General features: G+C 47.0%; 60 protein-coding genes and 1 pseudogene (1 of these 61 cut by a window edge). 49 read left to right on the top strand and 12 right to left on the bottom strand.

The features are described from left to right. Positions 1–13: 13 nt before the first annotated feature. From J6600_RS15260 to sufB, 7 genes are all read left to right on the top strand, one after another. On the top strand, positions 14–391 hold the full coding sequence (locus J6600_RS15260; RefSeq protein WP_029973602.1) for a carboxymuconolactone decarboxylase family protein: 378 nt from the start codon (positions 14–16) through the stop codon (positions 389–391). Between the two features lie 192 nt (positions 392–583). Further along, positions 584–736, top strand: a complete 153-nt coding sequence (locus J6600_RS15255; RefSeq protein ID WP_003151857.1) for a YuzK family famiily protein — start codon at positions 584–586, stop codon at positions 734–736. Between the two features lie 176 nt (positions 737–912). Continuing rightward, positions 913–1,698 carry a Fe-S cluster assembly ATPase SufC gene (sufC, locus tag J6600_RS15250; RefSeq protein ID WP_003327022.1) on the top strand — a complete coding sequence of 262 codons (786 nt, stop codon included), beginning with the start codon at positions 913–915 and terminating at the stop codon, positions 1,696–1,698. Between the two features lie 17 nt (positions 1,699–1,715). Then, on the top strand, positions 1,716–3,029 hold the full coding sequence (sufD, locus tag J6600_RS15245) for a Fe-S cluster assembly protein SufD (RefSeq protein ID WP_014418824.1): 1,314 nt from the start codon (positions 1,716–1,718) through the stop codon (positions 3,027–3,029). Further along, on the top strand, positions 3,029–4,249 hold the full coding sequence (gene sufS / locus J6600_RS15240; protein WP_014418823.1) for a cysteine desulfurase SufS: 1,221 nt from the start codon (positions 3,029–3,031) through the stop codon (positions 4,247–4,249). Before sufD ends, sufS begins: the two co-directional genes overlap by 1 nt. Further along, entirely contained in the window at positions 4,239–4,682 is a 444-nt protein-coding gene (gene sufU / locus J6600_RS15235) for a Fe-S cluster assembly sulfur transfer protein SufU (RefSeq protein WP_003151877.1), read from the top strand. The genes sufS and sufU overlap by 11 nt, the downstream gene beginning before the upstream one ends. Positions 4,683–4,701: 19 nt before the next feature. After that, complete coding sequence (sufB, locus tag J6600_RS15230; protein ID WP_209387571.1) at positions 4,702–6,099, top strand: Fe-S cluster assembly protein SufB; 1,398 nt, start codon at positions 4,702–4,704, stop codon at positions 6,097–6,099. A gap of 35 nt (positions 6,100–6,134) precedes the next feature. Here sufB and csn read toward each other — a convergent pair whose 3' ends face one another. After that, the gene (gene csn, locus J6600_RS15225; protein WP_003151879.1) at positions 6,135–6,971 is read right to left on the bottom strand and encodes a chitosanase; all 837 of its coding nucleotides are present in this window, start codon (positions 6,969–6,971) and stop codon (positions 6,135–6,137) included. A 136-nt stretch (positions 6,972–7,107) separates the two neighbouring features. Beyond that, the gene (locus J6600_RS15220) at positions 7,108–7,569 is read right to left on the bottom strand and encodes a DUF2691 family protein (protein ID WP_209387570.1); all 462 of its coding nucleotides are present in this window, start codon (positions 7,567–7,569) and stop codon (positions 7,108–7,110) included. A 73-nt stretch (positions 7,570–7,642) separates the two neighbouring features. On the opposite strand from J6600_RS15220, the gene J6600_RS15215 reads away from it, so the two are divergent. From J6600_RS15215 to J6600_RS15205, 3 genes are all read left to right on the top strand, one after another. Beyond that, positions 7,643–8,344, top strand: a complete 702-nt coding sequence (locus J6600_RS15215) for a class I SAM-dependent methyltransferase (protein WP_209387569.1) — start codon at positions 7,643–7,645, stop codon at positions 8,342–8,344. Positions 8,345–8,381: 37 nt separating this feature from the next. Then, positions 8,382–9,497 (top strand): NAD(P)/FAD-dependent oxidoreductase, encoded by a 1,116-nt coding sequence (locus J6600_RS15210; protein WP_209387568.1) that lies wholly within the window; start codon positions 8,382–8,384, stop codon positions 9,495–9,497. 65 nt (positions 9,498–9,562) lie between these two features. Then, a complete protein-coding gene (locus J6600_RS15205; protein WP_007410094.1) occupies positions 9,563–9,937 on the top strand; it encodes a nucleotide excision repair endonuclease in 375 nt (124 codons plus the stop codon). Positions 9,938–9,975: 38 nt separating this feature from the next. Here J6600_RS15205 and J6600_RS15200 read toward each other — a convergent pair whose 3' ends face one another. Then, positions 9,976–10,248 (bottom strand): DUF1648 domain-containing protein, encoded by a 273-nt coding sequence (locus tag J6600_RS15200; RefSeq protein WP_007410095.1) that lies wholly within the window; start codon positions 10,246–10,248, stop codon positions 9,976–9,978. A gap of 123 nt (positions 10,249–10,371) precedes the next feature. Between J6600_RS15200 and J6600_RS15195 the strand changes: the two genes are divergently transcribed. The 3 genes and pseudogenes from J6600_RS15195 to J6600_RS15185 all read left to right on the top strand — a co-directional run bounded on the left by J6600_RS15195 (position 10,372) and on the right by J6600_RS15185 (position 12,426). After that, positions 10,372–10,902: an SdpA family antimicrobial peptide system protein gene (locus J6600_RS15195; protein ID WP_017418969.1), complete on the top strand. Its 531-nt coding sequence runs from the start codon at positions 10,372–10,374 to the stop codon at positions 10,900–10,902. A 32-nt stretch (positions 10,903–10,934) separates the two neighbouring features. After that, positions 10,935–11,751 (top strand): annotated as a pseudogene (locus tag J6600_RS15190) (sporulation-delaying protein SdpB family protein); the annotation flags it as partial. Positions 11,752–11,835: 84 nt separating this feature from the next. Further along, a complete protein-coding gene (locus J6600_RS15185) occupies positions 11,836–12,426 on the top strand; it encodes a sporulation delaying protein family toxin (RefSeq protein WP_007410098.1) in 591 nt (196 codons plus the stop codon). Positions 12,427–12,459: 33 nt separating this feature from the next. On the opposite strand, the gene J6600_RS15180 is transcribed toward J6600_RS15185, so the two are convergent. After that, positions 12,460–13,386 (bottom strand): MerR family transcriptional regulator, encoded by a 927-nt coding sequence (locus tag J6600_RS15180; RefSeq protein WP_209387567.1) that lies wholly within the window; start codon positions 13,384–13,386, stop codon positions 12,460–12,462. A gap of 196 nt (positions 13,387–13,582) precedes the next feature. Between J6600_RS15180 and J6600_RS15175 the strand changes: the two genes are divergently transcribed. The 5 genes from J6600_RS15175 to J6600_RS15155 all read left to right on the top strand — a co-directional run bounded on the left by J6600_RS15175 (position 13,583) and on the right by J6600_RS15155 (position 18,579). Continuing rightward, positions 13,583–14,569, top strand: a complete 987-nt coding sequence (locus J6600_RS15175; protein WP_014418814.1) for an SIS domain-containing protein — start codon at positions 13,583–13,585, stop codon at positions 14,567–14,569. 73 nt (positions 14,570–14,642) lie between these two features. Continuing rightward, positions 14,643–15,908 (top strand): ABC transporter substrate-binding protein, encoded by a 1,266-nt coding sequence (locus tag J6600_RS15170; protein WP_209388360.1) that lies wholly within the window; start codon positions 14,643–14,645, stop codon positions 15,906–15,908. Between the two features lie 24 nt (positions 15,909–15,932). Next, on the top strand, positions 15,933–16,823 hold the full coding sequence (locus tag J6600_RS15165) for a carbohydrate ABC transporter permease (RefSeq protein ID WP_012118373.1): 891 nt from the start codon (positions 15,933–15,935) through the stop codon (positions 16,821–16,823). A 3-nt stretch (positions 16,824–16,826) separates the two neighbouring features. Further along, positions 16,827–17,711 (top strand): carbohydrate ABC transporter permease, encoded by an 885-nt coding sequence (locus J6600_RS15160; protein ID WP_003151895.1) that lies wholly within the window; start codon positions 16,827–16,829, stop codon positions 17,709–17,711. A 13-nt stretch (positions 17,712–17,724) separates the two neighbouring features. Further along, positions 17,725–18,579 carry a PfkB family carbohydrate kinase gene (locus tag J6600_RS15155; protein ID WP_029973611.1) on the top strand — a complete coding sequence of 285 codons (855 nt, stop codon included), beginning with the start codon at positions 17,725–17,727 and terminating at the stop codon, positions 18,577–18,579. 24 nt (positions 18,580–18,603) lie between these two features. On the opposite strand, the gene frlR is transcribed toward J6600_RS15155, so the two are convergent. Further along, positions 18,604–19,332: a transcriptional regulator FrlR gene (gene frlR / locus J6600_RS15150; protein WP_007613583.1), complete on the bottom strand. Its 729-nt coding sequence runs from the start codon at positions 19,330–19,332 to the stop codon at positions 18,604–18,606. 155 nt (positions 19,333–19,487) lie between these two features. Between frlR and J6600_RS15145 the strand changes: the two genes are divergently transcribed. Continuing rightward, the gene (locus J6600_RS15145; RefSeq protein WP_209387566.1) at positions 19,488–20,594 is read left to right on the top strand and encodes an ABC transporter ATP-binding protein; all 1,107 of its coding nucleotides are present in this window, start codon (positions 19,488–19,490) and stop codon (positions 20,592–20,594) included. A 49-nt stretch (positions 20,595–20,643) separates the two neighbouring features. On the opposite strand, the gene J6600_RS15140 is transcribed toward J6600_RS15145, so the two are convergent. Beyond that, entirely contained in the window at positions 20,644–21,513 is an 870-nt protein-coding gene (locus J6600_RS15140) for an endonuclease I family protein (RefSeq protein WP_032876691.1), read from the bottom strand. 199 nt (positions 21,514–21,712) lie between these two features. On the opposite strand from J6600_RS15140, the gene allC reads away from it, so the two are divergent. From allC to J6600_RS15115, 5 genes are all read left to right on the top strand, one after another. After that, entirely contained in the window at positions 21,713–22,954 is a 1,242-nt protein-coding gene (gene allC, locus J6600_RS15135; protein WP_209387565.1) for an allantoate deiminase, read from the top strand. Positions 22,955–23,014: 60 nt separating this feature from the next. After that, on the top strand, positions 23,015–24,226 hold the full coding sequence (locus J6600_RS15130) for a pyridoxal-phosphate-dependent aminotransferase family protein (RefSeq protein WP_481748180.1): 1,212 nt from the start codon (positions 23,015–23,017) through the stop codon (positions 24,224–24,226). 121 nt (positions 24,227–24,347) lie between these two features. After that, the gene (locus J6600_RS15125) at positions 24,348–25,544 is read left to right on the top strand and encodes an MFS transporter (RefSeq protein WP_209387563.1); all 1,197 of its coding nucleotides are present in this window, start codon (positions 24,348–24,350) and stop codon (positions 25,542–25,544) included. A 57-nt stretch (positions 25,545–25,601) separates the two neighbouring features. After that, entirely contained in the window at positions 25,602–26,735 is a 1,134-nt protein-coding gene (locus J6600_RS15120) for a hypothetical protein (protein WP_121984696.1), read from the top strand. Positions 26,736–27,174: 439 nt separating this feature from the next. Further along, complete coding sequence (locus J6600_RS15115; protein ID WP_110124335.1) at positions 27,175–28,305, top strand: response regulator aspartate phosphatase; 1,131 nt, start codon at positions 27,175–27,177, stop codon at positions 28,303–28,305. 444 nt (positions 28,306–28,749) lie between these two features. On the opposite strand, the gene J6600_RS15110 is transcribed toward J6600_RS15115, so the two are convergent. Beyond that, complete coding sequence (locus J6600_RS15110) at positions 28,750–30,345, bottom strand: PucR family transcriptional regulator (RefSeq protein ID WP_209387562.1); 1,596 nt, start codon at positions 30,343–30,345, stop codon at positions 28,750–28,752. 179 nt (positions 30,346–30,524) lie between these two features. Between J6600_RS15110 and J6600_RS15105 the strand changes: the two genes are divergently transcribed. The 6 genes from J6600_RS15105 (at position 30,525) to yunB (ending at position 36,331) form a co-directional block, all read left to right on the top strand. Next, positions 30,525–31,889: an allantoinase gene (locus tag J6600_RS15105; RefSeq protein ID WP_209387561.1), complete on the top strand. Its 1,365-nt coding sequence runs from the start codon at positions 30,525–30,527 to the stop codon at positions 31,887–31,889. Positions 31,890–31,961: 72 nt separating this feature from the next. Continuing rightward, positions 31,962–32,315, top strand: coding sequence for a YunG family protein (locus tag J6600_RS15100; protein ID WP_007408736.1), 354 nt, complete (start codon positions 31,962–31,964; stop codon positions 32,313–32,315). A 26-nt stretch (positions 32,316–32,341) separates the two neighbouring features. Beyond that, positions 32,342–33,193: a DUF72 domain-containing protein gene (locus tag J6600_RS15095; RefSeq protein WP_014418802.1), complete on the top strand. Its 852-nt coding sequence runs from the start codon at positions 32,342–32,344 to the stop codon at positions 33,191–33,193. A 19-nt stretch (positions 33,194–33,212) separates the two neighbouring features. Next, entirely contained in the window at positions 33,213–34,034 is an 822-nt protein-coding gene (locus J6600_RS15090; RefSeq protein ID WP_007613562.1) for a sulfite exporter TauE/SafE family protein, read from the top strand. A gap of 17 nt (positions 34,035–34,051) precedes the next feature. Continuing rightward, complete coding sequence (locus J6600_RS15085) at positions 34,052–35,446, top strand: bifunctional metallophosphatase/5'-nucleotidase (protein WP_209387560.1); 1,395 nt, start codon at positions 34,052–34,054, stop codon at positions 35,444–35,446. Between the two features lie 126 nt (positions 35,447–35,572). Next, the gene (gene yunB, locus J6600_RS15080; protein ID WP_209387559.1) at positions 35,573–36,331 is read left to right on the top strand and encodes a sporulation protein YunB; all 759 of its coding nucleotides are present in this window, start codon (positions 35,573–35,575) and stop codon (positions 36,329–36,331) included. A gap of 37 nt (positions 36,332–36,368) precedes the next feature. Here the strand turns inward: yunB and lytH are convergent, their stop codons facing one another. Then, positions 36,369–37,346: an L-Ala--D-Glu endopeptidase gene (gene lytH, locus J6600_RS15075; protein ID WP_032876720.1), complete on the bottom strand. Its 978-nt coding sequence runs from the start codon at positions 37,344–37,346 to the stop codon at positions 36,369–36,371. Positions 37,347–37,548: 202 nt separating this feature from the next. Here lytH and lipA point away from each other — a divergent pair, with 202 nt between their 5' ends. From lipA to J6600_RS15055, 4 genes are all read left to right on the top strand, one after another. Beyond that, positions 37,549–38,445 (top strand): lipoyl synthase, encoded by an 897-nt coding sequence (lipA, locus tag J6600_RS15070; protein WP_003151923.1) that lies wholly within the window; start codon positions 37,549–37,551, stop codon positions 38,443–38,445. Positions 38,446–38,662: 217 nt separating this feature from the next. Next, entirely contained in the window at positions 38,663–38,938 is a 276-nt protein-coding gene (locus tag J6600_RS15065) for a YutD family protein (RefSeq protein ID WP_003151928.1), read from the top strand. Positions 38,939–38,963: 25 nt separating this feature from the next. After that, positions 38,964–39,398, top strand: coding sequence for a DUF86 domain-containing protein (locus J6600_RS15060; RefSeq protein ID WP_209387558.1), 435 nt, complete (start codon positions 38,964–38,966; stop codon positions 39,396–39,398). Positions 39,399–39,431: 33 nt separating this feature from the next. After that, positions 39,432–40,202 carry a TIGR01457 family HAD-type hydrolase gene (locus J6600_RS15055; RefSeq protein WP_007613557.1) on the top strand — a complete coding sequence of 257 codons (771 nt, stop codon included), beginning with the start codon at positions 39,432–39,434 and terminating at the stop codon, positions 40,200–40,202. A gap of 27 nt (positions 40,203–40,229) precedes the next feature. On the opposite strand, the gene J6600_RS15050 is transcribed toward J6600_RS15055, so the two are convergent. Beyond that, positions 40,230–40,730: a phosphatidylglycerophosphatase A family protein gene (locus J6600_RS15050; protein WP_003151934.1), complete on the bottom strand. Its 501-nt coding sequence runs from the start codon at positions 40,728–40,730 to the stop codon at positions 40,230–40,232. A gap of 154 nt (positions 40,731–40,884) precedes the next feature. Between J6600_RS15050 and cotNH the strand changes: the two genes are divergently transcribed. The 5 genes from cotNH (at position 40,885) to J6600_RS15025 (ending at position 47,468) form a co-directional block, all read left to right on the top strand. Beyond that, positions 40,885–41,901, top strand: coding sequence for a spore coat-associated protein CotNH (gene cotNH, locus J6600_RS15045; protein WP_029973819.1), 1,017 nt, complete (start codon positions 40,885–40,887; stop codon positions 41,899–41,901). Between the two features lie 201 nt (positions 41,902–42,102). Then, the gene (locus tag J6600_RS15040) at positions 42,103–43,404 is read left to right on the top strand and encodes a homoserine dehydrogenase (protein WP_029973818.1); all 1,302 of its coding nucleotides are present in this window, start codon (positions 42,103–42,105) and stop codon (positions 43,402–43,404) included. Then, positions 43,404–44,462 carry a threonine synthase gene (gene thrC / locus J6600_RS15035; RefSeq protein WP_154817939.1) on the top strand — a complete coding sequence of 353 codons (1,059 nt, stop codon included), beginning with the start codon at positions 43,404–43,406 and terminating at the stop codon, positions 44,460–44,462. The genes J6600_RS15040 and thrC overlap by 1 nt, the downstream gene beginning before the upstream one ends. Next, positions 44,459–45,388: a homoserine kinase gene (gene thrB, locus J6600_RS15030; protein WP_014418794.1), complete on the top strand. Its 930-nt coding sequence runs from the start codon at positions 44,459–44,461 to the stop codon at positions 45,386–45,388. The genes thrC and thrB overlap by 4 nt, the downstream gene beginning before the upstream one ends. Positions 45,389–45,491: 103 nt before the next feature. Further along, the gene (locus J6600_RS15025; RefSeq protein WP_209387557.1) at positions 45,492–47,468 is read left to right on the top strand and encodes a S9 family peptidase; all 1,977 of its coding nucleotides are present in this window, start codon (positions 45,492–45,494) and stop codon (positions 47,466–47,468) included. Between the two features lie 40 nt (positions 47,469–47,508). Here the strand turns inward: J6600_RS15025 and J6600_RS15020 are convergent, their stop codons facing one another. Further along, positions 47,509–47,844, bottom strand: coding sequence for a NifU family protein (locus tag J6600_RS15020; protein WP_169510385.1), 336 nt, complete (start codon positions 47,842–47,844; stop codon positions 47,509–47,511). A 79-nt stretch (positions 47,845–47,923) separates the two neighbouring features. Between J6600_RS15020 and J6600_RS15015 the strand changes: the two genes are divergently transcribed. Beyond that, positions 47,924–48,250, top strand: a complete 327-nt coding sequence (locus J6600_RS15015; protein ID WP_017419453.1) for a YuzD family protein — start codon at positions 47,924–47,926, stop codon at positions 48,248–48,250. Positions 48,251–48,287: 37 nt separating this feature from the next. On the opposite strand, the gene J6600_RS15010 is transcribed toward J6600_RS15015, so the two are convergent. Next, complete coding sequence (locus J6600_RS15010) at positions 48,288–49,355, bottom strand: NAD(P)/FAD-dependent oxidoreductase (protein WP_209387556.1); 1,068 nt, start codon at positions 49,353–49,355, stop codon at positions 48,288–48,290. Positions 49,356–49,621: 266 nt separating this feature from the next. Here J6600_RS15010 and J6600_RS15005 point away from each other — a divergent pair, with 266 nt between their 5' ends. The 4 genes from J6600_RS15005 to J6600_RS14990 all read left to right on the top strand — a co-directional run bounded on the left by J6600_RS15005 (position 49,622) and on the right by J6600_RS14990 (position 52,628). Next, positions 49,622–49,858, top strand: a complete 237-nt coding sequence (locus J6600_RS15005) for a YuzB family protein (protein ID WP_007408721.1) — start codon at positions 49,622–49,624, stop codon at positions 49,856–49,858. 134 nt (positions 49,859–49,992) lie between these two features. Continuing rightward, positions 49,993–51,210: a NupC/NupG family nucleoside CNT transporter gene (locus J6600_RS15000; RefSeq protein ID WP_012118346.1), complete on the top strand. Its 1,218-nt coding sequence runs from the start codon at positions 49,993–49,995 to the stop codon at positions 51,208–51,210. A 123-nt stretch (positions 51,211–51,333) separates the two neighbouring features. After that, the gene (gene dapF / locus J6600_RS14995; protein ID WP_012118345.1) at positions 51,334–52,188 is read left to right on the top strand and encodes a diaminopimelate epimerase; all 855 of its coding nucleotides are present in this window, start codon (positions 51,334–51,336) and stop codon (positions 52,186–52,188) included. A gap of 77 nt (positions 52,189–52,265) precedes the next feature. Continuing rightward, complete coding sequence (locus J6600_RS14990) at positions 52,266–52,628, top strand: HesB/IscA family protein (RefSeq protein ID WP_003151967.1); 363 nt, start codon at positions 52,266–52,268, stop codon at positions 52,626–52,628. A 142-nt stretch (positions 52,629–52,770) separates the two neighbouring features. Here the strand turns inward: J6600_RS14990 and J6600_RS14985 are convergent, their stop codons facing one another. Next, positions 52,771–53,532 carry an SDR family oxidoreductase gene (locus J6600_RS14985; protein ID WP_022553725.1) on the bottom strand — a complete coding sequence of 254 codons (762 nt, stop codon included), beginning with the start codon at positions 53,530–53,532 and terminating at the stop codon, positions 52,771–52,773. A 375-nt stretch (positions 53,533–53,907) separates the two neighbouring features. Here J6600_RS14985 and J6600_RS14980 point away from each other — a divergent pair, with 375 nt between their 5' ends. The 5 genes from J6600_RS14980 to J6600_RS14960 form a co-directional block, all read left to right on the top strand. After that, entirely contained in the window at positions 53,908–54,447 is a 540-nt protein-coding gene (locus J6600_RS14980) for a GNAT family N-acetyltransferase (protein ID WP_209387555.1), read from the top strand. A 258-nt stretch (positions 54,448–54,705) separates the two neighbouring features. Beyond that, entirely contained in the window at positions 54,706–55,278 is a 573-nt protein-coding gene (locus tag J6600_RS14975; RefSeq protein WP_007613520.1) for a hypothetical protein, read from the top strand. A 67-nt stretch (positions 55,279–55,345) separates the two neighbouring features. Next, entirely contained in the window at positions 55,346–55,681 is a 336-nt protein-coding gene (locus J6600_RS14970; protein WP_003151973.1) for an uberolysin/carnocyclin family circular bacteriocin, read from the top strand. 82 nt (positions 55,682–55,763) lie between these two features. Beyond that, positions 55,764–57,419 carry a hypothetical protein gene (locus J6600_RS14965; protein ID WP_053285180.1) on the top strand — a complete coding sequence of 552 codons (1,656 nt, stop codon included), beginning with the start codon at positions 55,764–55,766 and terminating at the stop codon, positions 57,417–57,419. After that, positions 57,412–57,671, top strand: the 5' end (the start) of a protein-coding gene (locus J6600_RS14960) for an ABC transporter ATP-binding protein (RefSeq protein ID WP_007613514.1). Its footprint extends 445 nt past the window's final position; 260 of the gene's 705 nt are visible here — the first part of the coding sequence; it begins with the start codon at positions 57,412–57,414; the stop codon falls past the right edge of the window. The genes J6600_RS14965 and J6600_RS14960 overlap by 8 nt, the downstream gene beginning before the upstream one ends.

Here is a 57,671-nt window from a genome sequence, read left to right as displayed (position 1 = left end):
ACGATTGGAGGGAATGGCAGTGGCCCAATACCAGGATAACGGGAAAAGCGTGCATGACGCATTGAAACAATATAAAGAAGGTTTAGGCATATTCGAGCAAAAAATGCCGATGATGGGGCGGAAGTTTAATGAATTTACTGAACAGTGTTTCTCTGCGGATTCATTAACTGAAAAAGAGAAACAATTAATCGCTCTGGGCATCAGCATCAGCGCTCAAGATGAATTTTGCATGATTTATCATACGAAGGGCTGCCTTGACCAAGGGGCGACAGAAGAAAACATCCTTGAGGTCATCGGCGTCGCGGCGGCATTCGGGGGCGGCGCGGCTCTCAGTCAGGGAGTGACCCTCGTGCAGCAGTGCATTCAGGAATTCGGACATACGACGCATTAGAAAGAGCAATCGTGTGAATACCGTTTTTCAGATAAAGCGAGCGCCGGTTTTCGGCACATTCGAAAGGATTCAGGGGCACACTCTCTTTGGCCGGAGCAGAGGATCATTGTTACAATAGAAACAAATATATGAAGGGATTGATTCATTATCTGCACCAGCCACGAGAGACTGGACCTTGACTATACGCCTGAAATGGAAAAAGCGATGCAGAAGTCACACGGCATCGGCTACGAGGAATACGGACGGCGTCTTTCAAAAAGGATGGAAGTCGAACGGCAGAGGGAGCTTGAATATCAAAAAAGCAAGTTCCTCGCAGCGCAGCTTAATGAGAAAATCGGTCAGTAAAAAAGGGTGGATTTCCGCCCTTTTTCTGTTTCAAACAGCTTTAATTACGCCTTGATCTTTGATAAACTTTAGGAATGTTCCGGGTAATATAAAAAGTTGTATTTACTTTTCATTTGTTATAAAATTAGAATGAGAATAAATTGAGAATAATGATTATATATTTTGGAGGTATAGATATGGCTGCTTCAACATTAACGATCAAGGATCTTCACGTTGAAATCGAAGGAAAAGAGATCTTAAAAGGTGTAAACCTTGAAATAAAAGGCGGCGAATTCCACGCTGTCATGGGGCCGAACGGTACCGGTAAATCCACGCTCTCAGCAGCGATTATGGGACACCCGAAATACGAAGTTACAAAAGGCAGCATCACGCTTGACGGCAAGGATGTACTGGAAATGGAAGTGGACGAGCGCGCTCAGGCGGGTCTTTTCCTTGCAATGCAGTACCCAAGCGAAATCAGCGGTGTGACAAATGCCGATTTCCTTCGCTCTGCGATTAACGCCCGCCGTGAAGAAGGCGATGAAATTTCTCTTATGAAATTCATCCGCAAAATGGACGAAAACATGGAGTTCCTTGAAATGGACCCTGAAATGGCGCAGCGTTACCTGAACGAAGGTTTCTCAGGCGGGGAGAAAAAACGCAACGAAATCCTTCAGCTTATGATGATCGAGCCGAAAATCGCCATTCTTGACGAGATCGATTCAGGTCTTGATATCGATGCGCTTAAAGTCGTTTCTAAAGGAATTAACAGAATGCGCAGCGAAAACTTCGGCTGCTTAATGATCACTCACTACCAGCGCCTTCTGAACTACATCACGCCTGATGTCGTTCACGTTATGATGCAGGGACGCGTAGTGAAATCCGGCGGCGCGGAGCTTGCACAGCGCCTTGAAGCGGAAGGTTATGACTGGATTAAACAAGAACTAGGCATTGAAGACGAAACTGTAGGCCAAGAAGCGTAAGCGTTAGGGGGATAATCATGACATTGGAAACGAAACTATCCGTAGATCAGGAATATGTCAAAGGCTTTTCCGAAAAGCATCAAGAACCTGCCTGGCTGAAAAACCTGCGCTTACAGGCTCTTGAAAAAGCTGAAGATCTGCCGCTGCCTAAGCCTGATAAAACAAAAATCACAAATTGGAACTTTACAAAGTTCAACAAGCATACAGTAGAAAATGCGCCGCTTGCTTCTTTAGAAGATTTAGCTGATGAAGCAAAAGCGCTGATCGATATCGAAAACGAAGACAAAACGTTATATGTGCAGCGTGACCAAACGCCCGCTTTCCTTTCTCTTTCCAAAGAACTGAAAGATAAAGGCGTCATCTTTACGGACATCTTAACGGCTGCCCGTGAGCACAGCGACCTCGTTGAGAAGTATTTCATGAAAGACGGCGTTAAGGTCGACGAGCATAAACTGACTGCGCTTCATGCAGCATTAATGAACGGCGGGGCATTCCTTTATGTTCCTAAAAACGTTCAGGTGGAGACGCCTGTTCAGGCCGTTTACGTTCATGAAAGCAATGACACGGCATTGTTCAACCACGTGCTGATCGTCGCTGAAGACCACAGCTCCGTCACTTACGTTGAGAACTACATCAGCACGGTGAATCCGAAAGAAGCTGTATTCAACATTATCAGTGAAGTGGTCACAGCTGATAATGCCAGCGTGACGTACGGTGCCGTTGACAACCTGTCAGCAGGCGTCACAACATACGTCAACCGCCGCGGAGCCGCGCGCGGACGCGACAGCAAAATCGAGTGGGCGCTCGGACTGATGAACGACGGCGACACGATTTCTGAAAACACGACAAACCTCTACGGAGACGGCACATACGGCGATACGAAAACCGTAGTTGTCGGAAGAGGAGAACAGACGGAAAACTTTACGACGCAGATCATCCACTTCGGTAAGGCTTCTGAAGGCTATATCCTGAAGCACGGAGTCATGAAAGATGCCGCATCTTCCATCTTTAACGGAATCGGCAAAATCGAGCACGGCGCGTCTAAAGCAAACGCTGAACAGGAATCCCGCGTTCTGATGCTGAGTGAAAAAGCACGCGGAGATGCAAACCCGATTCTTTTAATTGATGAAGACGATGTAACTGCAGGACATGCGGCATCTGTCGGCCGTGTGGACCCGATCCAGCTTTACTACTTAATGAGCCGCGGAATTCCGAAAGAAGAAGCGGAGCGCTTAGTCATTTACGGATTCCTTGCTCCGGTGGTAAAAGAGCTTCCGATTGAAGGAGTTAAGAAACAGCTCGTCTCCGTCATCGAAAGGAAAGTAAAATAATGAATATCACCGATATTCGTGAACAGTTCCCGATCCTTCATCAGCAAGTGAACGGACATGACCTCGTGTACCTTGACAGCGCGGCGACTTCCCAGAAGCCGCGTGCTGTCATTGAAGCAGTGGATCAGTATTACAACAAATACAACTCCAATGTACACAGAGGCGTTCATACTCTTGGCACGAGAGCGACAGATGGCTATGAAGGTGCGCGTGAAAAAGTCCGTAAGTTTATCAATGCGAAGTCAATGGCTGAGGTCATTTTCACAAAAGGCACGACAACTTCACTGAATATGGTGGCGCTGAGCTATGCCCGCGCCAGCTTAAAACCCGGTGATGAAGTGGTCATCACCCAAATGGAGCATCATGCGAATATCATTCCGTGGCAGCAGGCTGTCAAAGCAACCGGCGCGACTTTAAAATATATCCCGATGCAGGAAGACGGCACGCTATCGTTGGACGACGTCCGGCAGACTGTTACAAGCCATACGAAGATCGTGGCAGTCGCTCATGTGTCAAACGTGCTCGGCACGATCAACCCGATTAAAGAGATCGCCAAAATTGCTCATGACAATGGCGCGGTCATCGTGGTGGACGGGGCGCAAAGCACACCGCACATGAAAATCGACGTTCAGGACTTGGATTGCGACTTCTTCGCGCTTTCTTCCCATAAAATGTGCGGCCCGACGGGAATCGGCGTGCTGTACGGCAAGAAAGAACTGCTTGAGAATATGGAGCCGGCCGAATTTGGCGGCGAGATGATCGACTTTGTAGGGCTTTATGAATCAACTTGGAAAGAGCTTCCGTGGAAATTTGAAGCAGGCACGCCGATTATCGCAGGCGCGATCGGATTGGGAGCCGCGATTGATTTTCTTGAAGAGATCGGACTCGACGAGATTTCCCGGCATGAGCATAAGCTTGCAGCCTATGCGCTTGACCGTTTCGAGCAGCTAGACGGCGTGACGGTATACGGTCCGAAAGAGCGGGCGGGACTTGTGACATTTAATCTTGATGAGGTTCACCCTCATGATGTCGCGACTGTCCTCGATGCTGAGGGCATTGCGGTCAGAGCCGGCCATCATTGCGCCCAGCCGCTCATGAAATGGCTGGATGTATCTGCTACTGCGAGAGCGAGTTTTTATCTGTATAATACAGAGGAAGAGATCGATAAGCTCGCGGAAGCCCTTCAAAAGACAAAGGAGTACTTTACAAATGTCTTTTAATGCAAATTTAGATACATTATACAGACAAGTGATCATGGATCATTACAAAAATCCGCGCAACAAAGGGGTTTTGGATGACAGCATCGTCGTCGATATGAACAACCCGACTTGCGGCGACCGGATCAGACTGACAATGAAGCTTGACGGCGATACCGTTCAGGAAGCGAAGTTTGAAGGAGAAGGCTGCTCCATCTCCATGGCTTCAGCTTCCATGATGACGCAGGCGATTAAAGGAAAAGATATTGATACCGCCCTTTCCATGTCTAAGATTTTCTCAGACATGATGCAAGGGAAAGAGTATGACGACTCAATAGATCTCGGGGATATTGAAGCCCTTCAAGGCGTTTCGAAATTCCCGGCCCGGATTAAATGTGCCACCCTTTCATGGAAAGCACTTGAAAAAGGAGTCGCTGGCGAAAAAGGCGGCAATTAAAAGATTGGAGTGAAAATGGATGGCTAAAAAAATGCCTGAAATTGGTGAATACAAGTACGGTTTTCACGATAAGGACGTTTCCATTTTCCGTTCAGAGCGCGGATTGACAAAAGAAATCGTAGAAGAAATTTCACGCATGAAAGAAGAGCCTCAATGGATGCTTGATTTCCGCCTGAAATCTCTTGAGCATTTCTACAACTTGCCGATGCCGCAGTGGGGCGGGGATTTAAACTCTTTAAACTTTGACGAAATTACGTATTACGTAAAGCCGTCTGAGCGTTCAGAGCGTTCTTGGGATGAAGTGCCTGAGGAAATTAAACAGACATTCGACAAACTCGGTATTCCTGAAGCTGAGCAAAAATACCTTGCCGGTGTTTCTGCACAGTACGAATCCGAAGTTGTGTACCACAATATGAAAGAAGATCTTGAAGAGCAAGGCATCGTCTTCAAAGACACAGACAGCGCGCTGAAAGAAAATGAAGACATTTTCCGCGAGCACTGGGCGAAAGTTATCCCGCCGACTGATAACAAGTTTGCGGCGCTGAACTCAGCTGTTTGGTCCGGCGGATCTTTCATCTACGTGCCTAAAGGCGTGAAGGTTGAAACACCGCTTCAAGCTTACTTCCGCATCAACTCCGAAAACATGGGTCAGTTCGAACGTACGCTGATCATCGTTGACGAAGAAGCAAGCGTTCATTACGTAGAGGGCTGTACGGCTCCTGTGTACACAACAAACTCGCTTCACAGCGCGGTTGTTGAAATCATCGTCAAAAAAGGCGGCTACTGCCGTTATACAACAATTCAAAACTGGGCGAACAACGTTTACAACCTAGTAACGAAACGTACGGTTTGTGAAGAAAACGCGACGATGGAATGGGTTGACGGAAACATCGGTTCTAAATTGACGATGAAATATCCGGCTGTCATTCTGAAAGGTGAAGGCGCGCGCGGCATGACGCTTTCTATCGCTCTTGCGGGCAAAGGACAGCATCAGGACGCGGGTGCGAAAATGATTCACCTTGCACCGAATACGTCATCCACAATCGTATCAAAATCGATTTCCAAACAGGGCGGAAAAGTAACATACCGCGGTATCGTCCACTTCGGACGAAAAGCGGACGGCGCCCGTTCAAACATCGAGTGTGATACGCTCATTATGGATAACAAATCAACTTCTGATACAATCCCTTACAATGAAATCCTGAACGACAACATTTCATTGGAGCACGAAGCGAAAGTATCAAAAGTATCTGAAGAACAGCTTTTCTACTTGATGAGCCGCGGTATTTCTGAAGAAGAAGCAACAGAAATGATCGTTATGGGCTTCATCGAGCCGTTCACAAAAGAACTTCCGATGGAATACGCAGTTGAAATGAACCGTTTGATTAAATTCGAAATGGAAGGTTCCATCGGTTAATAGTAAAACCCCGCCATATGGCGGGGTTTTTTTGTTTATTGAATAGTGAAATTACCGTATTCGCTTGACCGGACATGAATCGGCCCGTTTAAATTGTAGTTCTTCTCTTTGACAATATCTCGGAAAACGTCGACACGGGCAACCGATTCTCTCCATTCATCCTGAGTGTCCTCATCTGACGGATTCATCAGATCGTCATAGCGCACATCCAAGAATTTATTGAGCCATTTCTTTTCATCAGTTCCGTCTTTCGGTGACCCGCCCATTTTTTTGTTCGTGCGTTTAATCAGGGCATAAAAGGAGTCCGGATCATCGCCGTCGCCATGCTGAATCACCGTATCGTACATCACTGCTTTTGCCAAGGCCGTTTTCAGTCCGGCATTTTCTGAACGTTTCATCGCCGGCTGATAATACAAGCTGTCATTTACCTTATCTTGGGCAGCGCGGAAGGCTTTATCATTGCCAAGTGAGCGCCAGGCAGAAGCGAATCCTTTCAGATTGCTGATGTCATCGCTTTCGTCCTTCGCAAGACGCCGCAATTCAGGCAAATACTTTTTCAATTTGTTATTCGGCACCGCTTTCGTGTATACTTCGACTACTTCCAGCGCATCTCCGGTAGCCGTCGTAAAGCCGGCCCGCCCGCAAGTGTAACCTCTTCCGTCATCCAACGCTTCAACATATCCGTATTGGATTTCCGTCTTTCCGTTTTCAAAGATGCTGGTCAGCTGTTCCGCCCGGCGCTTCTGATCCTTATTCAGCCCGGCCGCAAAAACCGTACCGCTCATCATCAGGGTAAAAAACATGGTGAAAATAAGAGATGAAACCGCCGTCTTCTTCCAAAAACCTGCTTTTTTCTTCAAGCTGATTTTCATTGCCATACCCCTTTCATATGTAAGTTACGCACTCAGTATACATGAGGGGGTTGTTTTTTTGTTGAAAACACACGAATTTGTCAATATTTTGAATCCTAAGCCCTATCCGGCGCTTCATAAAAAGAACGCACCTTCATCAGACAGACAATCCCGTTCTCGCGTCATTCTCATCTGTAACATAGTCAACGCGGTGAAACCCGCATTGTACAGCCTGCTGATAAAGGGCTTCGAACATAACCGGATCTTTGCAATATAACGTTACATACGAGCAATCTGCAATGAGAAGCACAAGCTCAGAGGAACTCTCCAAATATTCCTCATACGTATTGATTTCCGTTACCATCCCGCCCGGGAAAGCTTTCAATTCAGCAAAAATCATATAATAAGGGTTTCCTTCCAGACGCTGACGGAGTTCTTGACCCTGAATGATGCGCTGATTTTGCGGAAACAGGTCTGTATCGGTGTCTTCTTTGAATTCAGTATACGCCTCTCCATCACCGATAAACCACGTATAGGAAGAGATGGGGAACGGTTGTAATATATCTGCCGCAAACCGTCCGAATTGATTTGGGATGTTAAAAGTAATGCCGCGTTTCATATGGTCGTATCTCCTTTCGGATTTTGAATATTATGGTATAATAGTTGGATAAATATTGAAAGGACTTGACGGTATGACAACACGATACGGAATTGATGCGCCTTATGGGGCTTTTGGGTTTATCCTGCTTGCGATCCTTTATGCCGCAGGCACGTTATGCGGCATGATTCCTCTTTTCTGGGGCTGGCTGACGGGCGCCTTGTTTTTAGTGCTCGGACTTTGGATGCTCTTGTATTCAACGGCCATTAAACTTTCACACCGCCACCGCATTCTTGCGCTTTCCGGTTTAAAGCCGGACATGAAGGTGCTTGATATTGGGACGGGACGGGGGCTGCTAGCCATCGCCGCGGCTCAAAAAGGCGCTGACGTCTCAGCGATTGACAAATGGTCAGGCTGGGATCTGGGCGGAAACGGGAGAGACGCATTTGAAAAGAACAGACGGGCAGAAGGAGCGCCGGAAATTGATTTGTATGACGGACTCGCGCAAGACATGCCGTTTCCTGATAAAACGTTTGACCTTGTCATTTCGCATTTTGTCGTACACAACATTTCAGGCAGAAAAGAGAGGGAACGGGCGATTGCGGAAATGGTGAGGGTGCTGAAGCCTGGCGGCACATTGGCCGTGTCAGATATAAAAAATACATCACAATACAGAGCAATTCTTGAGGAAAACGGCTTTCAGACAAGAACGTATTCCTTTTATTATACGTTTCCGTTTTCGAAACTCATCATTGCCGTCAGGACTCCGGTAGGAACCGGGCGCTCCATTTGTTAAAATAAATAAGACAAAACAGATAGAAAAGGTGTTACACATGAAGTCTTATATGATTATCGGGGCCGGCATTCTCGGTGCGTCCGCGGCTTATCATCTCGCAAAGGCCGGGGCGGATGTAACGGTCATTGACCGGAAACACCCGGGGCAGGCGACTGACGCCGCGGCGGGGATCGTTTGCCCGTGGCTGTCGCAGCGGCGCAATCAGGCATGGTATGCGATCGCAAAAGGCGGCGCCCGTTATTATGAACGATTGATACAGCAGCTTGAAGCTGACGGAGAAACAGAAACCGGTTATCAAAAGGTCGGTGCCGTCAGCCTCCATACGGATGAAAAAAAGCTCAGCCAAATGGAGGAAAGAGCTTATAAAAGAAGAGAAGACGCCCCTGAAATCGGTGACATTACAAGACTGACACCGGCAGAAACGAAGGCATTGTTTCCCGCGCTGTCGGAGGAATACGGGGCGGTTCATGTCAGCGGCGCGGCCCGGGTGAACGGGAGGGCGCTTCGTAAGGCGCTGTTAAACGCGGCCGTTAAGCACGGCGCGGCTGTTTACAATGAAGAAGCGTCAATATTGACAGAGGGCGGTGCCGTCATCGGTGTGAAAACCGCAGAACGCACGCTTACTGCCGGCCAGGTTCTCGTAACGGCCGGCGCTTGGGCGAGAGAGCTGCTTGAACCGCTCGGCATCCGTTTTTCAGTATCATACCAAAAGGCGCAGATCGTTCATTTAGAGCTTCAGGGAGAGGATACGGGCGGCTGGCCCGTCGTCATGCCCCCAAACGATCAATACATTCTCGCCTTTGACAGCGGCAGAATCATAGCGGGCGCGACTCATGAAAACGATACCGGCATGGATTTGCGGGTGACGGCCGGCGGCCTCCGTGAGATTTTTGACAAAGCATTAACTGTGGCGCCGGGCCTTTCAGACAGTACTGTAATAGAGACAAGAGTCGGTTTCAGGCCGTTTACTCCCGGTTTTCTTCCCGTCATCGGCAAAGTGCCGAATATCAGCGGGCTCCTCGTTGCCAACGGGCTGGGCGCCTCAGGGCTGACGAGCGGGCCGTATCTGGGCGCTGAACTGGCGAAACTCGCGCTCGGTCAGCAGACGGAAATTGATTTAAGTCTTTATGATCCGACCGGGGCGCTTGAATAAAAAATAGCTTTTGGCGCATTCTTATGATAGGATGGAGCTTTAATGAATAAGAGGACGTGACCCATTTGATAAAAATAAACCTTCCTGCTCCTGATGTAACCATTACGGAACGTCAGCAGTCACCGTCGGAGAATGAACCGGCGATTAAAGCGATTTACGGTTTCATTGATTTTCACCAAATTCCGAGAGACAAAGGCGGCATATTTATGTTTTATAACATTCATGATGAGCTGCTGTTTGTCGGGAAAGCCCGTAAATTAAGACAAAGAATCAAAAAGCATTTTGAAGACAATGTGTCGCCTGTTAAACATCACAGGGACGAAGTGTATAAAATTGAAGTATGTGTCGTAAATGATCCGATGGAAAGGGAGATTTACGAAACGTACGCGATCAATACCCTTCAGTCGAAATACAACATTGAGAAAGTATTTTATAAATAAGAAAAACCGGAGCTTAAGGGCTCCGGTTTTCTTTATGTTTACAGTGCCAGCCACATCACGGCAATATGCACGATCAGCAGACAGTAAACGACGAGGAATAGCTGGACGACCTTTTTTCTGAATAACATGCAGATCATCATGAGCACAGGAAAAATCAGGACGCCGGCCGTTTTATTGATTGATGTATTCGGACGGTTTGACACGTCATAGTGAATGGCCATATCAGCAGGAAGAAACGGATAAAACACAATCGACAGAATAAAGGCGAGAACCACAGCTCCCCACAGCACCTTATCATTCATCAAAAACATATGAACACTCCTTTTTTACATATAATAGTATATTAGTTCGAAAAATCTAATTTATCAATATTTTAACTGTTGATTGGTGTATAATCATGTCAATGAAATTTCCATACGCTAGGAGGGTTTCAATTGACTGACAAGAAGCAAACCAGCATGTTTTCATTCTTTCTTTTTATCATGGCCGCCTGGATCATCGTTTTGTTTTTTACCGTCATCGCGGCACTGCCAAGCTCCGCCATCCAATTAACCAAGCATCAATCCAAAACCGTTTCCATGATTTATCCGCAAAGCTGGGGATTTTTCAGTAAAGATCCGAGAGAAGACAGCTTGAACATCTATCTTCTTGATGCCGATGAGGAGCTCAGATGGCCGAATAATTCTCTGAAAAATGTGATCGGCTTAAACCGCTACGGGCGGACGCAAGGGATAGAGCTCGGCCTTATGCTGGAAAAGCTGCCTTCCAAAGAGAAGTGGAATGACTTTTCGGCTGGCCAAGACTTTAAGGATACCACATTTTTGAAAATGAAAAATGAGTCCCCCTCCCCAAGGCTGAAAGGGAAAATGATCATTACATATGAACGCATTACCCCGTGGGCATGGAGCCAGCATACCGAAACGAAAAGAACCATCAAAAAATACATCGGAGTGGATGTCAATTGATTCAGGATGCAAAAAAGCAGCTCACCTTATGGATGATGAAGAATCCGCCTTGGACAAATGTGTACGGGCTTGCCAGAAGCTTAATCGCGCTCGGCACGCTGCTGACATTGCTGTTCAATCCGGCATCTGTCTTCTTCAAAACGCAAAATCAAATGCTCAGCTTTTCCGACACGTTCAGCCTGTTTCTGCTGTTTCCCGATTTCCGTTACATTGAGATCGTCAAAGCCGTTTGTATCTGTATGTTAATCCTTGTCGTCATTGGCTGGCGGCCGCGAATCACCGGTTTTTTTCACTGGTGGATTTCGTACAGCTTCCAAAACTCCGCCGTTACCCTTGACGGAGGAGATCAGGTGGCTGCCGTTTTTACACTGCTGCTGCTCCCGCTGACGTTAACCGATCCGCGGAAATGGCACTGGTCTCCGTACGAGGCGTCTTTTGAGAAAAGGCCGCTTGAGCCTTATTACCGCTCCTTGTGCTGGGCGACGCTGACAATCATCAGAATACAGGTCGCAATGCTGTATTTTAACTCCGTCATTGCCAAACTGATGGAAGAAGAGTGGCAGAACGGAACTGCCGTTTATTACTATTTGAACGATCCGATGCTGGGTCTGCCGGATGCGCTTCACGGTCTGTTTGACTTTATCCTGCAGTCCAAGCTTGTCATCATCCCGACTTGGGGCACGCTTATTGTGCAAACCATTATGTTCTGCGCTTTGTTCGCTCCGAAAACATATTGGCGTCTGATATTGTTTATATCCATTTTTATGCACGAAATCTTTGCCGTTATGCTGGGGCTTACCTCGTTTTCCATTACGGTGGCTGGTATTTTGGTCCTGTTTTTGGTGCCGGCAGAGAAAACAGTAGCTTTGAACCATTACAATCCCCTTTTTATCAGATACAATTTTTTCAATAAAAGGAAAAGGAGGAAATTATATGGTTAAAAGCAAGAAGTCCGCAGCTGCCATGATGCTGGTGTTTGTTTTAATGGTTGCATTAGTCGGCCCGCATGCCGCGGCGAAAACTGAGCCATCCGTCTCTTATTCGGGTGAAGACATTTTTTCCGGCATCTTTTTCGGACAAGGTGAGGTCGCAAAGCTCCTTCCTGAAGTATGGGATACCAAGGCTGTCAAAAAGATTGATCAGGATGAATTAAAGCAAGTTTCCGATCAGGTGATCGCTGATATTAAAAAGTCATCGCCGGATTATTTTAAAGAGTTGAAAGCGGCGGTCTACAGCGGCGATTATGAGAAAGTGAACAGCGTCATTGATCAAGGTTCGCAGATTATGGCGAAAGTGCTGAAAGAAGAGTTTGACAAAAAGAGCATGGACAAAGGAAAATCAACGGCCATCGGCCAATGCGCAACGGCTGTATGGGTATTTTTAAACGCGGCGGCCGCCATTGAGACGATCGCTCTTGCGGTAGCGGCCATCATTTTGACAGTAGCAAGCGTTGACGAAGATTCCGACTTAGGAAAAGAGCAGCTCATCGCTAATGTCGTTGACCGCATTAACGCGCAGCACTGAGGCTGAAGAAAGAAAACGCTAAGGAGACGAACCTTAGCGTTTTTTTGATTGAAGCATCTGTTTTAAATATGCTTCTGAATCAAAGCCGAGTTCCTCGTCGGCTTCTTTTTTCAGTTCAAGCTGAAGTCGCACGTACGTGTCATATTTCGGGCTGAGCTTTTGAAGAAGATTGCTGAAAGGCGATCCCGCCTTCAGCGCGGGCAGATCAGAAGCGGATTCTCCGACCTTGATCAGGCTTTCTCTGTATTCTTCATCTGTCTGCACTCTTTTCACAAGCTGAATGATGATGTTTTTATGAGTGTCCCAAGTGGCAGGGTCTCTCTCCAAAATCCGCTCGATAAATTGGTCATGCTGGACTTTGTGTTGCTGGAGCTGAGCCGGATCTTCCTTGCCGACCAGCTGCATCATCGGGTGTGCAGCCGGAACTTCTTCCATATCATCCAATACTTTAATAAGCTCCGCCCATATCGCTTTTTTCTCATCTGTATCAATAGAAAAGTCGAGGAACGGTTCAAACAGCGCGGCGATAAATTCTCCGAAATCTCCCGGGAACAGTTTTTTCAGCTGAAGTCCCATATACTTCGGTTCATCTATTTTGACCTCGCCGATATCATGCAGAATGGAATCGACATTTTCCGCATCTTCCACGCGCTTGATCAGCATTTCAGTCAGTTTCCGTTCCTGCTCAAGCTCTTCAATCTGCCGGCTGAGCTTTTGATGCTGCTGGCGCAGTATATCATGCAGACTGCTGCCCTCTAAGAGGAACGCTTTAATATCGCTTACAGACAGTGCCAGCATTCGGAGGGCGGCAATCATTTTCAGTGTATTCACGTTCTGAGCGGAATACTCACGGTATCCGTTATCAGGGTTTTTGCTGACGGTGATTAAACCTTCCTGCTCATAATATTTGATGGCTTTTTTCGTGAGACCCGTCTGTCTGGCGGCTTCTTTTATATTCATTCTGAATCACTCCCTGCTTTTCATTCTAAACGTGTCTCTAAGGGTCAGGTCAAGAGAGGGCGGGAAATAAGGCGGGTTTATTTTATATTTTAGAAATTTCAGAAAATACGATTGACAACGCACCTTTGTTGCGATTAATATAACGTTATATAATGTTATATAACGTTATATAATAAAACACTGAGGAGTGAAGGATTTGAGTCAAACTGCCGCACAAGTGAATCACAAGGTTCAGGCTTTCTTGGATGATCTGAAAGGAAAAACGATTGACCACGTCTTTTTCGTCGCTTGCGGGGGTTCTTCAGCCATTATGTATCCGAGCAAGTACGTGTTTGACAGAGAGGCGAAAGCCATCAGCTCTGATCTCTACAGTTCAAATGAATTTATTCAGCGCAATCCCGTTCAGCTCGGAGAGAACTCTCTCGTGATTTTATGTTCTCATTCAGGCAATACGCCGGAAACGGTGAAAGCCGCCGGTTTCGCCAGAAAAAAAGGCGCGCTTACGATTGCGATGACCTATGAGCCTGATTCGCCGTTAGCGAAAGAAGCCGAATATGTCGCGGTTTATGACTGGGGTGAGAACGCACAGGCGATAAATACGAATTACGGGGTTCTGTATCAAATCGTGTTCGGCGCTTTACACGTGCTGGAAAACCATCCCGCGTTTGAGCAGGCGATCGACGGACTCAATAAGCTCCAGACCGTATATGACAAAGCGCTTAAACAAGAAGCGGATCACGCAAAGGCATTCGCGAAAGCCCACGAAAAAGAAGATATCATTTACACGATGGCAAGCGGTGCGAACTACGGCGTCGCTTACTCCTACAGCATCTGCATTCTCATGGAAATGCAATGGATTCATTCCCACGCCATTCATGCCGGAGAATATTTTCACGGACCGTTCGAAATCATTGATGAATCCGTTCCATTTATTATCCTGCTCGGCTTAGACGAAACAAGACCCCTTGAAGAGCGGGCGCTTTCCTTCTCAAAAAGATACGGCAAAAAACTGACTGTGCTTGATGCGGCAGCATATGATTTTTCCGGAATTGACGATTCTGTAAAAGGCTATCTGGCTCCACTCGTATTAAACCGGGTGCTCAGAAGCTATGCGGATGCGCTGGCGGAAGCAAGGAACCATCCGTTAAGCCAGCGGCGTTACATGTGGAAAGTCGAATATTAAGAACGCGCATTATATTTCACCGGACTATAATGATATATAACGTTATAGTCCGGTGACAAAGGAGGAAAAGCATCTGAAAAAGCTCATCTGCCTGTTCGTTCTGTTAGCCGTATGTCTGTCAGCCGCCGCCTGTTCAACCCAAAGCAGTTCCTCTGACGGAAAAGTGACCTTGAAGTTTTTTCACAGGTGGCCGAAGGAGCCGGAAAAAAGCTATTTTGAAGAAGCGGTCAAAGAATTTGAAGCCGCTCATCCGGATATTCATATCCAAACGGAAGCGGTCTTAAACGATTCTTATAAAGACAAGGTGAAAGTCATGCTCGGAACAACGAGCCCCCCTGATATTTTCTTTTCATGGAGCGACCGGTTTGCTTATAAATTCATCAAAGGAGATAAAGCCCTCGATCTGTCGTCTTACTATCAGCAGGATAAAGAGTGGTCCTCACAGCTTGTGCAGTCACAAATCAAACCCTTTACGCATGACGGAAAACAGTACGGCGTTCCGTGGCAAATGGACGCTAAATCATTCTTTTATAATAAGGACATTTTTCATACATTACATTTGAAGCCCCCGGCGACATGGGATGAACTGATCACAGTCTCTGAGAAATTGAAAGAGAACGGATATATTCCGATCAGTTTCGGCACAAAAGCGCCTTGGACCATTTCTCATTATATCGGGACGCTGAACCAGCGTATGGTGGATGAAAAAACGCGGGCGAAGGATTACAGCCCGGAAACCGGGGAGTTTACGGACGAAGGCTATGTCAAAGCGCTTGAAAAGCTTCAGGAACTGCTGCCGTACTTTACAAAGCACGTGAACTCCGTTGATCACGAATACGTGCGCCAGCAGTTTACAAGCGGAAAAGCGGCGATGATTTATGCGGAAACGGCAGAAATTAAGCTCGTCGAACCGGTCAATCTGGGCTTGTTTCCTTTCCCGAAAATCAGCGGCGAAAAGGGATCTCCCCGTGCACTGACCGGATCTCCGGAAGGATTTATGATTTCCTCAAAAACGAAGCACCCGAAAGAAGCCATGGAATTTCTTCAGTTTTTAACCTCGAAAAAAATGGGAGAGAAGCTGATAAAAGACGTCGGTAAATACAGCGCGGTTCAAGGAACGGCGACAGAAAACAATTCCACCCCGATCCAGCGCGAAGCCGTACAGGATATCGTCCGCGCCGAATCAATGGTGCCGTGGTTTGATATGGACGTTGACGTTGAAATCGCCGATGTGTATGCGGCAGGCGTTCAGCAGATGCTCGGCGGCACAATGACACCGCGCGAGGTGATGAATTCCGTGCAGAAAGCGGCGCGTCAGGTCAGAGCGTCATCTGAATAGAACAGATTTCTTTGGAGAAAGGAGATGAGGATTTCCTTGGTCAGCCGAAAACGTTTCATTCCGTATCTGTTTCTCGCGCCCGCGCTGATTTTTCTGCTGTTCGTTTACATTCCGATTATTGAGAATGTGTTTTTCAGTCTGTTTGAATGGAGCTCATTTCAACCCGAAAAGACGTTTATCGGTTTGAAAAATTATATTGACCTGTTTCACGATCCCGTGTTTTTTACAGCACTCCGCAACAATGTGCTGTATGCGGTCATATCGCTGATTTGCCAGGTTGGCGGCGGCTTAATTCTGGCGGCCGTGCTGGAAGACAGATTGGTAAGAAAATGGTCGCCGTTTTTCCGCACGGTCTTTTTTCTTCCGGTCGTTATTTCCATGACCGTTATTGCGCTGTTGTTTGATTTTATTTATAACCCGGAAATCGGGCTTTTGAATCAGCTGCTGGAAGCCGTCGGACTTGATGAACTGACCCGGGCGTGGCTGGGCGATGAAAACACCGCTATGCTGTCTGTCATTTTTGTGTCTCAATGGCAGTCTGTCGGTTACATCGCCATGCTGTACATTGTCTCGATTCAGAGCATTCCCGCTGAATTATATGAATCGGCGCAGCTGGACGGAGCCGGAAAAATCCAGCAGTTTTTTCACATTACGGTGCCGCAGACGAAAGAAATGTCGTTTGTTGCCGTGGTGATGACGCTGACCGGCGCATTTACCGTATTTAATGAACCGTATATTCTGACCGGCGGAGGGCCGGGCAATGCTTCAGAAGTGCTGAGCACATTTTTGTATAAGAGCGCTTTTACAAAGGATATGATGGGCTACGCTTCTGCGATCGCGACGGTGGTGCTTTTGCTGACGCTTGCTCTGTCGCTTATTCAGATGAAATTCTTTAAGACCGGAAAGGAGGAGTAGCCGATGCTTCCTGAAAAGACAGACTTGCGTCATGCCCGTCAGGCCGTCAGAACAGGCGGAAAACCGAGAAAATGGTATGTCGGGGAAACGTCTGTGTGGCTGTTTCTCTTTATCTACCTCATTGCCGTTGCTTATCCGCTGTTATGGATGGCGGTCAGCGCCTTTAAAAGCTCGGATGAGATTTTTGAGCACAGCTGGTCGCTGCCCTCTGTCTGGCATCCCGAAAACTTCGTATCCGCATGGAACCAAGGGATTTCCGCTTATTTTATGAACAGCGTCATTGTGACCGTGCTGACTTGTCTCATCACCGTATTTGTGAGCGCCTGGGCGGCATACGGGCTGGCCCGTTTTCAATTTAAAGGAAAAGGGTTTGTGCTGATCATTTGTCTTGGCGGCTTGATGCTGACGCCGCAGGTCAGTCTTGTGCCGCTGTACTCCATTATCCAGTCATTGGGACTGTACAATACGTATTGGGCATTGATTCTTCCGTACGCCGCCTACCGTATTCCGTTTACCGTGATTCTGATCCGTTCCTATTTTTTGTCGATTTCCAAAGAGCTTGAGGAAGCTGCCTATCTGGATGGATGTACAAGTTTCGGAATATTTTTCAGAATATTCTTACCTATGAGCGTGCCGATTCTGGTGACATCAGGCATTTTGACGGCTTACCATACATGGAATGAGTTTATGTTTGCGATTATTTTTATCGATGATGAAAATTTACGGACGATTCCGGCCGGGCTGATGCAGTTCAGAGATGCGCTGCAGACGGATTGGGGCGTGCTGCTGGCCGGGCTGACGATTTCTGCTGCTCCGATCATCGCGTTGTTTTTATTGATGCAGAGATATTTTATCCGCGGCATTGCAGCGGGAAGCGTGAAAGGATAAGGAGGATGAAAAGATGAAACTGATAGCGGCCGGAGATAATGTAGTAGATTATTATCAGGATCAGGAGACGTTTTACCCGGGCGGAAATGCGTTAAACGTAGCCGTGCTTGCCCGGCGCTTAGGCCACGAAACTTCTTATATCGGGATTCTCGGCAGTGATGAAGCGGCGGATCACGTATTGAATGTGCTGAAATTGGAAAAGGTGAATGCCGATCTGATCCGCCGGGCATACGGAGAAAACGGGATGGCGGTCGTCACGCTTGATGAAAGAGGGGACAGGATATTTGCCGGATCAAATAAAGGCGGCGTGCAATCGCGTCTGACGCTCGCTTTTCAGGAGAATGACATCTCATTTATCGCCGGACATGATTTGCTGCATACGAGCGTATACAGCAGGATAGAACGTGACCTCCCGATGCTGAGCGGCCATGCGCCGATTTCCTTTGACTTCTCTGTAAAACGTGACGAAGCCTATTTAGAAGCAGTCTGTCCGTACGTGACGTATGCGTTTTTTTCCGGGAGTGATTTGAGTGAAAGTGAATGTGTGCGGCTTGCCGAAAAAGCCCGCGGTTTCGGAGCGAAAATCGTCTGTCTGACAAGGGGGGAATATGGCGCGGTGTTATCGGATGGGGAACGCGTCTATCATCAGCCGGTGGTAAGAGCTGATATAATAGATACATTGGGCGCGGGTGATTCTTTTATCGCCGGGTTTCTTACCGATTTCTTCGAGCACCAGGATATTCGGCGAGCGCTTACTGCGGCCGCCGGGACGGCTGCCAAAACATGCGGAGGGTTCGGAGCGTTCGGTTACGGGCATCCCTACAGGCCGGGCGGCGGGAAAAGCAGTGAAAAAACGAGAATACGATAAGCATTGTCTCGTTTTTTATACTTGTTACGCATAGGGACTGTTAATGGTAAACGTGACGCGGTCGGTATGCATTACAAACAGCGAGCTGTATATCGGCTGGTCTTTTGACATAAAAGCGGTTTTGTCAATTTCAAAAAGCGCATCCCCGATATCACAAGCCAGATAGCGGCTTTCTTCCTGCTTGGCGTATACGACATTTAACAGCTTCGTATTATGGGTTGGCACCACCTGATAGTGCTGTTTCAAAATGTCATGCATCGACACGCCGCCTTTAATATGCTTGCCGATGTCGGGAAATAAACTGAGCGGATAGTGGGCGATTTCGAATGAGAGCGGCTGGTCGTCGTGAAATAAAATGCGTTTTAATTCAAGAACGGGACTTTCGGAAGCGACGCGAAGTTTTTGGGCGATGGATTTAGGCGCTTCAATGATTTCATGGGAAAGGATCTGGTGTTTCGGTTTTTTCCCCGTTGATTCCATAAATTCAGAGTAGCCGTTGACCGCGATGAGCTCCCGCTTCAGTTTAGGGCTTTTAACGAACGTTCCCTTTCCCTGCTGCCGGACGAGCCAGCCTTCTTCCACAAGATCAAGGATGGCCTTCCTGACCGTTATGCGGCTGACGTTGTACGTTTCGCACAGCTCATTTTCAGTCGGCAGTTTTACGGACGGCGAATAAACGCCCTTCTTGATATCGTCCGCGATAATTTGTTTCAGCTGAATATATAAAGGTTTCGAGCTCCCGTTATTTAACAATGGGACGGACCTCCTTTGTCAAGTAGTAGTACTATTATATGTATTATGACGTTATAATACAAATTTGCTTTTCATTTATGAATCTGTCAGAAACCCCGAACATTTTTAACATAACAGAAAGATGTGGCGGTTTCCAGTATTGGAGGAGGTTTCGAATGGCATCATTAACATTTGACCATATCAAAAAAACATACGGCGCCCAATCGGCGGCAGTGAAGGATTTTCACTTAGATGTAAAAGATGAGGAGCTGCTGGTGCTTGTCGGTCCCTCCGGCTGCGGCAAATCTACGACACTCAGAATGATTGCCGGACTGGAGAGCATTTCTGAGGGGAAGCTTTATATCGACGGAGACGCGGTAAACGATCTGCCCCCGAAGGATCGTGATATCGCGATGGTTTTTCAGAATTACGCGCTGTATCCCCACATGACGGTGTTTGACAATATGGCGTTCGGTTTGAAGCTCAGAAAGCTGCCGAAAAAAGAAATCGCAGAGCGAGTCCGGACGGCCGCTGATATTTTGGAAATCGGGCATCTGCTCAAGCGGAAACCGAAGGCTCTCTCAGGCGGGCAGCGGCAGCGGGTTGCGCTCGGCCGGTCGATCGTGCGGGAGCCGAAAGTGTTTCTGATGGACGAGCCGCTTTCCAACTTAGATGCGAAATTGCGAGTGACGATGCGCGCCGAAATCAGCAAGCTCCATCAGCGTTTGAAAGCGACCATCGTTTATGTGACGCATGATCAGACGGAAGCGATGACAATGGGCGACCGGATTGTCGTGATGAATGAAGGAGATATTCAGCAGGCCGCAAGCCCCCATGAGATTTATCATTATCCGGCGAATATGTTTGTGGCGGGTTTTATCGGTTCTCCGAGTATGAATTTTATAAAAGGCGTCATTGAAGAAAGTCACGGGCAATGGTATTTTGCCGGTTCGTCCGTTCGTCTGCCCATTCCGAAAGAAAAAGCGGCCGTTCTTGTGCAGAAAGGATACAGCGGTAAGGAGATGATTGCGGGGCTGCGTCCGGAGCATTTGAAGCTTGCGGGACAATCAGAGCACCCGCCTGAAGCGGTGTGCCGCGCTGTGGCGGAAGTATGTGAAAACTTAGGCGCGGAGATGTACGTTCATGCGGTGAGCGGAGGTGACCGCATGACGATCCGTCTTGACGGCGCTTCACAGGTGAAACCCGGCGATGCCATTCTGCTTGAGGTCAATATGAACCGGGCCGTCTTTTTTGATGCCGACACTGAAAACGCCGTATATTGAAAAAGGGAGCCTGATGATCTGGGCTCCCTTATCACTTCTTATGATACGATTACCAGATTTCGTCCGCCCATTCCGGATGGTCGATAAACGGATTGCGGTTATGCTGATAGTCTTCGTAAATGATTTCGTTCCGCCGTTTTTCCTTACTGTCGACGGGGTCTTGTTGATTCCATTTGAGCAAAACGGACAGTTTTCCCATGTAAGGAGCTGAGCCGTTTCCGGTTTTATCATTCAGCTCAAGGTCGGGATACCCGTCTTCTCCTTCATAACGAACCGCCATGTAAAACAGCATGCGGGCGACGTCTCCTTTGACCTCATCGCGCGGTTCCCAGGAATCACCGTCGTAATAATTGCCCGGCGCTTTCGGGTATTCTGAGCCGCCGTTATCAAAATCCATGTTTCCTCTGGCACTGTTCACCTGGACGTCTGCAGGGCGCAGATGATGAATGTCCGTCCCGGGGCCGGCAGCTGTTCCGAAGTTTCCGTGTGACTTTGCCCATACGTGTTCACGGTTCCAGTCCCCGACGCTGCCGCCGTTTTTACTTTTGGCCCGTGATTCTTGGGTGTAGAGCAAGATGACATTGTTCGGATTTGCCGGATCTTCGTCAGTTTCCTTCAATGCATTCCATACTTGGCTGTAAGACAGCTTTGTATGTCCGCTGATGATGCGGTGCAGGGCGCTCTTTAAGGCCGTTCCGCTTTTTCCGGAAGCTTCTTTGTAATATGTGTCCGTATCCGCAGACGGAGTGATGACAGCTGAGGCAGTTTGCGGAAAAAGAGTTGTGCCGCCGGCAGTTGAAACCGCCATCCGGCTGTACAGATTCGTGTCAGCCGGCGCGCCCGCAGAGGCTGACGGCGCGGCCCATCCAAAAATGAAAAACAGGCAGACAATCGGCAGAAACCAAAGTTTTTTTGTCATGACTTGCCCTCCTTTACCTCTATTATCCAAAAAATAAATCTAATATTCTATCTTTTTTGAAAAATGGTTCCTTCGGCTTATTGGTCAAAGTATCCGGAAAATCATTGATTTTTTGGAAGATATGATAATGAACTCGTTATGCGCTCCTTCTATAATGAAGATCATCTTGTCAGTTTTTCAGTTTAAAAGGAGGGCGTGTATGGAACATCAGCAGCTTTCGGCGGCGAATATCGGGATTTCCGATGACATACAATGGCTGTCTCAATTCGGCGCTTCCGCTTCCGGCGGAGTGACGAGGCTTTTATATACGAAAGAATGGATGGACGCCCAGCTTGCCGTCAAAAAGAAAATGGAGGCGTTCGGGCTGGAAACGGCATTTGACGATGTCGGTAACGTGTACGGCCGGCTGAATGGCACAGAATCGCCTGATGAGGTGATTCTGACCGGGTCGCATATTGACACTGTTATTGACGGCGGCAAATATGACGGTGCGTTCGGCGTGCTGGCGGGCATGCTGGCGATCCGGCATTTGCATGAGACGTGCGGGCGTCCGAAAAAAACGCTGGAGGCTGTGTCGCTCTGTGAAGAGGAAGGGAGCCGTTTTCCCATCACCTATTGGGGCTCAGGCAATATCACCGGTGCTTTCTCGCTTTCAGATGCGGAAACGCCGAAAGACGTATCCGGCATTTCTCTGAAAGAAGCCATGAGGCAGAACGGCTTCGGTGCAGGCCGTTATCCAGCACCGCTGCGCACTGATATCAAAGCCTTTCTGGAAATTCATATTGAACAGGGGCAAACGCTTGAACGATCAGGAAAGGATATCGGGATTGTCACCGGGATTGCCGGACAGAGACGCTATACCGTTACGCTTGACGGTGAATGCAACCATGCCGGCACCACTTCGATGAAATGGCGGAAAGACCCGCTCGCGGCGGGAAGCAGCATCATCCACGAACTGATGCTTTCAGCGGAAAGACAGCCGGAAGAGCTCCGCCTGACGTGCGGGAAAATGACGGTTGAGCCGAATATGGCGAATGTCATTCCGGGCCGTATCCAGTTTTCAATTGATATTCGCCACCGGCAGGAAGACGTGCTGGCAGCCTTCCATCAGAAACTGGTGTCGATTGTTGAAAACATCAGCCGCAGCAAAGGAGTCAGACCTGTTATTGATGAATATATGAGGATAGAGCCGGTTCAAATGGATCAGAAACTGACGCGAACCGCAGCGGAGGCTGCAAAAGAGCAGGGGGCGGACCCGGAGAAGATCGTAAGCGGAGCGGGACATGACGCCCAGATGCTCGGCAGAACCTTTCCGGCCTGCATGCTGTTTGTGCCGAGCCGTGGCGGGATCAGCCACTCGCCGCTTGAATTCACACCCGCACATCAGCTTGAAACCGGCGTCCTTACGCTGGCGAATGTATTACATAAACTTGCCTATTAACGTAAAGGGGGAATCGGCGTGCCGACCAGAAAAGAATTGTGCATTCCGCAAAGAACCATTATGACACCGGGACCGACAGAAGCTGAACCGAGAGTGCTGAGGGCGATGGGCGCTCCGATCATCGGCCAGTTTGACCCGGCATTTACCGGCATCATGAACGAAACGATGCAAATGCTCCGTGAATTGTTTCAAACGGAAAACCGCTGGGCCTATCCGATTGACGGCACATCAAGAGCGGGGATTGAGGCTGTTCTCGCAAGTGTGATAGAACCGGGCGACAGCGTGCTCGTTCCGATATACGGACGCTTCGGATATCTGCTGACTGAAATCGCCGAGCGGTACGGAGCGGACGTTCATACGATCGAGCGTGAATGGGGAACGGTCTTCCGGCCTGACGAGATTATCAGCGAGATGAAAAAGATTTCCCCGAAAATCGTCGCTATGGTGCACGGAGAAACATCAACGGGGCGGATTCACCCGCTGAAAGAAATCGGGGAAGCGTGCCGCGCCCAAGACGCACTCTTTATCGTGGATGCCGTGGCCACGATCGGAGGCTGCGCCGTAAAAACGGATGAATGGAAGATTGACGCAGTCATCGGGGGAACGCAAAAATGCCTATCGGTCCCTTCCGGAATGGCGCCGATTACTTATAATGACCGGACGGCAGCTGTCATTGCCGCGCGTAAAAAGGTAGAACGGGGCATTGCAACGGCGGCTGACGGCAAAATGCTGTCCGGTCATCGGCCCATTACGAGCAACTATTTTGATCTGAGCCAGCTCGAAGATTATTGGAGTGAAAGAAGGCTGAATCACCATACAGAAGCGACAGCAATGCTTTATGCGCTGCGGGAAGGTGTGCGTCTTGTCCTGGAAGAAGGACTTGAAGAACGGTTCCGCAGGCATCAGCGTCATGAAAAAGCGCTTACGGCGGGACTTGCAGCGATGGGCCTTGATTTATTCGGCGATCCGGAGGCGAAGCTGCCTGTCGTCACATGTGTGCAGATTCCGCCGGAAGCAGACGGCGAATCGATCAGAAAGATGCTCTTGTCTCAATTCGGAATTGAAATCGCCAGCTCGTTCGGTCCGCTGCAGGGGAAAATTTGGCGAATCGGAACGATGGGCTACAGCTGCAGAAAGGAAAATGTGCTGTTTGTGCTGTCCGGACTTGAAGCGGTTCTGATCAGACACGGTGTTGCCGTTAAAGCCGGGGAAGCGCTGCAGGCGGCCCTTAACATATATGATCTGCCGGCTGAAACCGGTGTGCTGTCATGAGACATGAAAACGAGATTGAAATCATCTGGACTTTTTTCCCTTTTCCCCGTTATACTGGATGGTATAAAAAATGACAAATATGGAATGATCATCTGTTTGTCTGGGGAGAAGGTAAGAAATCATGGCGTACATGGGCCGATTGTCAATTTTAATGCTGAATATGTTTATTGCGATGCTTGGAATCGGATTGATTATTCCGATTATGCCCGCATATATTACCGAATTCGGAGCGACGGGCAGCACGATGGGTCTGCTTGTTGCGGCGGCGGGGCTTACACAGCTTTTATTTGCGCCTATTGCCGGGGAAATAACCGACAAATACGGACGGCGGAAACTGATTATTTTCGGCATCGCCGCCTTTGCCGTGTCACAATTGATCTTCGCCTTTGCCGGAAGCCTCTGGCAATTGTTCGCATCCCGCCTTTTGGGCGGAATGGGCGCGGCGTTTTTAATGCCGTCAATGTTCGCTTACATAGCGGATATTACGACCGAAGAAGAACGCGGGAAAGGAATGGGGCTGTTCAGCGCGGCGATGACGCTCGGTGTCGTCATCGGGCCCGGTGTCGGAGGCTATTTGGTTCATTACGGCATGTCTGTGCCGTTCATCGTGTCTGCAAGTCTTGCCTGCTTTTCAACAGTGCTTTCATTTTTCTTTCTGCCTGAAACGCTGGGACGTGAAAAGCAGATGGAAGCCCGGGCAAAAACGGAAAAACGTGAGCATCTGTTTAAGCAAATGTCACGCGCGCTCAAATCGCCGTTCGCGTTTATGCTGATTCTGGTTTTTGTGCTGAACTTCGGAATTATGAACTTTGAATCGGTTTTCGGCCTTTACGTTGACCATAAACACGGATTTAAAGCCTCTGATATTGCCTTTATTATTACGGCTGCGGGTCTCATCGGCGTGTTTGTGCAGGCGGTCGGCGTCAGTTATCTCGTCCGCAAGTTCGGGGAAAAACGCGTCATTAACGTGACGTTGATCGGGGCGGCTGCAGGACTTGTGTGGTGCCGGTTTGCTGGTTCATATTGGACTGTTTTTGCCGCGGCAATCTTTTTTCTGACGCTGACATCGCTGCTCCGGCCGGCGGTTAATACGATGCTGTCGAAGCTTGCCGGTGACCAGCAGGGGTTTGCCGGAGGGATGAATACCTCATTCATCAGCTTAGCGAATATCGCCGGACCGTCTGCTGCCGGTTTTCTCTTTGATGTAAATATGGAATTTCCGTATATGCTGGGAGCGGCCATTCTCGCCATCAGTTTTCTGGCCGCGCTTGGCTGGGGCAAAAAGACACAGACCCGGCCGTTCACGCAGCAAGGATAAGAATCAAAAGCCTCCGGGTATCCGGAGGCTTTTTGCTATCTCATAGGGAGGAAAAAAATGAATAGACTTAAAACCCTGTTTATTTTCATTTGCATACTGATCGTCACAACCTCTTGCGGTCTCATCCCAACTGGGAATGAAAAAGAGGAAAGAAGCAGCAATCAAAAGACTGTATTAAAGGATATTGACAATGCAAAATTTATTGTTGGTTTTTCTAACACTTTAGATAGGGGAAGTGAGATTGGGGTTTACAGTGAAGATGGTACTAAAATGGATAGCTTGGAATTGAAAGATGGTATAAATTTTACGATGTCTTCACATAACAAAAACGATACGTACTTCTCATCAAATAGAAGCAATAATCACTTGATGATAGACAATAAAACCGGAACAATAAACACAATAAATGAAAAGAGTTTGTCAAAAACAACTGAGGATGAAGGTGCTTTCTTTATAAATAGTTCTGACGGTTATATCATCCATGACATTAACGTTGGATATACAGACAAAGGGCTGGAGAGTGAATTGGTATATTGGAAGGAAAACAGCCGAAAAAACAAGAAACAAATAAAGCTTGACGGAGAACTTGGATCAGCAATCGTCGCTAAAAATAAAATTTATGTCATTTCAAGTGATGAAGAAAGTATGTCCATCCTTTCAATTAACCCAGAGACAAATAAGCAAGAGAACAAGGCATCCATACCGAATAAAGGGATATACTTCATGGATGAAAAGGATGCGTTCCAAGCTCTAGATGAAAATACATTTGTACTGGCAGTTAATGATAACGTGAATGAGAAAGAGAATTCTAAGCTCATATTAATAGACAGAGAGACGCTAAAGGTAAAAAAAGAAGTCGAGATGGAGAAAGGGTTTCATCCTGCAAAATTGAAAATAGTAAAAGATAAAGTCTTAGCCGTTTCTTTTGATGGGAAGCTGCAGATATTTGATAAAAAAATGGTTAAGAAAAACTCTTTCAATTTTTATGCGGGGGATGATAACAAATTAATGAATGATGTTCAATTCACTGATAGAGAGATGTATGTTTTAATCAAAAACTTTGATATCCAGCGCGATAAGAAGCTTGGAGACATCACGTCTTATGATTTGAAATCAGGCAAAAAGGTAAAAACAATCCCGCTGAAAGCAAACAAAGAGTGGGAAATTGCACGTTTTGAAATTTTAAAATAAGTTTAGGTGATTAGATCAGCTCCAGTTCATTCTGCATATATTTACTCATCATTACCGGGAGATTCCAGCATGGTTCAGTGTACGCTGTATAGGACAATAAGGATCATTGAAGGGATGGATTGACATGAATAGTATTAGGTACATATTGTATTTTGTGATTTCTTTCGTTTTACAGCTTCTCTGGTTCTTCTTAGTAAAAGAAAATTCTAATGCAACTATACTGGACATGTTGATGATGTCTCTATTATTCACATTATTTATATTCATCTTAGATAAATTTCTCAAAAAAAAGCAGGCTGCATAAGGCCTGCTTTTTTTGTTGTAGACTTAAAACTCAAACTAAGATTTATGATCAAGACGAATGAAATTTTGCGGTTTTATTGCGGACATACATAATTTTGGAAATGTTAGAATATGATATAAAAGGAGGAGTGGCCTTGTGAGTTCTGTTTTACCATCATCGGAGGTTGGCGTTAAGATTAATGAATGGTACAAAATGATACGTCAGTTCAGTGTTCCGGATGCGGAGATTTTGAAAGCGGAAGTGGAACAAGAAATCAATGAGATGGAAGAAGACGAGTATCTACTGATTTACTACACCCTCATGAAATTCCGCCATCAGCTTATGCTGGATTATTTAGAACCGGTGACTACCCGTGTGAGACCGACAATTGACGAGCTGCTGGAAAAAATCGAAGCATCAAATAAAGGAATTTCCGGCCTGCTGTTCTATTATTCTTTATTTTTCCGCGGCATGTATGAATTTGATCAAAAGCAGTATGTAAAGGCGATCGGCTTTTATAAAGAGGCTGAAAAACAACTCGTTCATGTGCATGATGAAATTGAGAGAGCGGAGTTTCATTTTAAACTGGCTGAAGCATATTACGGTATGAAACAAAGCCACGTCTCCATGCATCACGTAAAGCAAGCGCTCGATATTTACGATCAGTATGAGTTGTATAAGGTCCGGAAAATTCAATGTCTATTTGTCATATCAGGGAACTATGTAGACTTTAAACGTTATGAAAAAAGCTTGCCGCATTTAGAGAAAGCTTTAGAGTTGTCGAAACAAGTAAACAATAATGAAAGGCTGCTCAGTTCTGCTTATTACAACATAGGAAAGAATTACGGAGACTTAGAAGAATACAATAAAGCTGAAATCTACTTAAAAAAAGCAGCGGAGATATCTGAAAAGTATAAATTGGGTAACCTTCCGCATTCCTTGTTTACATACGCAAAGCTTCTATTTAAACAAGGGAAAACAAGCGAGGCGATTCAAATCAGCAAAAAGGGACTTTCATCAGCGATATTTCAAGGAGATAAGCTGTTTGAATCTCTGCAAAAATATTTGGAGGCTTTATATATTAATGCAATAGACCAAATGGGAATTAAAAAAACAATTGATTACCTTGAGAAAAATAAAAACTATTCGTATGTAGAAGATATTGCTCTTGATACGGCTGCTGTTTATGCAGAGTCAAAGCAATATGACAAATCTTATTTTTATCATCAAAAAATGATTCAAACGCAAAAACAAATTCAGAGGGGAGAATGCCTGTATGAATTTTAGAAAAGGCGTATTTATCATTGTGTCGGCTGTCGTTTTAATGTCAGGGGTCGGTCTAGCAACATCGGCTGTTTCACTTGATGGATCATATCAAGTTTCGTCTGATCGTAATCAAACCTAAGAAGGAGAGTGCCAGTATGAAAAAAAGCATCTTCATTATTATGGGTCTGTCGTTATCTTTGATATGCGGATTGGGTGTGAACACAGTGGGAAAAACACATGATACCTTTCAAACTGCTTCAGATCGCCTTCAAACTTGAACGACTTACGCCTTTTCTTCGGGAAAGGCTTTTTTAGTTTAGATTAGAGTCTGCTGAAAATCATAACTAACGGCTGACGATATCAACGGAAGCAGATTTTGATGGCAGCATTTTGAGAATGTAGCTGAATGAATTCCCCTTAAATAGGATGCGGGAGAACACCCGCATCCCTGTCTCTAACTATTTCTTAACCGATCAGCCGCTGCATTCTCAGCGCGAGCCGCAGGCGCATCGTCGTTTCCGGATCTTTTAAGCTTTTGCCGAGCAGTTCCTCGCATTTTTCTAAACGATAGATCACCGTATTTCGATGGACGTACAGGCGCTTAGCCGTTTCTGAAATCTGGCAGTGGGTCTCCAGGTAAACAGACAGCGTATGAAGCAGGCTCTGGTCCTCCTTTTGCCGGTCGGCCAGGCTTTGGAGGGTGGCTTCGTAAAACTTCTTCACATCTTCCGCGGGAAGCAGGCGGAGCAGCTCCGGCACGTCTTTGGCATGATAGATTTGAATAAACTCCGCGCTTCTGGACAAATGCCCGGATGAAATGGCGTCTGAAGCTTCGGTAAAAGCGTCAGGGACGTCGATCAGCTTTTGGCATATGTTTGAGATGCCGAAGGAGACAGTCCGTTTAAACTGCGTCCGGACCTGCTTTTGAAACTGCTCCAAAAAGCTGATGACAGACGCGTGCATTTCATTCCAGCTGTCTGTCGCTTCAATTAAAAGAATACCGACATTTCCTTTAATAAAGAGATGAGGGGGAAACGGAAAGGATGACAGCTCCCCTTCAAGCAGATCAAATACATGATCGGAAACGAGCTGATTTTCGGTAAAGCTGATCGTTTTCTCATCTCGGTCGAGTTTTCCACAAATGCACATGTATTTCTGATCCCAGCGGAGCCGGAATTCTTTGGCGCGGCTTTTGATTTCTTCATGGCCGGTAAACGAGCGGTCGATAAAATTGCTGAAAAATTCATTGCGCGCCCGTCTGCCGAATTGTTTGACGGCATTTTCTTTCAGCAGTTCAAAGGAAATGACGTTGGCCGCCTGTTCAATTGTCAAAATCATGCCTTTATCAGCGGTCTGCACCAGCTCCGGAATCACCAGATAACCGCAGTTTTTTTCAACATTCAGAATCGGAAGGACAGAATACGCCTTTCTGTCAGACAGCATGGAAAAGCAGGTGAAATAAGGCCCGGAAAGGGAATAACAGATGTTTTTCAATAAAGACGTGTCAATGGGTATGCGGTGGGACGATGATAAGAGTTTTGTATGCTGATCCAAAAGCAGCACGGGAAGCCGGAGAATGTCTGAGAGCTTCTTAAGCAGGGATTGCAGCCCTTTGCCGCTCATGATGTGGTTTGTGAATTTTTTATGGGCGTAAATGGCCTGCTGCAGCTCGTTTGAACGCATATCAAGAATATGGCTCAGTGTGGCGTTGACGATATCTCCGAGCCTGATGTCTTCCGGCAGCTCAATAATCGGAAATTCATACCGGTCGGCAAGCTCCGCGGCATCTTTCGGAATGACATTAAGATAACGTTTCGTTTTGATCCCCAGTCCCGCGCAGCCCCGTTTTGCCATGAGGCGGATCAAATCTTTCAACAGCTGCGGGCGGTCCTTCAAGTGGTAAGCCGTGGTGACGAGCAATTCGTTTTTATGTAAAAAATCAGCGATGTCCGGCGCATCCATCATGTTGACGTGCTGAACCTCCCTCCAGCCGCCGGACTTGCCTGCGATTAATGCCGCCCGCTCATAAGCGGGAATCTTCATCACATCATAAATGTTCATCAGTCAATCTCCTTTCAGGTTCTAAAGACAACCATTGGTTAATATGAATAAAAATCATCAAAAATTATAGCGGTTTTGCTGATGTATTACGATCATAGTAGCAGTAAACTGGCAATCATAGACGCATGTTGTGATAAAAACTGACAGAAAATCGTCATCCTTACAGGGAGGAAGATAAAATGGCCTATGACGTAATTGTAAAGGGTGCGAAAGCTGTGCGAAAAGGCGGAACAGAGCGGGCTGATATCGCCGTCAAGGACGGGAAAATTGCCTTGATCGGGCTCGGCATTGACGAAAAGGCGGAACAAGTGGTGCAGGCGGACGGCATGTATGTGTTTCCGGGAGCGGTCGATTGTCACGTGCATTTCAATGAACCCGGCCGCGAAGAATGGGAAGGCATTGAAACCGGCTCAAACATGCTGGCTGCCGGCGGCTGTACGTCTTATTTTGATATGCCGCTTAACTGCATCCCTTCGACGGTAACTGCTGAAAACCTGCTGGCAAAGGCGGAAATCGCCGAACGAAAGTCAGCGGTTGATTTTGCGCTTTGGGGCGGTTTGATGCCCGGATATACCGAACATATCCGGCCGATGGCAGAAGCGGGGGCAATCGGGTTTAAAGCGTTTCTGTCTAAATCGGGAACGGATGAATTTCAATCAGCCGATGAACGGACTCTTTTAAAGGGAATGAAGGAAATCGCGGCGTGCGGCAAGGTTTTGGCTCTGCACGCAGAAAGCGACGCCCTCACCCGATTCCTTGAAGCCGAGTACGCGCTCCAAGGGAAAATTGATGCCCGCGCTTACGCTTCTTCACGTCCGGAAGAGGCCGAATGCGAGGCTGTGCAGCGGGCGATTGAGTATGCAAGAGCGACGGGATGCGCGCTTCATTTTGTACATATCAGCACGAAACGGGCCGTGCTCTCCATTCAGCAGGCGAAAAAAGACGGATTGGATGTCACCGTTGAAACGTGTCCGCACTACTTATTATTCAGCTTTGAAGACTTCCTCAAAAAAGGGGCGGCCGCCAAATGCGCTCCGCCGCTCCGCTCAGAGGCTGATAAAGAGGAATTGATCGGGGTTTTGGCTGAGGGCCTGATTGATATGGTGTCTTCGGATCATTCTCCCTGTCATCCGTCTTTGAAACGCGAGGATAATATGTTCCTGTCGTGGGGCGGGATCAGCGGAGGCCAATTTACGCTTCTCGGCATGATTCAATTAGCGATCGATCATGGGATTCCGTTTGAACATGTGGCCCGATGGACGGCCGAAGCACCGGCCGAGCGCTTCGGTTTAACGAATAAAGGACGGCTTGAAGAAGGATTTGACGCTGATTTTGCCATTGTCCGGCCGGAACCTTTTACCGTCACAAAAGAAACGATGTTTTCCAAACATAAGCAAAGCCTGTATGAAGGCCGCACCTTTCCATACCGAATTGCTGCGACCTACAGCAAGGGGCGCTGTGTGTACCAGGATGGCGGTCGTAAGCAGAGCGGGGCATTCGGAACATTCCTGAAGCCTTCTCTAATAAAAGAGCCGATTCTCTGATGAGAATCGGCTTTTTTTGTCGTTTGGAAAGCGGGTCTCGTGGTATCTTTTTATAAAAAGGAGTAAAACACATTGTATGATCAAATCTTGAACATATTAACGGCATCGTGGTCGCGCAAGACTAGTACAAAATGGACGGAAGATTGCCCGGCCAAAGGCCAGTGCGGCGTGACGGCTTTAGTCATCCAAGATGTTTACGGCGGTGACATTCTCAAAACAAAAACCGGCACAAGCTGGCATTTTTATAACCGAATAGACGGGGAGATATATGATTTCACGAGCGGTCAGTTTTCAGAGCCGATCGTCTATCAGCACATTCTTTCTTCCAGAGATGAGGCATTTTCGGACACCAATGAACATCAATACCGGTTCCTGAAAAGTGCATTCAGAAAAAACATGGAAACGGAAAGAGAAAAACACCTGTGATAAACTAGAGTGAGAGGTGAAGGATTGTGATTTATATCGGACTGACGGGGTGGGGGGATCATGACAGCATCTATCCGCCTAAAACGGCGGGCCCGCAAAAACTGCAGGCGTATTCCTCCCATTTTCCCATCGTTGAGCTGGACGCGAGCTTTTACGCGATACAGCCCGCCCGCAATAATGAAAGATGGGTCAAAGAGACGCCGGAATCTTTTCAATTTGTCATTAAGGCATATCAAGGAATGACGGGCCATCAGCGCGGCGATATTCCCTTTGAATCGAAGGAAGAAATGTTTGAGGCGTTTAAGCTGTCATTATCGCCGTATATAGAGCATGGAAAGCTTGCCATGGTGCTGTTCCAATTCCCGCCGTGGTTTGACTGCAAGAAAGAAAACGTCGCATATTTAAGATGGTGCAGGCAGCAGATGGGCGATATTCCGTGCGCGCTTGAATTCCGCAACCGGTCTTGGTTTTCCCCGCCATTTTACGAGCAGACGCTTTCCTTTATGAAGGAGGAAGGCTGGATTCACAGCATATGTGACGAGCCGCAAATCGGCGAGGGCAGCATTCCGACCGTCCTGAAAGCAACGGATGAAGAAAAAACGCTTGTCCGTTTTCACGGACGGAACAAGCAGGGCTGGATCAAACCAGACGGCGGACAAAACTGGCGTGAGGTCAGATATTTATACCGCTATAACAAACAGGAGCTCAAAGATTGGAAAAACAATCTTCAGGAGCTGAAAAAACAGTCGCGCAATCTGTATGTGCTCTTCAACAATAACTCAGGCGGAGACGCCGCCGATAACGGACTTGAGATGCTTGAAATGTTAGATATCTCATATACCGGGCTTGCTCCGAAGCAGCTCGACCTATTCAGCTAGAAAAGAGGTTTCAAGACACATGTCTTATCTTATATTGATCATATTAGGATTTATCGCGGGAACGGTCGGCAGCCTGATCGGGCTTGGGGGAGGAATTATCATCGTGCCGGCGATGCTCTATTTAAGCACGATGACTCCGTTTTTCCATGACGTAACACCGCAGACTGCCATCGGCACGTCCCTTTTGGTGATTATTTTTACGGGCCTGTCATCAACTCTGGCCTATATGAAATATAAAACCGTTGACTACAAAAGCGGACTGATCTTTTTTATCGGTTCCGGCCCGGGAAGCATCATCGGCGCGTATTTGTCTAAACTTTTTAATGCGCATACGTTTTCCGTCTGGTTCGGACTTTTTATGATTTTGATTTCCATTACATTAATGCTGAAGGCGAAAGCAAAACCGGTCAATAAAGCGCATAAAGGCATGATCCGGACATATGAGGATGAATCAGGTGAGCTTTATACATATTCGTACCGTATTTTCACCGGTATCGTGATTGCCTTTTTCGTCGGTTTATTGGGCGGTCTTTTCGGCATTGGCGGCGGCTCTCTTATGGTTCCGGCCATGATGCTGTTATTTTTGTTCCCGCCGAAAGTGGCTGTGGCGACGTCAATGCTCATTATTTTCTTATCCTCCGTGACGGGTTCCGTGTCACATATCGCAGAGGGCCATGTCAATTGGCTGTATGCGCTGTGCCTCGTTCCGGGCGCGTGGTTCGGCGGCAAAATGGGCGCGTGGGTCAATAAGCGGGTGCAGACGAAAACGATCGTGCTTTTCATGCGGGTCGTCTTGATTTTGATCGGCTGTGAATTGATTTATCAAGGGATATTCAGCTAAAAGGTAGGAGAGATGGTATGTTAGAGAAGCTCCGTTTATATCATACGAATGATTTGCACAGCCATTTCGAAAATTGGCCGAAAATCGTACATTATATTGAGCAGAAGAGAAATGAACATGAAAAAGACGGGGAGGAAACACTCGTATTCGACATCGGCGATCATATGGACCGATTCCAAATGATAACGGAAGCGACCTTCGGCAAAGCGAATGTCGACTTGTTAAATCGGCTTGAGATTGATGCGGCTGCCGTCGGGAATAATGAAGGAATTACGCTGCCTCACGATGAGCTGGCGGATTTATATACCCATGCCGCGTTTCCCGTCATTGTGTCCAACCTGTTTGACGCGGACGGACAGCGGCCGGAATGGGCCGAGCCCTACGTGATCAAACCGCTGAAAAACGGGATGACCGCCGGCATACTGGGCGTCACGGTGCCGTATTATCCCGTCTATCAAAAACTAGGCTGGACAGTGACGGATGCGGAAAAAAGCATTCAAGAATCACTTGACGATATCAAGGGCAAAGCGGATATCATCATTCTGCTTTCTCATTTAGGCTTGATCGATGACCGGGCCGCAGCGGAAAAATTTCCCGACATCGATGTCATTATTGAATCACATACGCACCACCTTCTTGAGGACGGACAGGACATAAACGGTGTATTGCTTGCATGTGCGGAGAAATACGGGAACTATGTCGGCTGTGTCGAGCTGACGATAGAAAGTGAATCACGAACCATTGTCAGCAAACAGGCATCTGTACAGAAAATGGCTGATTGGCACGGGGAATCTGAAGATACGGCGGCTTTTCTGAAAGAGAAAGAACGGGAAGCGGAAAACCTGCTCTCCGAACAAGTCGCCAACCTGAATGAAGAAGCCGGCGTGAAGTGGTTTGAGGAATCGCCGCTCCCGCTTCTATTAGCCGAAGCGCTGAAAAGCTGGTGCGGCTGTGAAGTCAGCATGGTGAATTCAGGCGTCATTTTGGGGCCTTTACAGAAGGGGCCTGTCACAAAGCTTGACCTGCACCGCATCTGCCCTCATCCGATCAATCCGGTGGCCGTTCGTCTTTCAGGCAGGGAACTCCAGGAAACAATCAGCCAGGCCGCCTCGGAACAAATGGAGCAGCTGCGGATAAAAGGTCTCGGCTTCCGCGGGGAAGTGATGGGCAGGATGGTATATGCCGGAGCGGAGGCAGAGGCCGGCATTCTTGAAGACGGTGTGACGCATCTCCTCAATGTGAAAGTGAACGGAGAAGAGATTGATCCGGAGCGGATATACTCGGTTGCCGTTCTCGACATGTTTACACTCGGAAAGCTGTTCCCTTACATCCGCGATTCAAAAGAAAAACAATACTTTATGCCTGAGTTTTTAAGGGATCTGCTCGCCTGGAAGCTCGCGCGGCAGCCGTAATGTCGTATAGCTGCCCGCCGTTCCATCTCATTCGAGTAAAGGTAAGCGGGACTTTTTAAGAGTGAAAATAAAATACTATGTCCCCCCTTACAAGCATACATTGTGATATGTAAGGGGGGATTTTTCTTGCCTAGATACCGGAGCGCTCTTCGCAAGAGAGGGCCTTTGCCTTTTCGGTATGTGCTTCTTCTGTCGTTTGCTTTTTTTATCATATCGACGGTCATCAGCCTCTGGATGATCAACTCCTCAATCAAACCGGTGCTGATGAACATAGGAGAAATGGAAACCAAACGGGTGGCGACAGAGGTCATTACGGAATCCATTGAAGAATACATGTCTCACAGCGACAATGTGAAAGATATGGTCGATATGAAAACGGATGAAAACGGAAAAGTCACAACGATGGATTTTAATACACAAATGGTCAACAGCATGAAGGCGAAAGTGACAAAGCAGCTTCAGGCTCATCTGAAGGAAGCGGAGTCGAACAATAAGCAGCATGAAACGGAAAAAGGCGCTAAAACGGTCGATGAAATTATGATTAACATCCCTTTAGGACAGGTCACGGGAAACAGCATTCTCGGAAATCTGGGGCCGAAAATCCCCGTGCGCTTTAACCTGATCGGTGATGCGTTGACTGATGTGAAAACAAAAATAAAACCGTACGGCATTAACAATGCCCTGATCGATATCAGCATCTTTGTGGAAATAAAAGTAAAGGTCATTATTCCGTTTGCCAGTAAGACATCAGTCGTGACAAATAATATTCCGGTCTCCATTAAAGCGATTCAAGGAGAGGTGCCGCAGTTTTATAACGGAAGCGGCGGATCAGGTGTGACGCCTTCCGTCCAGCTGCCGAATGAAAAACAGAAGAAAGATAAATAAAAACACACAGCCGCAATCTTTCCTGGCGGCTGTGTGTTTACTTTTTCCTGCGGATTTCTTTACGTTCCCATGCCCTTAAATGAGGATACGGATCAAAAGACCATTCCGATCTGCCGTTATCTTTATACATCCCGTAGTGAAGATGCGGCGGAAATTTTCCCGCGGTGCCCGGCGGTCCGTATCCGGAACTGCCGACAGAGCCGATCACCTCTCCGGGTTTGACGATCTGGCCTTTATGCACACCTTTTGCAAAGCCGTTCAGGTGAGCGAAGTAGTGATACGTGTTATTGATATCCCTGATGCCGATTCTCCAGCCGCCGAAACGGTTCCAGCCCTTCATTTCAACAATACCGTAGCAGGTCGATCTGACGGGGAGCCCGTAATGAGCGAACAGATCCGTTCCTTCGTGAATCCGGCGCCCGCCGAAACCCCGTGCGGCGCCCCATGTGCTGCGGTAGCTGTAGTCCGTCTTCACGGGAAGCGGAAAAGCGTGCTCTCCGAGATCAAGGCGGCCGAACGTTTTAAACAGTGTCATGAATTCGGTGATAATGCCGACCGTCTGATCACGGCGGTAATAATTCCAGAGGCCGATGCGGATATGGTCAAGATCCGTTCCGAATCCCGCTAAATACTGAGCAAATGTATAAAGGATATCCTCATCATTGCTTACCTCGGCTTTTCCGTCGCCGTCGCCGTCCAGGCCGATCCCGTCAAATACTTTAATGCTGAGGGGCGCATCGTCCTTAGGATTTGGATTTTCAGGGCCGCTCCACAAATGATCCGGAATATAAATGCTGATGATTCCCGCTTTTTCCGGCAGATCCTTTCGGTTCGAGCGGACATTTTCTTCATATTGGTCAACCGCCGCAAGCACATACCAAGGAATCTGCGTGACTGCTTCGGCTTTGCGGTACAACTGCATCCGTTCGCCGTAAACAGGAGCCGATTGTTCTTTCCCGCTTGCAGCCGGACAGAAAACTGATAAAAGGAGAAGGGCAGATAACAGAACTTTCACAACATGATCTCCTTTCAGGATTGAATACACATAGTTTGCGGCAACAATCCGAGAAAATGTAAGTAATTCTCTTCCCTTGTCGAGAAATTTTTCCTATGTTAAAGTGACTATTGAATAGAAATCCGCAAGTTTTATATCCATCGTGAAATAGAAATTTTTCGCACACGAACATGAATAAAGGGATAATGGAGATGATGGGGAAATGGCAAAGAAAGACGAGCATCTGAGAAAGCCGGAATGGCTCAAAATAAAGCTGAACACGAATGAAAACTATACGGGTCTGAAAAAATTAATGCGTGAAAATAATCTGCATACCGTATGTGAAGAAGCAAAATGCCCGAACATCCATGAATGCTGGGCTGTCAGACGTACGGCGACGTTCATGATTCTCGGTTCCGTCTGTACGAGAGCATGCCGCTTCTGCGCTGTAAAAACGGGACTGCCGACTGAGCTGGATCTGCAGGAACCGGAACGCGTAGCTGATTCCGTCGCGCTGATGAATTTAAAACACGCCGTCATCACGGCCGTAGCGCGTGATGATCAGAAAGACGGCGGAGCAGGCGTCTTTGCGGAAACGGTCCGGGCGATCCGCAGAAAAAGCCCGTTCACGACAATTGAAGTGCTGCCATCCGATATGGGCGGAAATTACGACAACCTGAAAACATTAATGGATACCCGTCCTGATATTCTGAACCACAACATTGAAACCGTCCGCCGCCTGACACCGAGAGTCCGGGCCCGCGCAACATATGACCGTTCTTTGGAATTCTTGCGCCGTGCGAAAGAAATGCAGCCTGACATCCCGACGAAATCAAGCATTATGATCGGTCTCGGCGAAACGAAGGAAGAAATTATTGAAGTGATGGACGACCTGCTTGCGAACAATGTCGACATCATGGCGATCGGCCAATACCTGCAGCCGTCGAAAAAACATTTAAAAGTTCAAAAATATTATCATCCGGACGAATTTGCCGAACTGAAAGAAATCGCGATGCAAAAAGGCTTCAGCCACTGTGAAGCAGGCCCGCTTGTCCGTTCTTCCTACCATGCGGATGAACAAGTGAACGAAGCGTCTAAAAAACGCCAGGCCCAAGCATAAGATAAGCCGAAAAAACCCAAAACGCCGCAGGTTTTGGGTTTTTTGTGATGGAGCCGTTTTTGCAGGGAAAAAGTCATTCTTGAATAAGGATCATCTGAACCGCTACACTGGATATAAAGAGGAAAAATTCTCCGTCCGTCCGAACCGTCTCATTTTGCAATTGATGGACAGAAGTCAATGAATTATGATAGTAAAGAGTGATAAAAGAGGTGAAGACATGATTCTTATTCAAAATGCCGAGTTTGAACTCGTACACGATTTTAAAAACGGCTTTAATGAAGAAGCGTTCAAAGCCCGCTATTCGGACATATTAAATAAATATGATTACATTGTGGGAGACTGGGGATACAGTCAGCTGCGGCTCAAAGGCTTCTTTGATGACCAGAATCAAAAAGCAACCTTTGAAACGAAAATCAGCACATTGGACGAATACATTTACGAATACTGCAATTTCGGCTGCGCGTATTTTGTTTTAAAACGAATCAGAAAATAATTGATGCAGAAGGGGATGCTGTCACGTGTATTTTGTTGACAGAAATAATATCGAACAAACACTCCGTTTTTTTGAGACCCAGCTGGCGCTGTTTGACAGCACGCCTGCATGGCAGAGCGAAATCGAAAACAGGGCGCTTGAGCGGATCAGCCATCTTATGATCGAATGCATTCTCGATGTCGGAAATGATATGATTGACGGCTTTATCATGCGCGATCCGGGGAGTTATGACGACATCATGGATATTCTGACGGATGAAAAGGTGGTAGCTGAGGATGAAGGAAATAAGCTGAAGCAACTGATCTCTTCCAGAAAGCAGCTTGTCCAGGAATATCAGCACGCCGACCATCAGGAGCTGTTAACGCTGATCACGTCAAACAGAGATGTGCTGAAAGCCTTTCCGGCCCGTGTAAGAACCTACCTGGAAACAGAATTAGGGCCTGTTTCCGCATTTAAATAACAACGAGTGAGAAAATCCACAGGAGTGTTGAGTATGAAGGATTATAAAGGGTATTTGATAGATTTAGACGGCACAATGTACAACGGGACGGAAAAAATCGAAGAAGCGTGTGAATTTGTGAGAACGCTTAAAGCGCGCGGCATTCCGTATTTATTCGTGACGAACAATTCTTCCCGGACGCCGAAGCAGGTGGCGGACAAGCTGATGAGCTTTGACATTCCGGCATCTGAAGAGCAGGTCTTCACGACGAGCATGGCGACTGCGCAGCATATCGCCCAGCAGAAAAAAGACGCGTCGGTATATGTGATCGGCGAAGAAGGCATCCGTCAGGCCATTGAAGAAAACGGGCTGAGCTTCGGAGAAGAAAACGCGGACTTTGTCGTTGTGGGAATCGACCGCGGCATTACATATGAAAAGTTGGCAACGGGATGCCTTGCGATCAGAAACGGCGCCCGGTTCATTTCAACAAACGGCGACGTCGCCATTCCGACTGAAAGAGGGCTTTTACCAGGGAACGGTTCGCTCACATCCGTTTTGACGGTGTCAACGGGCGTTGAGCCTGTCTTTATCGGCAAGCCTGAATCCATTATTATGGAACAGGCGATGCGTGTGCTCGGAACGGATATTTCCGAAACACTCATGGTCGGCGATAACTATGCAACGGATATTATGGCCGGCATCAATGCGGGCATGGATACGCTGCTGGTTCATACCGGAGTGACAAAGCGTGAGCATATGGCAGATTACGACCAGAAGCCGACATATGCGATTGACTCTTTAACCGAATGGATTGAACATCTATAAAAAAAGGGACGGCCATGACGGCCGTCCTTATTCTGTATTTCTGGCGCTGTGAGCAAGCCGGCTTGAAGCCGCTGCTGCGATTGCGCCGACGATATCATCAAGAAACGTATGGCATTCACCCGTAGATTTATCATTTAACCGCCCGAGAATGCCGGGTTTTTCTTTGTCAATGTAGCCGTAATTCGTAAAGCCGATTGAGCCGTATATATTCACGATAGAGAAGGCGAGCACCTCGTCAACCCCATACAGGCTTTCATCAATCGCCAGAATAGTCTGAAGCGGTTCAGACAGCTTTTTTTGTTCGGCGAGCACATCTAATTCTATTCCCGTTAAAATGGCGTTTTGCACCTCGCGTTTTGCGATGACACGGTCCACATTGAGCCTGCATACCTCCATCGTCAAATCAGGATGATATTTTTTTTGAAGGAAATACACCAGCTCGGCAATATCGTCCGTCTCAACCCCCCGTTCTTTTAAACGCGCCCTGGCGACAGCTTCCACCTGATTCAGTTGTTCCTTTTCTGACATTTGCTTCACCCAATCTTTTTTTACTAGTTTATACAACACCCTTCCGATGTGTACGATGTTTCTCCACTTGATTCAAAGGATTACAATATGTATTCATAATTCCGCCGGCGTATGACTACGATGTGAATAGCTCTAATTTTTCAGGCAGGTGATTATGATGAAAAGCATCATTAAAGAAAAATACGGCATCCACGTCAGACAGCTCTCCGTTTATCAGAAATACCAATGCTTCCAGACGCCCAATTCCTTCTTTCTTATTATTCCCGTCTCCGGGTTTTCGCAATCAGAGCTGACGGAGCTTTACTACATGAGTCAGTATTTACAAGAACAAAGTGACCCATACGTTTCAGTGTTTATCTTTACGAAGGAAGGAGAACTGACCTTTGAGGACGAAGGCAAAACGTATGCGCTCTTAAAAGCGCCGATTCCCGTCTCAAACCGGTCGTTTTCTGTCGGAGGGGAGCTTGCCGAATTTCACAGAAAAGGGCGGGGTTTTCCGTACGAAGTGAAAGAAGCGGGCAGGATCGGCCAATGGAAGGACTTATGGGGAAAACGGGTGGATCAGCTGGAATCATTCTGGATGCAGAAAATTCATATGTCTCCGCTTGAACCGTTCGAAAAGAAAATGATCGAAGCATTTCCTTATTATTCAGGCTTAGCGGAAAACGCCATTCAATATTTAGTGGATACGGAGCTGGATGACAATCCCGGCGCAGAAGACTCGGGGACAATCTGCCATCAGCGGATGGAACGGGATACCTGGTCGGAGGAATCATTGATCCGCATTCCGGGCGATTGGGTATTCGACCATGCCGCCCGTGATATTGCGGAATATATGCGCAGCACATATTTGTATCATCGTGACGACCTGCTCAAAGATGGGTTTTTGTTTCTGCAGGAATATGAGCAAGTTACGCCGTTATCCTCCTTTTCCAAGCGCCTGTTTTACAGCCGCCTGCTGTTTCCGCTCCATTTCTTTGAGACGGTGGAGAGCTATTACATTTCTCATGATTCTGAAAAACAGTTTTACGAAGAGCAGCTTGACTACATTCTTGCCGACTGCACCCGCTATGAACAGTTTTTACAGACATGTCACGACATGATGAATGTCAGGTCGGCACAGGTTTTTGTCCCGCCTGTGGCGTGGCTCGGAAAAGGAATCAGTTCGTAAGAAAATATGACGTAAAAATATTTAGAAAATAGGGAATCTTGTCATATCAGTGTGTTAAGCGTTTTCATATCTGTAGAAACAATATTCAGCCGCTTGTCAAAACAAATGAGGGCTTATATAATATTTGTAACTTAAATGTCTGTGAAGGGTTAACAATTGTCCTTTTCTAGTGGACAAAAGGAAGAAAGGTGGAGTTTCTCTTTGGAAGCGATTCGTATTGGACTGTTAGGACTGGGAACCGTGGGAAGCGGTGTCGTCAAAATTATACAAGATCATCAGGATAAGCTTATGCACCAGGTCGGCTGTCCGGTGACGATCAAAAAAGTGCTAGTTAAAGATATTGATAAAAAACGAGACGCAGACCTGCCGAAGGATGTGCTGACGACAGAAGTCTATGATGTGATCGATGACCCTGAGGTCGACGTGATTATTGAAGTCATCGGCGGTGTCGAACAGACGAAGCAATATCTTCTTGATGCCTTGAAAGCGAAAAAACATGTTGTGACCGCAAATAAAGATCTGATCGCCGTATATGGCTCAGAGCTTTTAGCCGCCGCAAAGGAAAATGGCTGTGACTTGTATTATGAAGCGAGTGTCGCCGGCGGAATCCCGATTTTACGCACGCTCGAAGAAGGCCTTTCCTCTGACCGGATCACAAAAATGATGGGAATCGTCAACGGAACGACGAACTTCATCTTAACGAAAATGATTAAAGAAAAAAGCCCGTATGAGGAAGTGCTGAAAGAAGCGCAGGATCTCGGATTCGCGGAAGCTGACCCGACCGCCGATGTAGAAGGACTCGATGCCGCGCGCAAGATGGCGATTTTAGCCCGTCTCGGCTTCTCTATGAACGTCGATCTGGACGATGTCAAAGTAAAAGGAATTTCCCGTATAACGGATGAAGACATCAGCTTCAGCAAACGGCTCGGCTATACGATGAAGCTGATCGGCATCGCACAGCGTGATGACAATAAAATCGAAGTCAGCGTTCAGCCGACACTGCTGCCGGATCATCATCCGCTCTCTGCGGTGCATAACGAGTTCAATGCCGTTTACGTGTACGGAGAAGCCGTCGGCGAAACGATGTTTTACGGCCCCGGAGCCGGAAGCATGCCGACTGCGACATCGGTCGTTTCCGATCTGGTCGCGGTCATGAAAAACATGCGTCTCGGCGTAAACGGAAACAGCTTTGTCGCCCCGCAGTATGAAAGAAATATGAAGCAGCCGTCTGATATCTATGCCCAGCAGTTTTTAAGAATTCACGTCAAAGACCAGGTCGGCTCTTTTTCAAAAATCACATCGGCCTTCTCAGAGCGCGGCGTCAGCTTTGAAAAAATTCTGCAGCTGCCGATCAAAGGCCACGACGACCTCGCGGAAATCGTCATCGTCACGCATCATACATCGGAAGAAGATTTCAGTGACATTCTGCAAAACTTAAATGACCTCGAAGTCGTACAAGAAGTAAAAAGCACATATCGCGTAGAAGGGAACGGTTGGAGCTAATGTGGAAAGGACTCATCCATCAATATAAAGAATTTCTGCCGGTAACGGATCGGACGCCGGCCCTGACATTGCATGAAGGCAACACGCCGCTGATTCACCTGCCGAAGCTTTCTGAAAAGCTCGGAATTGAACTGCATGTGAAAACAGAGGGCGTTAATCCGACGGGGTCCTTTAAGGACCGCGGCATGGTCATGGCGGTCGCCAAAGCGAAAGAAGAAGGCAATGATACCATCATGTGCGCCTCTACAGGCAACACATCCGCGGCGGCTGCGGCATACGCGGCGAGAGCCGGCATGAAATGCATCGTCATCATCCCGGACGGAAAAATCGCCTTCGGAAAACTTGCGCAGGCCGTCATGTACGGTGCGGAAATCATTGCGATTGACGGAAACTTTGACGACGCGCTGGCCATCGTCCGGTCAATTTGCGAAAAATCACCGATTGCATTAGTGAATTCAGTAAACCCTTACCGGATTGAAGGGCAAAAAACAGCGGCCTTTGAAGTATGCGAACAGCTCGGCGGAGCGCCGGACATTCTGGCGATCCCGGTAGGAAACGCCGGGAATATCACGGCCTACTGGAAAGGGTTCAAAGAATACCATGAGAAAAACGGCACCGGACTTCCGAAGATGCGCGGTTTTGAGGCGGAAGGTTCTGCGGCTATCGTCCGCGGCGAAGTCATTAAAAATCCAGAGACCGTTGCGACGGCAATCCGAATCGGGAATCCTGCCAGCTGGGACAAAGCGGTGCTCGCTGCGGAAGAATCAGCCGGAAAAATTGATGAAGTCACAGATGAAGACATTCTTCACGCTTATCAGCTGATTGCCCGTGAAGAAGGCGTGTTTGCCGAACCGGGCTCCTGTGCATCCATCGCCGGCGTTTTGAAACAGGTGAAATCCGGTGAAATTCCAAAAGGCAGCAAGGTTGTCGCAGTTTTGACCGGAAACGGCCTGAAAGATCCGAACACGGCTGTAGACGTATCTGACATAAAACCGATCACGCTGCCGACAGATGAGGACAGCATACTGGAATACTTAAATGGAGCGGCGCGTGTATGAATGAGGCGGAGATGCTGTTTTCCATTACGGTTCCGGGAAGCACCGCCAACTTAGGGCCTGGGTTTGATTCCGTCGGGATGGCGCTCAGCAGATATTTGAAGCTTTCGGTTTTCCGAAACGATGAATGGCAGTTCTCGGCGGAAACCGAAACTGTCGCGGGCATCCCTCAAGGAACGGACAACCTCATCTACCAAGTCGCCAAACGGACGGCTGACCGCTATCAGAAAGAGCTGCCGCCCGCCCATGTCAAAGTGTGGAGTGACATCCCCCTTGCGCGGGGTCTCGGAAGCAGCGCGGCCGCTATCGTCGCCGCCATTGAGCTTGCGGATGAGTTATGCGGCCTGCAGCTGTCGGAAAGTGACAAGCTGCACTTAGCCAGTCTTGAAGAGGGGCACCCTGATAATGCCGCTGCTTCCCTTGCAGGAGGGCTTGTGATCGGCCTTCACGAAGAAGATGAAACACATATCGTGCGTGTTGCCGAAGCGGATATCGACGTTGTGGCAGTGATTCCGTTTTACGAAGTTCTGACCAGGGACGCAAGAGACGTGCTCCCGAAAGAGCTGCCGTACCGGCACGCCGTTAAAGCAAGCGCCGTCAGCAACCTTCTCGTTGCTGCGATCATGTCAAATGACTGGGCGCTCGCCGGGAAAATGATGAGAAAAGACATGCTCCATCAGCCGTACCGCGCCATGCTTGTTCCTGAGCTTTCAAAGGTGGAACATGCGGCCGAAATGAAAGGCGCTTACGGAACGGCGCTGAGCGGAGCGGGACCGACGATTCTTGTTCTGATTGAAAAAGGAAAGGGAGAAGAGCTGAGAAAACAGCTTTCTGAGCATTTCCCTCACTGTGAGATTGCGGCGCTTACCGTCCCGTCAGAAGGAAGCGTAATTGAACGGAATCCTTTAGAGCAGGTGAAAAGTGTATAATGATAAAAAAGCGTTCTTCCCATCAGAGAAGGACGCTTTCTTTTTCTGGAGAAGGATTTTTATTTAGGGAAGCGAAATAAAAAAGAAAAGGAGGAGAAACGATTTGAAAAAACTCATAACCGAGGAGGACATTGCGTCACTCGTATCCGTGACAGACCCGCAATATGCCCCTGACGGCAGAAGAGCCGCTTACGTCCGGACAACAGTCAATCATAAGCGTGATTCCTATTCCTCAGCCATTATGGTATATGACACAGAATCAGGCATCTCAAACCCGTGGACTTTCGGGGACAATAAAAATACAAGTCCGCGGTGGTCGCCTGACGGACGGCGCCTCGCCTTTGTTTCTGACAGGGAGAACGGCGTCCCTCAGCTGTACATCATCGACGCTGCCGGCGGAGAGGCGGAACAGGCGGCCGATATTCCTTGGGGCGTATCAGATCCGATATGGGCGCCCGACGGCAGATCCGTGCTTGTGTCCGTTAGTCTGACATCAGCGGAGCGCGCCGATGAGAAAGAAAAAAAGAAGCATGACGAGTATGAGCCGGTTGACATTCAGTCATTAACATATAAACGTGACGGGAAAGGCCTGCTGAACGGAAGCTGGGCCCAGCTTGTGCTGATTCATCTTGAAACGGGGGAGATTCAGCAGCTGACGGATCATGAAGCGGATCATTATGACGCGGCCTTTTCACCGGATGGCAGGCAGCTTGCGTTTACCGCCAATTTATGCGAGCCGGGTGACGCCGGAAAACCGAGCGATGTCTATCTGATGAATCTGGCGGATGGAAGCCTGAAGCAGATTACGCCGCACCGCGGTTCTTTCGGTTCCTGCGTGTTTTCACCGGACGGTTCTTATATCGCGATGCTGGGCCATGAAAATGAATTTCGCAATGCGACTTTAGAAAAAGCGTGGCTGTACGACGTGAAAACTGAGCGGCTCACCTGCCTGACCGACATGCTGGATGTTCATTTGAGCGATGCGCTGATTGCGGATTCAATCATAGGAGGAGTGACGCCCCTGCCGGTATGGACAAACGACGGGCAGGGATTTTACGTTCTCGGGAGCGAGCAGGGAAGCACCGGTATTTATTATATCTCGATTGACGGCCTCGTATATCCGATCCGATTAGAAGAAGAGTATGTGAACGGTTTTGCTTTTCATCCTGATCAGAAAAGCTGTATCGCTGTCATTGCCAAACCCGCACAGCCTTCCGAGCTTTACAGCATTTCGCTCGAAGATGGGGAAGAGAAGCAATTGACATCCGACAATGATCGGTTTATTGAGGAGCGCATCATATCCGTGCCGGAAAAGCTGCAATATGAAACAAAGGACGGGCTGACGGTAAACGGCTGGTTTTTAAAGCCCGCCGTTTTTGAAGAGGATCAAACTTATCCGCTCATTCTATACATACACGGCGGGCCTCACATGATGTACGGCCATACGTATTTTCACGAATTCCAAGTGCTGGCCGCACAAGGATATGCTGTCGTGTATGTCAACCCGAGAGGAAGCCACGGCTACGGGCAGGATTTTGTCAATCGTGTCAGGGGTGATTACGGAGGCGGAGATTACCGTGATGTCATGCAGGCGGTGGATGAAGCCGTTCAGGCGTATCCGTTTATTGACAGCGGCCGTCTCGGTGTGACGGGCGGAAGCTACGGAGGGTTTATGACGAATTGGATTGTCGGGCAGACAGGCCGTTTTAAAGCAGCCGTCACGCAGCGCTCCATTTCAAATTGGTTCAGCTTCCACGGTGTCAGCGATATCGGTTTCTTTTTTACCGACTGGCAGCTCGGACATGATTTGTTTGAGGAAGCGGATAAGCTTTGGGATCGTTCTCCTGTAAAATATGCGTCCCGCGTTTCGACGCCGCTTTTGATTCTGCACGGTGAGCGAGATGACCGCTGTCCGATAGAGCAGGCCGAGCAGCTTTTTACCGCGTTGAAGAAACTGAACAAAACGACGTCGTTCATCCGATTTCCGAAAGCCACGCATGAGCTGTCGAGAAGCGGCCATCCGGAACAGCGGATGAAACGCATCCGTTATATTTGTTCATGGTTTGATGACTATTTGTAAAAAATAAAAAACCAGGCTGTCATGCAGCCTGGTTTTATGATTAAAATACTTGTTCTACTTCAACGACACCCGGTACTTCTTCAAGAAGGGCGCGTTCGATTCCGGCTTTCAGCGTAATCGTTGAACTTGGGCAGCTGCCGCATGCGCCAAGGAGGCGAAGCTTTACAATGCCTTCGTCTACATCAACAAGCTCACAGTCACCGCCGTCACGAAGCAGAAACGGACGTAATTTATCCAATACTTCCTGTACTTGCTCTTTCATTTCAACCTCAGTCATGAGATTCGCTCCTTTCATATACATAAAACCATTATATTCACAGTAACGGTAAAAATCTAATGTTTGGTTTGCAAAGCTGCTTTCTCCATTATAGCATATTTAAACTTGAACATAAAAACCGTTTTTTATACAAAAGCTGCCCCGTCCTTTGTATACTGGTGTAAAGGGGATGATATACATGACAAAGCCGGTTACGCTCAGTGTTTACGGCGCTGAAACGCTCTGCGCAAGCTGCGTGAATATGCCGAGCGCCAAAGATACGTTTGAGTGGCTGGAGGCGGCGCTGAAACGGAAATACCCGGAGCAGCCTTTTAACATGCGGTATATTGATATTGACGCACCGCCTCAGCAAAAGGAGACAGAAGAGCTTGCGGAGCGCATCAGAAACGATGAATTTTTCTATCCGCTCGTGCTGGTGGAGGATGTCATTGTGGGGGAAGGGAATCCGCATTTAAAAGATATATATGAAGAAATGGAAAAGCGCGGCTATGTGGCGGGCTCTTAAAAATGGCCGCTGATCGCAATCAGCGGCTTTTTTCTTATCAGCCGTTATGATGCTTGTACATCCATAAAAGGCCTGATTTTAATAAACGGGGCACACGCCCAATGAGCGGACGGTCGTTGACAAGACCGAAGCCCGCTTTTTTTCCGAGTGAACCGAGAACGCCTTTCAGCTTAAATTGCGGCATTGTTTCCGGCAGCTCTTCATTGTTCCAGCGTTTCAGGAGGATCTGCACAATTTGTTCCGCTTGTGCTTCAGCCAGCTGGGCGCTCGGCGCATGCGGCAGGCTCGCGCAATCACCGACGACGTAAACATGCTCATCGCCCGGAAGATTGTGGTGCGGTGTTAAAACGATGCGGCCCTGCGGATCTTTTTCAGCGTCCATTTCTCTGACGGCTTTATTCGGCTGAATTCCCGCCGTCCACACGATGGCATCGGCCGGTATTCCTTCATCATGATTATAAACGATCCCGTCTTCCACTTTTGTAATATTCGCATTATTGATAATGGTGACGCCGTGTTCTTCAAACCATTTCTGAACGTACTTGCTGAGTCTTTTCGGAAAGCTTGATAAAATCAGGTCGCCCCGGTCAAATAACATAATCTTCAGATCGTCACGGCTCTCTCTTAATTCACTGGCAAGCTCCACGCCGCTTAATCCCGCTCCGACGATAGCGACAGATGCATTGGCGCCGAGGTTGTTCAGCTTTTGATAGGCCTCGCGTGACTGATCAATGGTCTGAATGCTGTAAGTATGTTCCGGCGCGCCGGGCACGTTATGATACTTATCCTCGCAGCCCAGTCCGATCACCGCGTCATCGTAAGAAATCGGTTCGCGGTCATGAAACAGAACCTGTTTGTTTTTCGTGTCGACGGAAGCCACCTCACCGTATTGAACATCCAGATTCGGATGCTCAGGAAAAGACACCCTGATATGATGATCAGAAATCGTGCCGGCGGCGAGCGCATAATATTCTGTTTTTAAGCAGTGATACGGGTTTCTGTCAATCAGCGTGATGGATATATTTGACGGAAGCTGGTTCGGCAGTAAGCGGTGCAGCACCCGCATGTTTCCGTAACCCCCGCCGATCAAGACCAATTTTTTCATAATGATTCCCCTTTTGCCCGAAAAATATGGTAGTCAATGTTGTTACAAAATAACGAACTATGTAAAATAACATCTAGAATTATATCGAATTTGATCTAAAACCACAATAATAGTTTTAAAATAACCTACAAATTGACCACAAAACACGTAATAGTAAAACCTTTAACCTGAATTAATATGTTACGATAACATTGAGCGTGAAACCGGATCTTTGACGAATAGAGGAAATTCCGTTAGGATAAGGTACATATGTGAGGTGAAACCGCATGAATCCGATGATTGAATTCTGTGTCAGCAATTTAGCGCGCGGTTCCCAGGAAGCACTTGAGATCTTAGAGAAGGATCCGAACTTGGACGTGCTTGAATACGGCTGTTTAAGCTATTGCGGAAAATGCATGGAGTCCCTGTTCGCCCTGGTTAACGGCGAAGTGGTCACGGGAGGCACACCTGCTGAACTGGTTGACAACATATATACATTCATAGAAGAAAATCCGATGTTTTAATCAGAGGCTCCGAACGGGGTCTCTTTTTTATTGCGCCCCGGGTTTTGGCAAAATAAAAAATTTGTAGACAGCAAAAATAAATATTGTTATCTTAATAAAGACTTTTTTTAAATAAAATTTTAGAGGTGGATTCATTGAATATCGTTTGGGGGCTGCTCGGGGCAGTTGCTATATTAGCCATTGCTTTTTTGTTATCAGAGAAGAAAAGCAAAATTAACCTGCGAACCGTTATTGTCGGTTTATGTTTACAAATGGCCTTCGGATTCATCGTATTAAAGTGGGACGCCGGCCGGGCCGTATTTTTATGGTTCTCAAGCCGTGTGCAGCTTCTCATTGATTATGCGAACGAAGGCATCAGCTTTATTTTTGGCCCGCTGTTAAAAGTGGGCAGCAGCCCAGCTTTTGCGCTGAGCGTTCTGCCGGTCATTATCTTTTTCTCAGCGCTGATTGCCGTTTTGTATCACTTGAAAATCATGCAGCTCATCTTTCGCGTCATCGGAGGCGGACTGTCAAAACTTCTTGGGACAAGCAGAACGGAATCGCTTGCGGCGGCTGCGAATATTTTTGTCGGACAGTCTGAATCACCGCTTGCCATTAAACCGCTGATTGCGGGATTGACCCGTTCCGAGCTGTTTACGATTATGACGAGCGGCCTTTCGGCTGTAGCGGGTTCGACGCTTTTCGGTTACGCCCTGTTAGGCATTCCGATCGAATACCTGCTGGCGGCCAGCTTTATGGCGGCTCCCGCCGGTCTCGTGTTCGGAAAAATTTTAATACCTGAAACGGAAAAAACGCAGACGATAAAAGGCGATTTTAATATGGACGAAGAAGGCGAGGGCGCCGCTAATGTGATTGATGCAGCGGCAAAAGGCGCGTCAACGGGTCTGCAGATTGCTCTAAATGTCGGCGCCATGCTGCTTGCGTTTGTCGCGCTCATCGCCGTAGTGAACGGAATTCTCGGCGGAATCGGCGGCTGGTTCGGTTTCAAACATATTACATTGGAATCCATTCTCGGTTACGTGTTTTCACCGATCGCATTTGTAATCGGCGTTCCTTGGCATGAAGCGCTCGGAGCGGGAAGCTATATCGGACAGAAACTTGTGCTGAATGAGTTTGTCGCTTATTCAAACTTCGGTCCGCATATTGCGGACTTTTCTAAAAAAACGTCTACGATTATCAGCTTTGCGCTGTGCGGATTTGCCAATTTCTCTTCGATTGCGATTATGCTCGGCACACTGGGCGGATTGGCCCCAAGCCGCCGTTCGGACATTGCGCGCCTCGGATTAAGAGCGGTTATTGCGGGAACACTCGCAAACCTTCTCAGCGCGGCGATTGCCGGCATGTTTATTTAGTAAACGATAAAAGCTCCCTGCATATGCAGGGAGCTTTTATGTATGAAAAACGGGGGATATTTGTATTGTGTCCGAGCAGAAGAGCTTTTATACTAAGTAAAAGAAAAAAAGTTGGAGGCCGATATGAATTCATTCCGTTTTACCAAGATGCACGGTCTTGGAAACAGTTATATATATGTAAATCAATTTGAAGAACAGCTGCCGGAAGAACGGCTGGCTGAGATTGCCGTTAAAGTGTCCAGCATTCACACGGGCATCGGCTCTGACGGAATGATCCTCATCTGTCCGTCAGAAAAAGCGCCCGTCAAAATGCGGATTTTTAATAATGACGGCTCAGAAGGGAAAAATTGCGGCAACGGCCTTCGCTGTGTGGCAAAGTACGCATACGAACATAAGCTGACAGAAGAAACGTCCTTTTTCATTGAGACGCTTTCAGGTCTTGTGAAAGCAGACATTACAGAGGACAACGGGATTGTGCGTGAAGTCGCCGTCGATATGGGCGAACCGCGCCTCACCAAAAAAGAGCTGCCGATGCTCGGCAATGAAGATGAACGGACGATCGATGAAACCTTTGTTTTTGGAGAAACGGAGCTTTCCGGAACAGCCGTATCAATGGGAAACCCCCATATTGTTTTTCCGGTTGCGGATATCAATCAAGCGCCTCTTACAACGCTCGGTCCCGTCATTGAAAAAGACCCGAGATTTCCGGAAGGCGTCAATGTCGAATTTGTGGAAACCGTCAGCGCCGATGAACTTCATTTCCGCGTATGGGAACGCGGCTCCGGCATTACACAGGCTTGCGGAACAGGCGCCTGTGCGGCGGCTGTCGCATCCGTATTGAACGGTGTTTCTGAACGAAACCGGGATATCACCGTTCATTTAGCGGGAGGCGACCTTGTGATTAATTGGCAGGATAACGGGCATGTGCTGATGACGGGACCCGCCGAAACCGTATGCAGCGGCGTCTATTATTTATAAACAGCTCGTTTGAGAAATACTCTCCTCAAGGTTTATAATAGATATCAGCATCCGTTTTTAAAAAAGGAGGTCTACCTATGAGTGTTCCAGTAACCATTACTGAAGCAGCGGCTTTGCATATAAAAGATATGATGAAAGAGCATGAAGAAGAAAACGCATTTCTCCGTGTGGGCGTAAAAGGCGGCGGCTGCAGCGGCCTGTCTTACGGAATGGGATTTGAGCACGAAAAAGGCGAAAAAGACAGCATGTTTGAACAGCACGGAATCACCGTCTTGGTCGACAGCGAAAGCCTCGATATCATGACCGGCACGATCATTGACTTCAAACAGTCCATGATGGGCGGCGGTTTCACCATTGACAACCCGAACGCCATCGCTTCCTGCGGCTGCGGTTCTTCTTTCCGCACGGCCAAAAACGCCGGTACGCCGGAAGAGTGCTAAGGGTCAACCCGCCATTCTTAGGATGAAAAAATATGACGTCTTTCTTTTCGATGGCGCTTGCACCATTGTTAAGAAAGGCGTTTATCTGTTTAATAAAAATAAAACCCGCTCAACAGAAGCGGGTTTTGCTTTTTCAAAGATGTTATTCAATTGTATGTTTCATTGCATTGTACATATTTGCCGTATGTTCATCGGCTTTATCCCGTGACATGCGCAGCCGTTCCGCTGAAGAACCATATCCGATTTCTAGTTTGCCCTCTTTCAGTCCTTTAAAAATCCCATCAGCGAATTCATCCAGCGGTTCTCCTTGAGTATGCAGCCCTGCTCCGCCTAAATCTGTATTCACCGCCGGAGGCGCAACTTCAATCACTTCTACAGATGAATCAGAAAGCTGATGTCTCAGACTCATTGTAAATGAATGAAGCGCTGCTTTCGTTGCTGAATAGATCGGTGCAATGGCAAGCGGTGTAAAAGCCAATCCCGAAGAGACGTTAATGACAGCCGCATCTTTTTTTCCGGCAAAAAACGGAGCGAACAGCATAGACAGGTGGAAGGGAGCTTCAATGTTCGTAGTGATTTCTTTATTGAAATAGTCCCAATTGTCCTTCGCATCCGCTTTCAGCACGTGAAAACGTTGTTGAATCCCCGCGTTGTTTACTAACACATTCACTTCCGGATAATTTTCTTTCACCCAATCAAACAGTGATATACGTTCAGATGGAATGCTCAAATCACTGACATATGTAATAAGATCCGGGAATGTTTCCTTTGCTTTTTGAAGAGCGTGCTCACGCCGTCCGGTCACAATGACTTTATTTCCCGCTTTTAAAAACCGTTCTGCGAAAGCCAATCCTATTCCGGCATTTCCGCCTGTAATCAGTATTGTATTTCCCGTCAGTTTCATATTAACTCCTCTTTTCCGATTGTTTTTACATTTCTTTGTCAACATTTCAGCTTTGATCCAATCAATATATTCATCCCGCAAATAGGCATGAAATAAGACAGCAGTGATTCTGTAAAATTGATTTTTAGATCATCGGGAAACCCGCCAAAACTATTCTTTCCTTGTCACAATATGATGATACGGCTTAAAGCACGGTTTAAGTCAACAAAAGAATCTTGTGATTCCGTTTCGGTTACTCACATCAGACATAGGTCACGAAAGGAAAGGTGAATGTAAAGCCTTGGAATTTTCTTGATGCGATAAAGCGTACCGTATCACATGGGTGAGAGGCAATTAAAAAACGTTTCTGATCAAAACAAAAGGACGGCGATGCATATGCAGGAAGGAAACAGCGTTGATATCAGGCCGCTCAGCCTGAATGATGCAGAGCAGGAACTGGTTTTGCAGACGGAAAACCGCATGTTTTTTGAACGGTTTGCCATGTCGAGACAAGAGGATTTTTATACGCTGGAAGGCCGGAAAAAACGAATTGAACAATCACTGAAGAATGCGGAAAATGATACAGAATACAGCTTCGGCATTTTTCTTCAAGATCAGACCCTGATTGGCACGATCAGCCTTTTTCAGGTGGTTCGGGGTTCCCTCCAAAGCGCTTTTATCGGTTATTTTTTAGATGGCAAACATAACGGGAAAGGCTATGCGACGAAGGCTGTCAAGCTGGCAGTCGATTATGCATTCAATGAGCTGAAACTGTATCGGATAGAAGCCGGAGTCATGCCGCACAATAAGGCGTCAATCCGGGTGCTCGAAAAAGCTGGTTTTCATAAAGAAGGCATTGCGAGAAAAAATGTAAAAATAAATGGAAAATGGGAAGATCATCAGGTGCTGGCGATCATACATCCGGAGGATACATGACGATATCCTCCTTTTTTATATCCTTCGTCTCTTTCGACAGGTTCTTCCTAAAACTTCAAATCAATTGTCTAAATCATACTATTTGCAAATTCAAAAAAAAATAAAGGGTATATAGAACTGAAAAATCTGAAAGATGTGCTCTTTGTCAACACGTCCTAAAGTCATATTTTTCGAAAGGATATTGATTTTTTGATAGGATTAAACTAAATTGTAAAAGTATAGAATAGTTAATTTATTTTGTAAGAAAAGGATGATAATATGATAGGTCAATTGAGCAATAAAAAAATATTTTTAAGTTCTTTTTTCATCATTTTGATCTGTTCATTACTCTTCCAATTCAGTATTTCAGATAAAGTTCTGCAGTCGTATTATTCTTCCGTCGGAGAAAGTACCTACGATATCGGGGAGAAAAGTGTTCGTACGATTGTCATGTTTCTGCAAGGATTTATGATCTTCACAACTTTTGTGGAAATTCTGATAGGCGGATTTCTGTTATTCGTTGCCGCTTTTATTCTCGGTACAAAAAAACCGAAAAAAATATATTTGCTTCTATATACGCTGACTTCTTTAATCTCGGCATTTAAAATGTTGATTCTTTCAGTTGTTAACTACTTAACGGCTGATTCCTCGCTTATATATTCTGCCGGCGGCACCAGCTTGAGTCTGCAGCTGCTGGACCCATTTCTGCTCATATCAATCGCGGCTCTTTATGCTGCCGCAGGAAAACTGACCGATCTCAGTAAAGGCAAGAGAATCATTTTGACTGGATGTTTTGTTTTACTAAAACTCTTTACTATTTTCTTAAACTATTTTATGGCGGATAAAATTTAGCTCGGGAGAGAGTCAATTAAGCTGAATTTTATTATAAATTAAAAAAACAGAGTAGGGAGATGTTATGATGAACTTAGTAAAATCTAATAAAAAGTCTTTCATTTTGTTTGGCGCGGCTCTTGCTGCAGCAACATTGGTTTATGCACTATTATTAACGGGAACTGAATTAAACGTGGCGGCGGCTCATGCATTCTCAGCCAATGCTGAATTAGCTTCTACTCTCGGCATCTCTACAGCAGCAGCTAAAAAAGCAATTGATATTATTGATGCGGCATCAACAATTGCTTCTATCATTTCTCTTATCGGTATCGTTACAGGCGCAGGCGCGATTTCTTATGCAATCGTTGCAACAGCAAAAACAATGATTAAGAAATACGGCAAAAAATACGCAGCTGCTTGGTAAAATCGATCAATAAATAATTGCTCTTTTTGTACAAGCTGCAAAAAGAGCCTCTCTCCCAAATACATATGTAAGGATTGAAAGTATGATAGTCAAACAAATTGCGGCTCTTATCAAATATAATACCCTGTCATCGTTTCGAAAAAGAAAGGAAGATTGGGGCATTCCTCAACTCAACAGCAAACTGCTGTCTGCCATTATTATTTCTCTGTTATGTTTATATCTCGTTTTCCTGGGATGCGGTGTTGTATTCGGGACAAAACTGATTCAGCTGCCCCTCAGCGCATGGGGGCAATTTGTTTTAATCGCCGTTTCACTTGAGCAGCTTTTTTGGGCTGCCGGCTTCTTTAAAGAACATCACAATGCCTTTCTGCTGGATACGCGCAAGGTCATTCATCAATTAAAAAAGGTTCGTTTTTTACAGCTGTTTTCTGTTTTTGCCGGCCAGGCGATCAAAAAAACCATTTTCGTATGGTATCTTTTTGTTTTTCCGGTCTTTTTGTTTTTATCAAGCGCAGGCATGACCGGGTCTGCGGCGATCATCGTATTTTTCTTGGGCTTCGTTTATTTTCTTCTCAATTTATTTTTATCTATGCTGTTTTCTTATGTTGTTTATCTTCTTACAAATATGTGGAGCAAATTGTTTTACTTGAAAATCATGAAAGGCATTTTATTCAGCGTCAGCCTGCTGGTTCCGCTTGCAGTCGGGTATGCCGTTTATCTTCTCGTGTTTGGGGAGTATACCGCAAAGGATCTTTCAAGCTTTACGGAGTCACCGGCTTTCCGGAACATCCTCATGAATACGCCGTATGTATGGTTAGCATTCCGCTCACATTCCGTGCTCGTTTTCGCTGCGGTGTTTGCGGCCGCCGTCCTTTTAACGGCAGGAATGTTTAAACTGTGGTCGGCCACCCTGAAGAAAATGGACCTTATTCCTTATATGTTTTTGACAAACGCAGATTTTGCGCCAAAGCTGAAATTATATAGAAATAACAAAATATTTCATGCCGTTTTTCAAAAGGACCTCCTGTTCTTATCGAGAATTGACGGGTTTTTTATCAGGAATTTCGGCAGTATGCTGTATTTGTTCATGCTGTTTTTAGGTTTTTGTATTCCGCTTTTATCGCATCACTTTATCGGGTATTCGGCAGCCGCCATCGTGTCTGCGGCGGTTATCATTGCGAACTTTTCGTATCAGCTCGTCGGAGATGCGCTCAAAACAGTATTATCAGTAGACGGGGAAATAAAAAATCAGCATTTGTTTCACCGGAATATCAAACATGCGTGGCAGCTGGTGTTTCCGAAAGTATGTATTTATAATCTCGCCGCTCTTATCTATTCGTTCATCATCACCATTTTGATTACGGTGTTTTTTCCGTCTTCTGCGGCGCTGACGATTTACTTGTTTATCGTGTTTTTATGTTCGGGTTTTTTATACAGTCTTGTCCAGATTTCAAGCACCGCCCTGTATCCTAAGAAAAACTGGGAGCATCTGTACGAAATTGGAGAAGCGGGGAAAGCAAAGACGTATAACAACTTATACAGTTCTTTCATTTTCATTGTGTCGCTTCAAATCGCTGCGATCACATCGTATTTTATCTATAAAAAGCCGGAACTTGAAACGATGCTTATTCATTCTGCATCAGGTATTTTTGTCCTGTTCACACTATTAAACTATGGAGTCATGTTTCTGTTTCTTCGCAGAATCAATATGGCGGAAAGGTTTGCGAACAATGATTAAATTAGTGAATATACAAAAAAACTATAGTGAAAAACAGGTGTTGAAAGATATTTCGTTTGAGGTGAAAAAAGGCTCAATCTATGCTTTGCTGGGGACTAATGGAGTCGGGAAAACAACGACTTTGAAAATCATTTCGGGCCTGCTTAAACCGACTTCAGGCCGCGTCATGATTGACGGCAAGGAACTGGATTCAGAAGAGGGGGGGCAAATATCGGCTGATATCGGTTTTGTGCCCGACCATGCTTTTTTATA

It is taken from the genome of Bacillus sp. LJBV19, from assembly GCF_017797845.1.
GTDB lineage: Bacteria > Bacillota > Bacilli > Bacillales > Bacillaceae > Bacillus > Bacillus velezensis.
The sequence above is the reverse complement of the archived record's forward strand: the minus strand, read 5'-3'. Positions and strand labels throughout refer to the sequence as shown.

Excerpts from the sequence above, each read along its gene's own strand:
- J6600_RS15260 (WP_029973602.1), top strand. The coding sequence starts at position 14 with ATGGCAGTGGCCCAATACCAGGATAACGGGAAAAGCGTGCATGACGCA.
- J6600_RS15255 (WP_003151857.1), top strand. The coding sequence starts at position 584 with ATGGAAAAAGCGATGCAGAAGTCACACGGCATCGGCTACGAGGAATAC.
- sufC (WP_003327022.1), top strand. The coding sequence starts at position 913 with ATGGCTGCTTCAACATTAACGATCAAGGATCTTCACGTTGAAATCGAA.
- sufD (WP_014418824.1), top strand. The coding sequence starts at position 1,716 with ATGACATTGGAAACGAAACTATCCGTAGATCAGGAATATGTCAAAGGC.
- sufS (WP_014418823.1), top strand. The coding sequence starts at position 3,029 with ATGAATATCACCGATATTCGTGAACAGTTCCCGATCCTTCATCAGCAA.
- sufU (WP_003151877.1), top strand. The coding sequence starts at position 4,239 with ATGTCTTTTAATGCAAATTTAGATACATTATACAGACAAGTGATCATG.
- sufB (WP_209387571.1), top strand. The coding sequence starts at position 4,702 with ATGGCTAAAAAAATGCCTGAAATTGGTGAATACAAGTACGGTTTTCAC.
- csn (WP_003151879.1), bottom strand. The coding sequence starts at position 6,971 with ATGAAAATCAGCTTGAAGAAAAAAGCAGGTTTTTGGAAGAAGACGGCG.
- J6600_RS15220 (WP_209387570.1), bottom strand. The coding sequence starts at position 7,569 with ATGAAACGCGGCATTACTTTTAACATCCCAAATCAATTCGGACGGTTT.
- J6600_RS15215 (WP_209387569.1), top strand. The coding sequence starts at position 7,643 with ATGACAACACGATACGGAATTGATGCGCCTTATGGGGCTTTTGGGTTT.
- J6600_RS15210 (WP_209387568.1), top strand. The coding sequence starts at position 8,382 with ATGAAGTCTTATATGATTATCGGGGCCGGCATTCTCGGTGCGTCCGCG.
- J6600_RS15200 (WP_007410095.1), bottom strand. The coding sequence starts at position 10,248 with ATGTTTTTGATGAATGATAAGGTGCTGTGGGGAGCTGTGGTTCTCGCC.
- J6600_RS15185 (WP_007410098.1), top strand. The coding sequence starts at position 11,836 with ATGGTTAAAAGCAAGAAGTCCGCAGCTGCCATGATGCTGGTGTTTGTT.
- J6600_RS15180 (WP_209387567.1), bottom strand. The coding sequence starts at position 13,386 with ATGAATATAAAAGAAGCCGCCAGACAGACGGGTCTCACGAAAAAAGCC.
- J6600_RS15165 (WP_012118373.1), top strand. The coding sequence starts at position 15,933 with ATGAGGATTTCCTTGGTCAGCCGAAAACGTTTCATTCCGTATCTGTTT.
- J6600_RS15160 (WP_003151895.1), top strand. The coding sequence starts at position 16,827 with ATGCTTCCTGAAAAGACAGACTTGCGTCATGCCCGTCAGGCCGTCAGA.
- J6600_RS15155 (WP_029973611.1), top strand. The coding sequence starts at position 17,725 with ATGAAACTGATAGCGGCCGGAGATAATGTAGTAGATTATTATCAGGAT.
- J6600_RS15145 (WP_209387566.1), top strand. The coding sequence starts at position 19,488 with ATGGCATCATTAACATTTGACCATATCAAAAAAACATACGGCGCCCAA.
- J6600_RS15140 (WP_032876691.1), bottom strand. The coding sequence starts at position 21,513 with ATGACAAAAAAACTTTGGTTTCTGCCGATTGTCTGCCTGTTTTTCATT.
- allC (WP_209387565.1), top strand. The coding sequence starts at position 21,713 with ATGGAACATCAGCAGCTTTCGGCGGCGAATATCGGGATTTCCGATGAC.
- J6600_RS15130 (WP_481748180.1), top strand. The coding sequence starts at position 23,015 with ATGACACCGGGACCGACAGAAGCTGAACCGAGAGTGCTGAGGGCGATG.
- J6600_RS15125 (WP_209387563.1), top strand. The coding sequence starts at position 24,348 with ATGGCGTACATGGGCCGATTGTCAATTTTAATGCTGAATATGTTTATT.
- J6600_RS15120 (WP_121984696.1), top strand. The coding sequence starts at position 25,602 with ATGAATAGACTTAAAACCCTGTTTATTTTCATTTGCATACTGATCGTC.
- J6600_RS15110 (WP_209387562.1), bottom strand. The coding sequence starts at position 30,345 with ATGAACATTTATGATGTGATGAAGATTCCCGCTTATGAGCGGGCGGCA.
- J6600_RS15105 (WP_209387561.1), top strand. The coding sequence starts at position 30,525 with ATGGCCTATGACGTAATTGTAAAGGGTGCGAAAGCTGTGCGAAAAGGC.
- J6600_RS15090 (WP_007613562.1), top strand. The coding sequence starts at position 33,213 with ATGTCTTATCTTATATTGATCATATTAGGATTTATCGCGGGAACGGTC.
- J6600_RS15085 (WP_209387560.1), top strand. The coding sequence starts at position 34,052 with ATGTTAGAGAAGCTCCGTTTATATCATACGAATGATTTGCACAGCCAT.
- lipA (WP_003151923.1), top strand. The coding sequence starts at position 37,549 with ATGGCAAAGAAAGACGAGCATCTGAGAAAGCCGGAATGGCTCAAAATA.
- J6600_RS15065 (WP_003151928.1), top strand. The coding sequence starts at position 38,663 with ATGATTCTTATTCAAAATGCCGAGTTTGAACTCGTACACGATTTTAAA.
- J6600_RS15055 (WP_007613557.1), top strand. The coding sequence starts at position 39,432 with ATGAAGGATTATAAAGGGTATTTGATAGATTTAGACGGCACAATGTAC.
- J6600_RS15050 (WP_003151934.1), bottom strand. The coding sequence starts at position 40,730 with ATGTCAGAAAAGGAACAACTGAATCAGGTGGAAGCTGTCGCCAGGGCG.
- cotNH (WP_029973819.1), top strand. The coding sequence starts at position 40,885 with ATGATGAAAAGCATCATTAAAGAAAAATACGGCATCCACGTCAGACAG.
- thrC (WP_154817939.1), top strand. The coding sequence starts at position 43,404 with ATGTGGAAAGGACTCATCCATCAATATAAAGAATTTCTGCCGGTAACG.
- thrB (WP_014418794.1), top strand. The coding sequence starts at position 44,459 with ATGAATGAGGCGGAGATGCTGTTTTCCATTACGGTTCCGGGAAGCACC.
- J6600_RS15015 (WP_017419453.1), top strand. The coding sequence starts at position 47,924 with ATGACAAAGCCGGTTACGCTCAGTGTTTACGGCGCTGAAACGCTCTGC.
- J6600_RS15010 (WP_209387556.1), bottom strand. The coding sequence starts at position 49,355 with ATGAAAAAATTGGTCTTGATCGGCGGGGGTTACGGAAACATGCGGGTG.
- J6600_RS15005 (WP_007408721.1), top strand. The coding sequence starts at position 49,622 with ATGAATCCGATGATTGAATTCTGTGTCAGCAATTTAGCGCGCGGTTCC.
- dapF (WP_012118345.1), top strand. The coding sequence starts at position 51,334 with ATGAATTCATTCCGTTTTACCAAGATGCACGGTCTTGGAAACAGTTAT.
- J6600_RS14990 (WP_003151967.1), top strand. The coding sequence starts at position 52,266 with ATGAGTGTTCCAGTAACCATTACTGAAGCAGCGGCTTTGCATATAAAA.
- J6600_RS14985 (WP_022553725.1), bottom strand. The coding sequence starts at position 53,532 with ATGAAACTGACGGGAAATACAATACTGATTACAGGCGGAAATGCCGGA.
- J6600_RS14980 (WP_209387555.1), top strand. The coding sequence starts at position 53,908 with ATGCAGGAAGGAAACAGCGTTGATATCAGGCCGCTCAGCCTGAATGAT.
- J6600_RS14975 (WP_007613520.1), top strand. The coding sequence starts at position 54,706 with ATGATAGGTCAATTGAGCAATAAAAAAATATTTTTAAGTTCTTTTTTC.
- J6600_RS14970 (WP_003151973.1), top strand. The coding sequence starts at position 55,346 with ATGAACTTAGTAAAATCTAATAAAAAGTCTTTCATTTTGTTTGGCGCG.
- J6600_RS14965 (WP_053285180.1), top strand. The coding sequence starts at position 55,764 with ATGATAGTCAAACAAATTGCGGCTCTTATCAAATATAATACCCTGTCA.